The sequence below is a fragment of the Plantibacter sp. Mn2098 genome (assembly GCF_049319745.1).
GTDB lineage: Bacteria > Actinomycetota > Actinomycetes > Actinomycetales > Microbacteriaceae > Plantibacter.
Genome location: NZ_JBMOUH010000009.1, coordinates 171614 through 229284, shown reverse-complemented (window position 1 = coordinate 229284; position 57671 = coordinate 171614). Strand labels below are relative to the sequence as shown.

Below are 57671 nucleotides of genomic sequence, written 5' to 3'. Positions count from 1 at the left end.
CGACTTCATCTCTGCGACGATCTTCTCGAGGACGAGCGCCGTCTGCGCCTTGTCGTCGCGCTTCGTGGACGCGAACCGTTCCTTGAGCGCGCTCTGGACGACGTTGGCGACGATGGCTCGCACGGCAGGCGTACCGAGGATCTCCTTGGTCTGACCCTCGAACTGCGGCTCCTGCAGGCGCACCGTCAACACGGTGGTGAGCCCAGCGAGCACGTCGTCCTTCTCGAGCTTGTCCGAACCGACCTTCAGTCGCCTGGCATTCTGCTCGACCTGCCCACGCAGGAATCGCAGCATGCCCTGGTCGAACCCGAGTTGGTGCGTCCCACCCTTCGGCGTTGCGATGATGTTGACGAAGCTGCGGGAGACGGTCTCATAGCCGGTGCCCCATCGGAGCGCGATGTCGACCTCAGCCTCACGCTCGACCTCGGTGGCGATCATCGCGCCGCCGGGCGACAGGACGGGGACGGTCTCCTTGAACGTCCCGGTTCCCGTCAAACGCCAGGTGTCCGTGATGGGGGTGTCCGTTGCGAGATAGTCGACGAACTCCGAGATGCCGCCGTCGTACCGGTACGGCGTCTCGATGGGCGTCTCACCGGTCTCGTCGCGGATCGTGATCCCGAGGCCCTTGATGAGGAACGCGGTCTGACGCGCACGACCGAGGAGTTCCTCCGCCTGGAAGTGCGTGCCCTTGGTGAAGATCTGACGGTCGGCCCAGTAGCGGATGCGCGTGCCGGTGACGCCCTTGGCGACCTTCCCGATCACGCGGAGCTCACTCTGGTTCTCGAACGGCGTGAACGGCGCATCCGGTGTGGGGGCACCGGTGTCCGCGAAGTTGCCCGGCTCTCCCCGGTGGAACGACATCGCGTATGTCTTGCCACCGCGGTCGACCTCCACGTCGAGACGCTCGGAGAGTGCGTTCACCACCGAGGCGCCGACACCGTGCAGACCACCGGACGCGGCGTAGGAGCCGCCGCCGAACTTCCCGCCCGCGTGCAGCTTCGTGAAGACGACTTCGACGCCCGACAGTCCGGTCTTCGGCTCGATGTCGACCGGGATGCCACGCGCGTGGTCACGCACCTCGACGCTGCCATCCGCGTGCAGGATGACTTCGATTTCGTCGCCGTGTCCGCCGAGCGCCTCGTCGACCGAGTTGTCGATGATCTCCCAGAGGCAGTGCATCAGTCCGCGGGAGTCGGTGGAACCGATGTACATGCCGGGACGCTTGCGGACCGCCTCGAGGCCTTCGAGGACGGAGAGATGCCGTGCGGAGTAGTCGCTGCTCACGTCTTCAGCGTAACCTGAGCCACCGACCCATCCAGGATGACACTCTGCTGCGAATATCTACGCGTAAAGCGAAATACACGCGGAATGGGGCAGCAATGCCGGGAACGCGTGGTTACATGTGTACTACGAAGTTCGTAGCCGCAAAGTGTCAGGAGGAGCACATGTCACAGACAGCCACAGAGAGTCCGGCCAGTGACCTCGACGCCCAGCATCTGACCGCAGCAGATCGTTGCGACCTGTGCGGGGCGCAGGCGTACATCCGTGTGGAGATGAACAGCGGCGAGCTGCTGTTCTGCGCCCACCACGGAAAGAAGTACCAGGAGAAGCTGACTCAGGTCGCCACGTCGTGGCACGACGAGTCCAGCCGCCTCTTCGAGGAACAGCGCGCCTAGACCTCTCCCCCAACCTCCGATCCGCGAGTGGCTCCATGCCACTCGCGGATCTCTGGGTTAACGAGCAGGATCGCCCCACCGCGCGAGCAGTACTCGGCAGAGGGGCGATCCGAAGCAGAGTGCGCGTCAGTGCGAGAGCGATGCCACGATCTGATCGCGCGCGTGTGCCGCATACGCGTCGAGTGCATCGAGACGCGCGTCACTCACCTGCGCACCGTCGTGCGCGCCGCCCGCGAGGACGAGCGCCTGCGCGAGCACGTGATCGGCGAGCACCGGGTTCTTCGCGAGCACCGGGCCGTGCAGGTGCGTTCCGATGAACGCACCGACGATCGCGCCCTCGGAGCCGTTGCCGTTCCCACGGCCGTGTACGGTCCTGCCGAGCGGCGCCACACCGACACCTGGCGTGAAGTCCCGCGCGTGGTTCTCGTAACCAACGAGACGCGTCCCAGCGGGGAGCTGCCCGTCGGGGAGCACGTCGACCACCAGATCGTCGCTCGATCGCCGTTCGCGCAGCGGAGACTCCCCTGAGACGATGCCGAGGCCCTCGACCCACTCGCCGCGAGTCATCTCGACCCGCTCGGTGAGGAGCTTCCAGCCGTTCGCGACCGCGACGATGGGGACTCCGGCCTCGACGGCGGCGATGAGACGCGCTCGGAACGGCAGGAGTGCTCCGAGCGTCGCGGCGAGCGACGGATCGTCGCACGAACCCACGACGATGGCGTGGACGTCCTCCGGCAACTCGGTCGGCGCGTTCGCCGCGATCACGGACGCGTCATGGCCCCGCCATCGAGCACGGACCGCGAGCACGGCCGCGTTCTCGGCGTCGCCGTTGGCGTTCAGTCGGGTCGGCAGGAGCGATGCGATCGCGATCGTGGTCATACTGCGTCCTGTTCGCTCGAGGTGAGTCCGAGGTGGGCTCTGGTCTTCCGCATCGAGTCTGCGGTGAACACAACCGTCTTGCGCCCGTGCGATGGAGCCGGCAGCGCGAAGAACGCATCGAGCGCCTCAGCGAGGTCCGGAACCACCCGGTCGATCTCGACGCCGTCGTAGCCGAGCTGCAGGGCGGCCTCCCATGCCTTCAGACCGGAGACGATCGCGACCCGGCCGAGCCGAGCGGTGTCGACGGGCCACAGGTAGGACGGGTCCCGCACGTCACTGCCGATCGCGAACAGGATCTGCTCCGTGTCCGGTTCCAGGCTGTCGACGTTGAGCTGAAAGCTCGCCGGGTTCTGCACGAGGACGAACTCCACCTCGTGTCCGCGGACGGTCGTGACCTCGCCCCGGCCGAACACGGGCGAGAGCGTGCGGAACGCCGAGGCGGCCCGTTCAGGATCGAACTCGTCCGCGAGGATCGATGCGGCCCCGGCGATGGCCGTCGCCGCGTCGACCGCGTAGTGGACGCCGCGGGCGGGGAGTGTGATCTCCAACGGTTCGCCGCGGTGCACGATCGTGGTGGCCGTGCCGGAGAGCGTCTGCACCACGGTGCCGAGTGCCGGGTCGACCCGGACGGCGCTCGTCTCGGTGTACCCGAGTCCGCGCGGACTGGCCGCCAGGACCTCGGGAGAGACGCCGTACCGTTCACGGCGTGCGCCGGAGTCCTGCGCAAGCGTGTCCACGAGCGCATCGTCGCCGTTCAGGACGAGCGAGCCGGTGGAACGCGCCGCAATCGTGTCCAGCATCCGCTGGACCATCGCGGAATCGTGGAACCGGTCGATCTGATCGACCGAGACGTTCGTCAGGATCACGTGCTCCGGTGACAGCTGCGGCGCGATGAGAGCCCCGTGACCCTCATCCATCTCCAGCACCCCTAGCTCAGCGTCGATACGGCCGCTCAGGTCCGCTCGTTCGAGCAATGCCGAGGTGAGCCCCTGGCTGATGTTCGCCGTGGACGGGTTCGTGAAGACCGAGACGCCGTGCTCGCGGAGGATCGCGACGAGCATCTTGGTGGTGGTGGACTTGCCACTCGACCCGCTCACGATCACCAGACCACGAGGGAAGGAGTTGAGCGTGCGCGGGAGGAATCCTGGGGCGAGTCTGTTCACAACGAGGCCGGGTACGGCAGAGCCCCCGCCCGGCTTGCGCAGCCGAGCGAGGGTTCTGACGAGCCGACCGACGAGGATCGCCGGGGCGTAGCGCACGGGCCTACTCGAGGTAGTCGCGAAGGGACTGCGACCGGCTCGGGTGGCGCAGCTTCGCCATCGTCTTGGACTCGATCTGACGAATGCGCTCACGCGTCACGCCGAAGGTGTCGCCGATCTGGTCGAGCGTCTTCGGCATGCCGTCTCCGAGGCCGAAGCGCATCCGGATGACACCGGCTTCGCGCTCGGACAGGGAGTCGAGGAGCGACTCGAGCTGCTTCTGCAGCATGGTGAAGCTCACGGCGTCGGCCGGGACGACGGCCTCGGTGTCCTCGATGAGGTCACCGAACTCGCTGTCGCCGTCCTCGCCGAGCGGCGTGTGCAGTGAGATGGGCTCTCGACCGTACTTCTGCACCTCGATGACCTTCTCAGGGGTCATGTCGAGTTCGCGGCTGAGCTCTTCCGGCGTGGGTTCGCGACCCAGGTCCTGGAGCATCTGACGCTGCACGCGGGCGAGCTTGTTGATGACCTCGACCATGTGGACCGGGATGCGGATGGTCCGCGCCTGGTCCGCCATGGCGCGTGTGATGGCCTGACGGATCCACCACGTCGCGTAGGTGGAGAACTTGAAGCCCTTGGTGTAGTCGAACTTCTCGACGGCACGGATGAGGCCCAGGTTGCCCTCCTGGATGAGGTCGAGGAACTGCATGCCACGACCCGTGTAGCGCTTCGCGAGCGACACGACGAGGCGGAGGTTCGCGCCCAGCAGGTGGCTCTTGGCGCGGGCGCCGTCCTTCGCGACCCACTGCAGCTCACGGCCGGCCTGCGACCGCTTCTCGATGTCGGTCAGGGCGGAGAGCTTGTCTTCCGCGAAGAGACCGGCCTCGATGCGCATGGCGAGCTCGACCTCTTCGGCCGCGTTCAGCAGCGCGACTTTACCGATCTGCTTCAGGTAGTCCTTGACCGGGTCGGCCGTGGCGCCGGTGATCGCCGCGGAGTACACGGGGATCTCGTCGTCGTCGCTGTTTGAGAGGACGAGCGCGTCGGTCGGCAGCGTGATCTCGGGGACGGACTTGGTGTCCTCGTCCTCCTCGGTCGCGTCCACGCTGTCATCGCCGTCGGTTGCGGCGGTGACGACCTCGGCGACGAGATCGGTGGCGTCGTCGTCGCCCTCTTCGTCTTCGACCTCGTCTGCGGCGCCTGAGCCGGCCTTGGCCTTCGTCTTGGCAGGAGCAGCCTTGACGGCCGTCTTCCTGGCGGTTGTGGTCTTGGTGCTCCGGGCCGTGGTGGCGCGGGGCTCCGTGATCTCGTCTGCTGGCGCCTCGGTGGCGTCGGCGCGAGCGGTCTTGGTGGCCATACCTGCACCTTCCTGTTCGGGAGTGGAATGGGACTGCGCCCATTCCCCGATGGTCCGTTGATTTCGGACATTACGAGGACCCATGTCAAGTCCTGGTGAAGTACAACCCAAATAAGGCTGCCGACATTCCGAGAAGTGAACGGGTCCGATCACCATTATAGCGCGCTCAGCCGAAGCCAAGGTTCACGTGGGAACGGCCGGCTCAGCGGCGCTTCCGACTCAGGCGGTTGCGGAGCGCGATCCAGAGCGGACCGACGGCGATCCCCTCCTCCTCTGTCATGCGACGCCGCGCCTTCGAGCGCGCGAGCAGGAGCATCACGACGCCGGTGCCGATGACGAGGTACTGGACCGTGAAGGCGACCTTGAAGTTCGCGACCGAATAGTCGGCGCGCCCACCGGAGAGGGCGTCGATGATCACGCCGATGAGGAACATGATCACGAAGCTCGCCAGGAAACCACCGACGTTGACGATCCCGTTCGCGCCACCCAGACTGCGCAGCGGATTGAACGTCCGCGCGAAGTCGAAGCCGATAAGCGAGCCTGGACCGCCGACGCCGACGATGACGAAGAGCACGATCACGAGCCACATGGGCGGCGTCCCCGGCCACAGCAGCACAACCGCCCACGCGAGTCCCATCACACTGACGATGAGCAGCACGAGATTGCTGCGACGGTACGGGAACCGTGCGGACAGGACACCGATCACGGGGCCCGAGATCATGCCGGCCACGACGATGACGATGAGCAACGAGGCTGCGAGCGGCTGCGGATAGCCGAGGCCGTAGACCATAAACGGGAAGCCCCAGAGGAGCGTCAACACGGTCCCGGAGGACTGCGTCACGAAGTGGGACCAGAAGCCGAGCCGGGTGCCGGGATGCTTGAAGCTCCGCACGACGTCCCCCACGACATCGCCCCAGGTCGCCGGCCTCGGCGGCTCGGCTGAACCCGCCGGCCGATCGGCGATCACGATCAGGACGCACACGAGCGCGAAGACCACGAGTCCGGAGGCGGAAAGGAACGCGGTCTCCCAGCCCAGACGGTGCAGCACGAACGAGAACGGCACCGCAGAGAGCACCTGGCCGATCTGCCCGAGGTTGCCGACCCACTGCGAGGCGATGGGGACCTGCTTGGGCGGGAACCAGGAGTTCACGAGACGTAATACGGAGGTGAACACCGCCGCGTCGCCGAGACCGACGAGCATCCTGCCGACGACTGCGAGCGGGAGTTCGTGCGCGAGCGCGAGCACCACCTGACCGATCGTGACGACCGCGAGGCCGCCCATGATGAGCCGCTTCGGCCCCAGCCGGTCGATCAGGACGCCGACGGGGACCTGCATCGCCGCGTACACGGCGAGCTGCGCGACCGCGAGCGTCGACAGTGCTGCTGCGTCGACGTGGAACCGTTCGCTCGCATCGACCGCGGCGACGCCGAGGGTCGATCGCTGCATGATCGTGATCAGATAGGCGAACGCGCCGACGCCGAAGACCCACCATCTGACGCGTCGACCCTGCATCACTCCAGCGTAGTCAACGAGCGCCAGCCGCCCGTGAGCGGTTACAGACCGGGGAGGCCGTCCTCGCCGTGACGACGCGTCGCGAGGAACTTCTCCAGCTCGGCGGCGATCTCGTCCGCCGTCGGCAGCTCACCGCTCTCGTCCGTCAACGGCGATCGAGGCGTGTTGTCCTCCATGTACGCGTCGTACCGCTCCTCGAGCGTGCCGACGAGCTTGCCGAGCTCGTGATTCGACGCAACCTGCTCATCGATCTTCGCGAGGAACTCGCGTCCGTCCTCGCGCAGCTGATCGGTCGGGAAGATGAGCCCCGTCGCTGCGCTCAAGCTCTCGATGGAGAGGACCGCCGCCGCCGGGAACTCCGTGTCGGCGAGGTAGTGCGGGATGAGCAGGACGAACCCGGTGACGCTGTCGCCGCGCTGGAACAGTCGGAACTCCAAGAGGTGCAACACGTTGGAGGGGACCTGCGTGTGCGGACGCCAGACCGACATGGACTCGATGAGGTCGAAACGGTTGCCGCTCACCGTCACCCCGATCGGACGGGTGTGCGGGACGGGCATCGGGATGGCGTGCACCCACGTCGTGCTCGCGACCTTGAAGCGGTCGACGAGCTGGAGCACTGCGGCGATGAACCGCTCCCACTGGAAGTCCGGTTCGAAACCCGTGAGCAGGAGGAACGGCGTACCGAGTTCATCGCGTGCGAGCGAGAGCGTCAGCGTCGCCGGACGGTAGTCCGTCAGGTGATCCTGGTCGAAGTAGATGATCGGACGGCGTGCGCGATAGTCGAGCAGGGTGTCGACGTCGAACTCCGCCACGACCGTGGTGTCCAGCACGTCGCCCAGGTACTCCGTCAGCTGACCGACGGCTCCGCCGGCGTCGGAGAAACCCGTCAGGCCCGCGATGAGGTGGAGACCGATGGGGACATCGATCTCGGGGTGCACCTCGTAGAGGTCTTCTGGCTTCTGCATGTTTCAACTCTAAAGGCGCGTCGGAGAGCCGACCGCGGTCGGACAACAGCCGAGAGCGAACACACCGGCCGAGCCACGGCGTCCTCGCCGACCCGCGCATACGATGGAGTCATGACGCTTCCAACGCTCCAGGTCCTGTCCACGCCGGCCGAGGAGATCGAAGCCGATGTGCTTGTGATCGGAGCGACGTCCGGCCCGGACGGGCCCACACTGCTCGCCCCCGACGCGTACGCCTCCATCACGGACCAGCTCGACGTCATCGGTGTCACGGGCGCGGCCGATGAGCTGGTCCGCCTCCCGGACACGATCGGCGCGAGCACCGCGATCGCCGTCATCGGACTCGGCAAGGTCTACGACGCCGACGCCGTCCGCCGTGCTGCAGGCGCAGCCACCCGCAAGCTCGCCGGGTCCGCGCACGTGGTCATCGCGATCCCCTTCCCCGGCTCGGACGAGGCCGAGGCGGCCCTTGAGGGCGCAGCCCTCGGCACGTACCGGTTCACGGCCTCCAAGGGCACCGGCTCCCCCACCCCCAAGGACGCGGTGTCGCAGATCACCGTTGTGGTCCCTGAGGAGTTCGAGGTCGGCACCGAGCACGCAGTCGCTGTGGCATCGGCCATCGCCCTCGTCAAGGACCTCGGCAACACCTCCCCGCTCGACCTGTTCCCGGAGAGCTTCGCCGAGGCAGCGCAGGCCGCCGTCGCCGACCTCCCCGTCGAGGTGACCGTGTGGGACGAACACGCTCTCGAAGCCGACGGCTTCGGCGGCATCCTCGGCGTCGGTCAGGGATCCTCCCGCCTCCCCCGCCTGGTCAAACTCGCCTACAGCCCGGAGGGCGCCGAAACGCACCTCGCGCTCGTCGGCAAGGGCATCACCTTCGACAGCGGCGGACTCTCCCTCAAGCCGCCGACCTCGATGGTGGGCATGAAGTACGACATGCTCGGCGCCGCCACCGTGCTCGCCGTGCTCAAAGCCGTCGCCGAACTCCGACTGCCCGTCCGCGTGACGGCGTGGCTCTGCCTCGCCGAGAACCTCCCATCCGGCACCGCGATCCGCCCGAACGACGTCCTCACCATCCGCGGCGGACGCACCGTCGAAGTCCTCAACACCGATGCGGAGGGCCGCCTGGTCCTCGCAGACGGCCTCGTCGCCGCGAGCGAGGAGCACCCGGACGCCATCATCGACGTCGCGACGCTCACCGGGGCGGCCGTCGTCGCCCTCGGCCGGACCTACACGGCCGTGATGGGCGACGTCGACCTCGTGACGGACCTCATCACAACAGGCGAGGCGACGGGCGAACAGCTCTGGCCCATGCCCCTTCCCCCCGAGCTCCGCGAGGTCATCTCCTCGGACATCGCCGACATCGCGAACGTCAAGCCTGGCAACACCGCCGCCGGCGCACTCATCGCCGGGGTGTTCCTCCAGGAGTTCGTCGGAACGCGCTCGGACGAGGACGACACCCGCATCCCGTGGGCGCACCTCGACATCGCCGGAACCGGTGACCGCTCCGACGGACCGTCCGGCTTCACGACCAAGGGTCCGACGGGTGTCGCCGTGCGGACACTCCTGGCTATGGCCGAGGACTTTTCCCGCGCGTAGTAAGGTCATAGGGGCAACTCGACTTGCCACGACACCGCCCACACCCAGACGGTTGCCAAACGCCCACGAAGCACAGATACAAGGAGCAAACGGAGTGTCCGAGCAGAAATTTGACCTGGTAGTCCTCGGCGGCGGAAGCGGTGGTTATGCCGCTGCGATTCGCGCAAGCGAGCTGGGCTTCAGCGTCGGTCTCATCGAGAAGGACAAGGTCGGTGGAACGTGTCTGCACCGCGGCTGCATCCCCACCAAGGCCCTGCTGCACGCTGCAGAGGTCGCAGACGTCTCGCGTGAGTCGTCCAAGTACGGCGTCAACACCACGTTCGACGGCGTCGACATCGCCGGCGTCACCTCGTACCGTGAAGGCATCGTCGCCAAGAAGTACAAGGGACTCCAGGGCCTCGTCAAGACCCGCGGCATCACCACGATCGAGGGCGAAGGCCGCCTGACCTCCCCCACGACCGTCCAGGTGGGCGACGACACGATCGTCGGCAAGAACATCATCCTCGCCACCGGCTCCTACAGCCGCTCGCTCCCCGGTCTCGAGATCGGCGGCAAGGTCATCACGAGCGAGCAGGCCCTCGGCCTCGACTTCATCCCGAAGAAGGTCGCCGTCCTCGGCGGCGGCGTCATCGGCGTCGAGTTCGCAAGCGTCTGGAAGTCCTTCGGCGCAGAGGTCGTCATCATCGAGGCGCTCCCCCACCTCGTCCCCAACGAGGACGAGGCCATCTCGAAGCTCCTCGAGCGCGCGTTCCGCAAGCGCGGCATCGAGTTCTCGCTCGGTGTGCGCTTCCAGGGCGTCACGCAGGACGACGAGGGCGTGCACATCACGCTCGAAGACGGCAAGACCTTCGACGCAGATCTTATGCTCGTCGCCGTCGGCCGCGGCCCGTCCACCGCCAACATGGGCTTCGAAGAGGTCGGCGTCACGCTCGACCGCGGCTTCGTCCCCACGAACGACCGCCTCGAGACGAACATCCCCGGCGTGTACGCCGTCGGCGACATCGTCCCCGGCCTGCAGCTCGCGCACCGCGGTTTCCAGCAGGGCATCTTCGTCGCGGAGGAACTGGCCGGCCTGAACCCGGTCATCATCCCCGACGTCAACATCCCCAAGGTCACCTACTGCGACCCGGAGGTTGCATCGGTCGGCCTCAGCGAGGCCAAGGCGGCCGAGCAGTACGGTGCCGACAAGATCACGGCGTACGACTACAACCTCGCCGGCAACGGCAAGAGCGAGATCATCGGCACGAGCGGACTCGTCAAGGTCGTCCGCGTCAACGACGGTCCCGTCATCGGTGTGCACATGATCGGCGCTCGCGTCGGTGAACTCATCGCAGAGGGTCAGCTCGCAGTCAACTGGGAGGCATACCCGGAGGACATCGCACCGCTCATCCACGCACACCCCACGCAGAACGAGGCGCTCGGCGAGGCCTTCCTGGCCCTCGCGGGCAAGCCTCTGCACGCGCTGTAAGCACGATGCAGACAACACCCCACCAGGCAATGAACACAGAACAGGTTTCAAAGGAGACAACGTCATGAGCGAATCCGTCAGCCTCCCGGCACTCGGCGAGAGTGTCACAGAGGGCACGGTAACCCGCTGGCTCAAGAACGTCGGCGACACGGTGGAGGTCGACGAGCCGCTGCTCGAAGTCTCCACCGACAAGGTGGACACCGAGATCCCCTCGCCCGTTGCCGGCATCATCGAAGCCATCCTGGTCCAGGAGGACGAGACCGTCGAGGTCGGAACCCCGCTGGTCACGATCGGCGACGGTTCCGGTTCGGCCGCTGCCGAGCCAGAAGCCCCTGCCGAGGCGCCTGCAGCCCCGGCGGCAGAGCCCGTCGCGGAGGTCCCCTCCACCGAGGCGCCCGTCGAGGCCGCACCTGCTGCTCCGGCAGCACCGGCGCCCGCGCCGACCCCCGAGCCCGCACCCGCTGCGGCCGCTCCGGCGGCCCCCGCGGCTCCGGCACCGGCTGCACCCGCCGCTCCTGCTCCGGCAGCTGCGGCACCGGTTGCCGCTCCGGCAGCTCCGGCTGCTGCGCCTGCCGCAGCCCCTGCTGCGCAGGGCGGTTCGGTCAACTCCGGCTACGTCACGCCGCTCGTCCGTCGCCTCGCCAACCAGCACGGCGTCGACCTGGCGAACGTCACGGGCACCGGCGTCGGCGGACGAATCCGCAAGGAGGATGTCCTCCAGGCCGGCGCGAGCACCGGCTCCGCATCGGCAGCAGCCGCTCCGGCCGTCGTCGAGGTCTCGCCGCTGCGCGGCACGACCCAGCCGATGACGCGTCTGCGCAAGGTCGTTGCAGAGCGCGCCGTCGCGTCGATGCAGGGCACGGCCCAGCTGACGACCGTCGTCGAGGTGGACGTCACCAACGTCGCACGCTTCCGCGACGCGGTGAAGGCCGACTTCCTCGCGAAGACCGGCAACAAGCTGTCCTTCCTGCCGTTCTTCGCACTCGCGGCCAGCGAGGCGCTGAAGACGTACCCGATCATCAACGCGACGGTCGACGGCACGGACATCGTGTACCCGGCGACCGAGAACGTGAGCATCGCCGTCGACACCGAGCGTGGTCTGCTGACCCCCGTCATCCGTGACGCGAGCTCGAAGTCGATCGCAACGCTCGCCGCCGAGATCGCCGACCTCGCCCAGCGCACGCGTGACAACAAGCTGCAGCCGGACGAGCTGTCCGGTGGCACGTTCACGTTGACCAACACGGGTTCGCGCGGCGCGCTGTTCGACACGCCCGTCGTGTTCCTGCCGCAGTCGGCCATCCTGGGCACCGGCATCGTCGTCAAGAAGCCTGCCGTCATCTCGGTCGGTGGACAGGACGCGATCGCGATCCGCTCGACGGTTTACCTCGCGCTGAGCTACGACCACCGCATCATCGACGGCGCGGACGCTGCCCGCTTCCTCACCGCCGTGAAGACCCGCCTGGAGGCAGGCGACTTCGAGGGTTCGCTCGGCTACTGAGCGTTGACAGCTACGCGCTGAACACCTCACGCAGACGCCAGCCCGTCTCGGTCCTCATCACGAGGATCGTGACGGGCTGGCGTTCTGTTGTTCCGGCTGGGGCCGACTCCGGCACGACATCTGCCCCGAGCATCGCGGCATCCCCTTGCGCACCGATCAGCCGAAGCGACGAGGCGTCCACAACCGTCCTGGGCGCCCCTGAGGGCGTTGCTCCAGCGAGCATCAGTCGGTCGGCGACTTCGATCGCAGACCCCGGCTCATCGACCTGACCCACGCATTCAGGATCTGATCCGTCGAGGCACGCTTCGCGAAGGTCGACGAGGATACGACCGGCGGCCAAGGGGTCGTCAGCGTCGAGCGCGGCATCCAGATCCGCGCCAGCATCAGCTTCTCCGATCGGGATCACGGAGGGGACGGGGCTGGCTGCAGGTTCTGGGGTGCCGGACGAGGGGCCGCCCGCTGACGACTTCGATGACGCGGTCGGTGTGGGCACCGTCACGATGGAAGCTGCTGCCGGGCCACCCGCGGTCCGGTCCCCCGACGACATCGCCAGCAGCACACCGATCGTGCCGACCGTCGCGAGGGAGAGCCCGTAGGCGATGAGTCGTCTCCGTCGCCGGTGTGAGCGACCGGATCGAGCCGCCAGCCCGCGCGTGGCGTCGCGCAGAGCGGATGCCCAGACCACCGCTCTCGACATCACCGCCGCTGCTCCTGATCCGAGGTCGCGACGCCGCTCGCTGCTCGACGTCGGGACACCGGCAGCGGGTCCCGTTCCGGCATCCCGTCCGCCAGCAGTACCGGGAGCGGCCGCGCGAGGTCGAAAATCCATCGCTCAAGACGTGAAGCGACATCACCCGTCCCGAACGCCTCGTGCGATGCGTCGGGAGGACCCGCCGTCACCCGGACGTCTTCGACGGAACAGTCCCGACCCTCGGTGCCAGGAGCAGCGGATGCGATCACTTCCCTGGCCACACCGCTGAGCGCTCGCCAATCCTCAGCCGCACCCGTCGCCGTCAACACGGCGGCGTGTTCCCATCCACACAGGACGGGTCGGCCGAATCGATCGAACAAGATCGCTGAGGCCGTGATTCGACGATGCGCGACGCCGCTCGTGTGCGCAGCGCGGACGGCATCGACCAGCGGAGCCAGGATCGTCACGGCCTCACCCGGCGCGATCGTCACCCGTCGATGCAACAGGCTCGGGAGGTCTCCGCCGGCCAGCGCTTCGAACACGGCTTCCGGCCGACCGCCTCCTGCATCGTTCAGATCGATCAGTCGTTGGATGTGCGGATGCCGCAGCCGTGCGAGCGCACTCAGCCAGCCCCACGAGCCGACGGCATCTGGCGTGGGCACGGGTGGGTGGTTGCGGGTGGGATTCAGCGTTCGCATAGGGCGATCCTGCCCCCGGTCGCCCGCTCAGAACGGTGGAACCGTGAAGCTGTGGATGCTTCGCGAGGAGGAGGCGCCTGTGGAGGAAGACGCAGCAGCCGGAGCCCCGCGCACCGGGTATCCTGTCAGTATGGCTAAGGACACACCCGCACAGGCGCAGAAGGAACCAGGTCGCTTCAAGCAGCTCTGGCAAGTGTTTCAGCTCACCCGTCGCCATGACAAGGCGGCGCAGTGGTTGATGCTCGGCGCGTTCCTGCTGCCGATCCTCGTTGGACTCGTCGTCGCGCTGCTCTTCTCGGCAGGCAACGTCTTCGCGCTCGTGATGTGGATCATCGCCGGTGTGCTCGGTGGTGTCCTCGCGGCGCTCTTCACCCTCACGCGTCGCGCGGACCGCGTCGTCTACACGCAGATCGAGGGACGCCCGGGTGCCGTCGGCCAGGTGCTCCGTGCAGCCCCGCGCTCCTGGCAGGCGAGCGAGATGCCCGTCGCCGTCAACCCCAAGACGCAGGACGCCATCTACCGTGCCGTCGGCCGTGGCGGCGTCGCCCTCATCGCCGAAGGCCCCAAGACGCGCACCTCCAAGCTCCTCGAGGACGAGAAGCGCAAGGTCGCCCGCATCCTCCCGAACGTCCCGGTCAGCGTGTTCCACGTCGGCCCGGACGCCGACTCCGTTCCGCTGCGCCAGCTGTCCTCGCAGCTGCGCAAGGTCAAGAAGGCGCTCACGAACCCCGAGGTGCTCGCCGTCAGCAACCGTCTCTCCTCGTTCGGATCGCAGCTGCCCATCCCTAAGGGCGTCGACCCGTCCAAGGTCCGCCCGCAGCGCGTCCGCTAGTCCCCCGTACACAGACAGGAATCCCCGGTCGCCTCAGCATTCAGCTGAGACGGCCGGGGATTCGTCGTTAGTCTTCGATGGAGTCGGTCAGCGCATCCTGATGAGCACGGTGCCGGCGATCTTGTCGTGGAACCCACGCTGATCCGAATCCCAGACGAGCGCCGGGACGACGATGCACAGCAGCACCGTGCGGAGCGCCGGGCGCCACACGCCGACCCAGCCGCCTTGCAGCGGGATGACGCGCATGCCGCAGATGCGGTGGCCGATGCTGCCGCCGATCGTCGGGATGAACACGATCTGCATGATCCCGAACACGATGAGCGTCGCGAAACCGTCGTAGTTGAAGAACGTCAACGACACGATCGCAGCGATCGCCCAATCGATCGCGACGGCGCCGATCCTGCGCCCAGCGCGGCCGACGGAACGAGGACCTCGCTCGGGAAGGCCGAGCCGCTCCCCTGGGTATCCGCTGGGTGGTAGGTCACCGAACGTACGGGCATTGCGCGGGGAGTCTGACACTATGACAGTCTATTCGAGCGGAGATTCTCGTAACATCCACGAAACATGGGTGTCACGGGTGGGTAACCGCTCGCCCGTAGTCTCGCAGGTGGCTGCGCTGTGCAGCCTCCTCAGTACCAATCCATTGGAGCCATTCACATGTTCAGTGATTCTTCCGAGGTGCTCAAGTTCATCAAGGACACCGATGTCAAGTTCCTCGACATCCGCTTCACCGACCTCCCCGGTGTGCAGCAGCACTTCAACATCCCGGCCAACACTGTTGACGAGGAGTTCTTCACCGTCGGCCAGCTGTTCGATGGCTCGTCCATCCGTGGGTTCGCAAACATCCACGAGTCGGACATGCAGCTCATCCCGGATGTCTCCACGGCCTACATCGACGCCTTCCGCGCCGAGCGCACGCTCATCATGGTGTTCGACATCTACAACCCGCGCAACGGCGAGATCTACTCGAAGGACCCTCGCCAGGTCGCCAAGAAGGCTGAGAAGTACCTCGCCTCCACCGGCATCGCCGACACCGCGTTCTTCGCCCCAGAGGCAGAGTTCTACATCTTCGACGACGTCCGTTACGAAGTGAACCAGCACTCGAGCTTCTACTCGGTCGACTCCGAAGAGGGCGCCTGGAACACCGGCCGCGCCGAAGAAGGCGGAAACCTCGCCAACAAGACCCCCTACAAGGGCGGCTACTTCCCCGTCAGCCCGGTCGACAAGCAGGCCGACCTCCGCGACGACATCTGCCTCAAGCTGATCGACGCCGGTCTCATCCTCGAGCGCAGCCACCACGAGGTGGGCACGGGCGGCCAGGCCGAGATCAACTACCGCTTCGACACGATGGTCGCCGCGGCAGACGACATCCTGAAGTTCAAGTACATCGTGAAGAACACGGCCGAGCAGTGGGGCAAGACGGCGACGTTTATGCCGAAGCCGCTCTTCGGCGACAACGGTTCAGGCATGCACACGCACCAGTCGCTGTGGAGCGAGGGCAAGCCCCTGTTCTACGACGAGAACGGCTACGGCGGCCTGTCCGACCTGGCTCGCTGGTACATCGGCGGCCTCCTGAAGCACGCTCCCGCCGTGCTCGCCTTCACGAACCCGACGGTGAACTCTTACCACCGCCTGGTCCCCGGCTTCGAGGCTCCGGTCAACCTGGTCTACTCGGCCGGCAACCGTTCAGCATCGATCCGCATCCCGATCACGGGCACGAACCCGAAGGCCAAGCGCATCGAGTTCCGCGCCCCTGACGCCTCCGGCAACCCGTACCTCGCGTTCGCCGCGCAGCTCATGGCCGGCCTCGACGGCATCAAGAACCGCATCGAGCCGCACGAGCCCGTCGACAAGGACCTGTACGAGCTTCCCCCCGAGGAGGCGAAGAACATCCCCCAGGTTCCCGCATCCCTCGGTGAGGCGCTCACGGCTCTCGAAGAGGACCACGAGTTCCTCCTCGCCGGCAACGTCTTCACTCCGGAGCTCATCGAGACCTGGATCCAGTACAAGCGCGAGCAGGAGATCAAGCCCCTCGCACAGCGTCCGCACCCGTTCGAGTTCGAGCTCTACTACGGCGTGTAGTCACTGACCGCAACGACAACGGCCCCGCAGTCCTCGGACTGCGGGGCCGTTGTCGTTCTGATCATCCCCGTCCCGCTTCCCCTCGCAGACTGGGCTGGGATGGGGAGAGCGGGGCGGAAGGACGGGCGGACGCTAACGGGAGACGAGCTCTCGCTTGCGGTCGGGAGACGACGGGGCGACGTCGAACGACGCGGTACCGTGGCCGAGCCCAGCGTAGGACCAGCCGGCACGCCTCCAGGCGGCACCGTCGAGGCAGTTCCGAGCATCGATGACGACGGGTGTCCGAACGACCGACGCGAGCGTCGCGGGATCCTGAGCGACGAACTCCGGCCACTCCGTCAGCACGAGCACCGCGTCGACCCCGGCGATTGCGCCCTCGACCGAGTCCGCGTATCCGAGGGTCGGGAAGCTGCGACGAGCGGTGTCGTTCGCGGCAGGATCGAAGACGACGACGTGCGCACCGCGCAGGTGCAGCGCAGCGGCGACGTTGAGCGCCGGCGAATCGCGGACGTCGTCCGTGTCCGGCTTGAAGGCCGCGCCGAGCACACCGATCCGCCGGTTCAGCACCGTTCCGCCGCACGCCTCGATCGCCCGATCGATGACACGCTGCCGCTGACCCATGTTGATCTCGTCGACCTGCTGCAGCAGTCCGGCCGCCGCGTATGCACCGAGTTCGCTCGACCGGTGCATCAGCGCACGGATGTCCTTCGGGAGGCATCCGCCGCCGAAGCCCAGTCCGGCGTTCAGGAACTGGCGTCCGATCCGGATGTCGTGACCGAGCGCATCGGCCAGCATCGAGACGTCGGCGCCCGCCGCCTCGCACACCTCCGCGATCGCGTTGATGAACGAGATCTTGGTCGCGAGGAACGCGTTCGCGCTCACCTTGACGAGTTCGGCCGTCGGCAGGTCGCAGACGAGCACCGGGGTGCCGTTCGCGATCGGTTCCTCGTACACCGCGCGCAGCACCGCCTCCGAGCGGTCGCTCGTCCCGCCGAAGACGATCCGGTCGGGCCGCAGCGTGTCGTCGACGGCCTTGCCCTCGCGGAGGAATTCCGGGTTCCAGACGAGTTCGACGTCGAGGCCGGCCGGCACGACGTCGGCGATGAGCGAGCGGAGGCGCGCACCGGTACCGACCGGGACGGTCGACTTGCCGACGATGACGCCGTCGTGCGTGAGGTTCGCCGCAACCGCGGTCGTCGCCGCTTCCACGTAGCTGAGGTTCGCCGCGAAACTCGCCTTCTGCTGCGGGGTGCCGACGCAGATGAAGTGCACGTCGGAGAGCGCGGTGGCTTCGGCGATGTCGGTCGTGAACCGCAGGCGCCCGGACTCGACGTGGCGGAGGATGAGCTCCGGAAGCCCCGGTTCGAAGAACGGGACGCGCCCCTGGCTCAGTTCGTCGACTTTCGACTGGTCAGTGTCGACGCCGATGACCTCGAAGCCCATCTCCGCCATCGCAGCGGCGTGCGTCGCGCCGAGGTACCCGGTGCCGATGACGCTGATGCGTGGACGGGTCTGGGTGTCGTCGGAGGGGTGCTTCGCGGTGTTCTTGGCCGCTTTGGCCGTGGTGCGGGCTGCGGGCGGCGTGTCGTTCGTGTCCATGGAATGCTCCTTCGTGTCTGAGATCGACGGATGTGCGTTGTCGGCCGGTGCGGCCGGATCGGTGAGGGTCCGCCTGCTCACGACGGCGGCCGCAGATCGAAGTTGGCCTCCGGTTTGGTCAACCCGGCGATGAAGGCCGCCAGGCTGTCCGCTCGGGAGTCGACCCGCCAGTCGTTCGTCCCCCGGACGCCTTCGACGTACGTCGTCACGGCGAGACTGAACCAGGAGATGCCGATGACGTCGGCGTTGGCGGGCTCGCTCAGGCCGTCGAAGACGCTCTTGACCCACGCCGGCTTGTGGCCGCCGGTCTCTGAGGCGCCCACCTCGGCGAGGACGATCGGCTTCGCCGTCAGCGCCCTCAACGCGTTCAGGCTCTTGTTGAACGTGTATCCGAAGGTGAAGTCGTTGTCGGGCTTGTAGGCCGGACGCAGGTACCCGGACAGGCCGACCCAGTCGACGTAGTCGTCGCCCGGGAAGAGGCTCGCGAGGTAGTCGGGCTTCTGGTGGTGCGCCGGCAGGTTGTTGATGATGTTCGGTGCCCAGACCCAGATGACGAGCGAGTTCGCGCCCTCCTGCTCGAAGATGTCGTGGACGTGCTTCCACACCTTCACGTAATCTCCTGGGCGGTTGCCGTTGATCGGGTTGCCCTTGCCGTCCATCTCGGACCACGGGTACCAGATGCCGTTCATCTCGTGGTTGAACCGCATCGCGAGCGGGAGGCCGTTCGCGACGATGTCCTTCGCGTACTGACGGATGTAGTCGTCGTAGGCGCCAGGCACACCGGCGTCGGGGTCGCCGAGGATCTTCGGCAGCGTGTACTCCGGCTCGTTGACCTGGTCGTTGCCCGACGTGATCGGCCGCGACTCCCAGGTCATCATCGGCAGGGCGCCCTTCTGCCAGGACCGGGTGACGGCGTCTGCGCGGAACGGCTGGTCCCAGCCCTGGAAGTACCCGACGAGTCCCGGCTGGACGCCGATTTTCGCAGCGGTGTTGTCGAGCGTCGCCCAGTTGAACGGCGCCTGCTCGGTGTACAGGCCGAAGTAGCGGCTCGTCGGCGAGACGAGCTCCTCCTTGCTCGGCGCGGTGACGGGCGTCGGCCCGTTGCCGCCGGTGTTGCCCGGCTTGCCCGGTTTCGGAGCACCGCCCGTGGAACCGGACGGTTGCGTCGCCGGCTTCGACTTGGCATCCGCCAGGGCCCGCTCGGCGCTCGTCGCGCGCTGTTGAGCGCTCGCGAGCTGCTTCGCCTGATCGGCGAGCTGCTTGACATAGTTGGTGCGTTCGTTCGTGAACGAGGTCTTCTGCGAGCTGAGGGTGCCCTGCAGCGTGTCGACCTTCTTCTGCAGCTTGTCGTTCTCCAGCGCGAGCGGGTTGACCGTGCGGACGGCGCTCTCGGCGGTTTCGACGAGGGCCTGCTGCACCTTCTCCGGCGAGACCCACACGATGCCGGTGATGATGACGAGGATGGCGACGAGGCCGCTCGCCGCGGCGATGCTGCCACGCGAGTGCTTCTTGCTCGTCGCCCACCAGGAGCTGAAGTGACTAGACAATGAACATCGCCTCCACTGCAAAGATCGCGATTCCGATCACGTACGGGATGGCCGCTTTCGGATTGAGCTTGCGCTTGGCCGCGCGAGGCGCCCGGCCGGCTGCTGCACGACGGGTGGTCGTCTCGATCTCCGTGCGCTCGAGGACGGTCGTGGCCGCACCCGGTGCGCCAGCGACGGTCGGATCGGCACCGAACATCGACTCGACCGCTGCGACGCCGTCGGTCTCGGACGCCACCGGTCCTGGCGTTGGTGCAGGGCCGGAGGATGCGGCAGCCTCCTGCGCGAGTTGCTCGTCCTGGTCGCCGCCGGCGTAGGCGCCGGCACGGGTGCCCCAACCACTCGCGTGTCCCATGCGGAAGAAGCCGATGAGGCGGATCGGCATCAGGAAGAACGTCGAGACGATGATGAACACCGGGAGGCGCAGGAAGTCAGACGGTTTCTCGGCGAGGTGACGCATCTGTCTGATCGCCATGCTGACGACGGAGGAGACGACCATCAGTCCGACGACGAAGACGATCCCGACCTGGATGCCGTACTCGGCGAGGAAGCCCTCGTAGAAGTTGTACCCCTGGCCGGTGAAGGCCCGGTAGATCCAGCCGCCGATGACACCGGCGAGCAGGAACGGCAGGATGATGTCCATCACGAAGAAGAGCGCGAGCATCGGCGCGTGCGCGAGCATCCACGGGAGCATGCGCAGCGTGTTGTACTGGCTGCCGCGCGCCCACCGGAGCTGCTGCTTGAAGAGCTTCTTCACCTGGAGCGGGGCGTCGGTGTAGACGAGGCTCGTGTACTGGTAAACCGTGCGGTAGCCCTCCTTGAGGGTGAGGTTCGTGAGCGTGCGGTCATCGGACACTTCGAGGAACACCCCCATAAAGCGCTCGGTCATGAACTTGTCCATGACCTTCGCCAGGATCGTGCGTCGGAACGCGATGGTCCTGCCGGGGAGGCAGCCGATCTGTCCGAGCACGCTCTGCGCCGGCATGGAGTAGAGCGCTCGCGAGTTCTCCAACCAGTCGGCCCAGCGGGTGATCCAGCTGCGCTCAGGCTCGAGGATCCGCTGGCGGGTCGTGACGCCGCCGACACGGGCGTCGGAGAAGGGCTTGAGCAGCTCGCTGAGCGTGCCTTCCGTCCAGACCGTGTCGGAGTCCACGAGCACGGTGATGTCACCCGTGGAGAGCTCCGTGCCGATCATCACGGCGTTGCGCTTCCCGGGGATCGGCGTGTGTACCCAGCGGACGGCCGGGGCGAACTCCTCGCACACGCCTTCGAGTGCGGGGTTCTTGGCGCCGTTGATGACGACGATGATCTCGTCAGGGCCCTGCTCGACCATCCGGCCGATGACATCGCGGAACAGGTCGAGCGGTTCGTCGACCACGGGGACGACGACGCTCGTGGTCAGGTTGGGCGACTCCGTGTACGGGCGGTATCGCGATGAGAGCACCACTTTGATGATCCACAGGATCCAGATCAGGGCGGAGTACACCGCGAACATGTAGAGCTCGGGATGACCTCCCAACATGTGGCGTATTTGCAGGATGAAGATGAACACGGGCGTCCCCTCGGTAGCAATCGGTCGGTGCGTGTGCGTTCCACATCGTCGGGGAGGCAGGTGCGGGCGGGTGTTGGCTCGATTGTGGCGATACCCCCGAACAGGGGGCAAGGCGGCGTAACATGCCCGAAACATATTGGAAACATGTTCGTAGTCCCCCACTCTGCGGACCCGTGTCCGCACCTTTGGGGACCAGTGTCGGCACGAATGAGGACACGGTTTTTGTCCTGGTCGGAGGCACAGAATGCGTCGAGATGACGTCCGCACTTGGGTGGACACGATGCTGTGAACCACCTGATAAGGCAGGGATTACCGAGGGGTGATCTCAACCCGATCATGACCTGAAATGAGTCGCGCAACCAAGTTTTAGTGGTCGACGAGACATACCGTTTCAGGGCGATGTGTCCCCCACGTCACGGCGTGAAGAATTTACATACGGAACGCATCTCGCGCCGCAGTCATCGCCCCTGAGCGCCGAGGAACGGCAGGGCAACGCCGTGCGATCGGCGAAGGTTCGGCACAGCGGCCGGCACTGCAGTGGGTCAGCGCGTGGTTCCCGGGTCGACCGCAGCCGGGCTCTCGATGCCGTAGAAACCGAGTTCGAAGACCGCGCGAGCGCGCCTCGTGACAGCGAGGTAGTCCTGTTCCAGGACGCTCGCGGAGCCGGGCGGGTATTCCAGGAGGCGAGCGACGCCATCGAGTTGTTGGCGGTCGCTCGGCAGCACGTCCTGCGTCTTGTTGAGCCAGAGGGTCATCGCGGAGCGTGCGCGCGATGCGAAGATCCACGCGGCTCGCAGTCGTTCGGCAGCCCAGGCTTCGACCAGCTCGGCCTCGACGGCTGCGGCCAGTGCGTGGAGGGTCGACGTCGTCCGGAGGCCGACCGTCTCCGCCCCGAACTGCATCTGCAGGAGCTGCACGTACCACTCGACGTCGCTCAATGAACCACGCCCGAGTTTCAGGTGACGCGTCGGGTCGGCGCCCTGCGGCAGCCGCTCGCTCTCCACCCGCGCCTTGATCCGTTTGACCTCGCGGACGGCTTGCTCGCTCACCGCGACCGGATACCTGACCGTATCCGCGAGCGTCTCGAAGTCGGTCACGAGCGCGCGGTCCCCCGCAACGCCACGTGCCCGCAGGAGCGCCTGGGCCTCCCAGGTGAGCGACCAGCGCTCGTAGTACGCGCGGTAGGAGTCCAGCGAGCGGACGACGGGTCCGTTCTTGCCCTCCGGCCGAAGCCCGAGGTCGAGGTCGAGCGGGAGCCGCGCGTCCTCCGTCAGCCGTTTGAGCTCGCCCGCGAGCGTCTGCGCCGCCTGTTGCGCGGCCTGCGGGTCGACGTCGCCCGCCCGGTACACGTACATGAGGTCGAGATCTGAACCGAGGCCGAGCTCTGCGCCGCCGTACCGCCCCATCGCGATGATGGCGAATTCGATGTCCCGGCCCACGCCGCCGATATCGCGCGCGGCGCTCAACACGCCCTCGAGCGTCACGGTCGAGATGTCGGTGAGCGCCGTCGCGAGGCGCTCGACGTCGAGCAGCCCGACGGTCGATGACATGGCGACCCGGAGCACCTCGCGGCGTCGGATCCCTCTGAGGGCGCCGGCAGCACTCTCCGCGCTCTCATGGCGCCGGAGGATCGACGCAGCCTCCTCCTCGAGCGCAGCCCGCGACCGCGGCTGCAGTTCGTCGTCGCCGGCGAGCCACGCGGCGGACTCCGGGATCCGATCCATGAGCTCGCCGATGAACCGGGAGCCGGACAACACGCGCGTGAGCCGCTCGGCCGCGCCGGAGGAATCGCGGAGCATCCGCAGGAACCAGTGCGACTCCCCGAGAGCCTCGCTCAGGCGCCGGAACGCGAGGAGGCCGTAGTCGGGGTCGGCGCCGTCCGCGAACCAGCCGAGCATCACCGGCAGGAGGTGGCGTTGGATCGTCGCGCGCCGCGACACACCGGCGGTGAGCGCCGCGATGTGGGCGAGCGCGCCTCTCGCGTCGAGGAAGCCGATCGCCGCGAGTCTGGCCTCCGCCTGATCGCTCGTGAGACTCATGCCGCCCTCTGGCAGCGCAGCGACCGCGGACAGCAGCGGCCGGTAGAAGAGCCGCTCGTGGAGCTGCCGCACCTCGTGCTTCGTCGCCTCCCACCTGGTGGTCAGCCCATCGGCGCTCGTCGCGAGCGTGCTCGCGCGGGCGAGCGCGCGCAGACTCGGCTCATCGCGCGGCATGAGGTGGGTGCGATGCAGTCTCGTCAGCTGCAACCGGTGCTCGAGGACGCGGAGCACCCGGTAGTCCCCCGCGAACTCCCCCGCCTCCGCGCGGCCGATGTACCCGGCCGTCGCGAGGCCGTCGAGGGCCTGCAGGGTGCTCCGCTGCCGCACGGTGTCGTCCGCCTGGCCGTGCACGAGCTGCAGCAGCTGGACGGTGAACTCGATGTCGCGGAGCCCACCAGGGCCGAGCTTCAACTGGTAGTGGACGTCCTCCGGCGGGATGTTCTCCGTCACGCGCTCGCGCATACGCTGCACCGATCCGACGAAGCCCTCCCTGGAGGCGCTGTCCCAGACCTTCGGTTGGAGGGCTGCGATGTACCTGCCGCCGAGTTCGAGGTCACCGGCCATCGCCCTGGCCTTCAGCAGCGCCTGGAACTCCCAGCTCTTCGCCCACCGGTCGTAATAGACGATGTGCGATTCCAAGGTGCGGACGAGCGCTCCGGCCTTACCCTCCGGACGCAGGTTCGGATCGACCTCCCACAGGCCGGGTTCGACGCTCGCCTGATCGATCCCCCGCATCGTGAGGATGGCGAGTCTGGTCGCGATGTCGACGGCACGGCCGTTCTCCAGGCCGGCGGTCTCATCGCCCTCCGCCACGAAGATGACGTCGACGTCGCTCACGTAGTTGAGCTCCTGAGCACCGGCCTTGCCCATCCCGATGATGGCGAACCGTGTGGCCGCGACGTCGTCGCGGGGGAACATCCCTGGGCCGCGCGGGCCGCTCGACTGCGTCCTGGCCACGGCGATTGCGGCATCGAGCGCTGCCGCCGCGAGGTCGGCGAGCGACGACGCGACGAGGTCGAGCACTGCGACGGGATCCGGGGAGCAGAGGTCGAACAGGGCGACCTCTGCGAGGAGGCGACGGTACTCCACACGCAGTGCGTCCCACGCCGGTTCCTCGATGACCGAGGCGAAGCCGTCGACGGCCCCGACGCTCCCGAGGATCCGCTCCCTGGCTTCGGCGAGGGTCGGCAGCACCGGTTCAGCGATCGTGAAGACGTCGAGCTGCTCCGGGCGACGGATGAAGAAGTCCACGAACCCGCGAGATGCACCGAACAGCCGGAGGAGGCGATCCGCAGAATCGGCGTCGGCGAGCAATCGGCCGACGCGCTCCTGCGCGGTCCTCGCGACCGCAACGACGCCCTGCAGGGCAGCGTCCGGATCGGCGCTCCTGGCGAACGACGGCATCACGACATCGACGTCGAACGGCACGATGCCGTTCAATTCCTCGAGACGCTCCCTCGCAGCGCTCAACTCGGTGAACCCGAGTCTCGCGAGTGTGCTCAGGGCGATGTTCTCCCGCCTGGTCATGGCCTCGTCAACGTGCGGATCAGAGCATCTCGAGGTTGCTCGCCAACTCGAACGGGGTCACCTGCGCCCGATACTCCTGCCATTCCTGACGCTTGTTCAGCAGCACGTAGTTGAACACCTGCTCGCCGAGCGTCTCGGCGACGAGTTCGGATCCCTCCATCAGGCTGACCGCACGGTCGAGGCTCGCCGGGAGCGCGTTGTAGCCGAGCGCACGACGCTCGGTGTCGGACAGCGTCCACACGTTGTCCTCGGCCTCCGGTGGGAGCTCGTAGCCCTCTTCGATGCCCTTGAGGCCGGCGGCCAACATAAGCGAGAAGGCGAGGTACGGGTTCGCTGCAGAGTCGATGGCACGGTACTCGATGCGCGCGCTCTGGCCCTTGTTGGGCTTGTAGAGCGGGACGCGGACGAGCGCGGAGCGGTTGTTGTGGCCCCAGCAGACGAAGCTCGGCGCCTCGGAGAGCTTGTTCGGTCCGACGCCGCCCCAGAGCCGCTTGTAGGAGTTGACGAACTGGTTGGTGACGGCCGTGATCTCCGGGGCGTGCGTGAGCAGACCGGCGATGAACTGGCGGCCGGTCTTCGAGAGCTGGTACTGCGCGCCGGCCTCGTAGAACGCGTTGGCGTCTCCCTCGAAGAGCGACATGTGCGTGTGCATGCCGCTGCCGGGCTGGTGCACGAGCGGCTTCGGCATAAACGTCGCGTAGACGCCTTGCTCGATCGCCACCTCCTTGATGACGGTGCGGAAGGTCATGATGTTGTCCGCGGTCGTCAGGGCGTCCGCGTAGCGCAGATCGATCTCGTTCTGACCAGGGCCGGCCTCGTGGTGGCTGAACTCGACCGAGATGCCGAGGTCCTCGAGCATACGGACGGAACGACGACGGAAGTCGTGCGCGGTGCCGCCGGGGACGTTGTCGAAGTAGCCGGCGGAGTCGACCGGCTCCGGGCCGTTGACGCCGTACTGCGACGACTTCAGCAGGTAGAACTCGATCTCGGGGTGCGTGTAGAACGTGAAGCCCATGTCCGCGGCCTTCGCGAGTGTGCGCTTCAGCACGTTGCGGGGATCGGCGACGGCCGGCTGCCCGTCGGGTGTCGTGATGTCGCAGAACATGCGGGCCGTCGGGTCGATCTCGCCGCGCCACGGGAGGATCTGGAACGTGGTGGGGTCCGGATGCGCGAGCAGGTCAGACTCGAACGAACGGCTCAGACCCTCGATCGCGGAGCCGTCGAAACCGAGGCCCTCCGTGAACGCGCCCTCGACCTCTGCCGGCGCGATCGCGACCGATTTCAGTGTGCCGACGACGTCGGTGAACCAGAGTCTGACGAACTTGACTCCCCGCTCCTCGATCGTGCGGAGAACGAAGTCGCGCTGCTTATCCATCTGCCCTCTTCCTCTGGCCGTCGGCCTGTGACTAGGGTACTGGTTTCAACCCCGTTTCCGTGCGTGTCACGCCCATCCGAACACGAACCAGACGACCCACGCCGCCGTGGCGGCCCAGAGCGCCGACAACACGAAGACCGCGAGGCGGCGTCCCCGAGGCGCCCGCTGCCAGACCGGTGTCAGCCCGAACCCGCCGAGCACGAGCATGATCGACAACCAGGGCACGGCGGCCGGGACTCCGAGGAGCACGGTGGCCGGAGACGAGTGCACGTTCTGGAGCACGGCGACGGCGCACCCGATGAACCAGACCGAGCCGAACACCGGTGCGATCCCGGTCGCAAGACGCCCGAGGACGGGTTGCCGTCTGAGGATCGCGCCGATCGTCGGCACGAGCCAGCCGATGGCCCAGAACAGGTTCACCACGCCGAAGACGACGGGCACCGCGAACACCGCCGCGGATTGCGCAGGCGCGGAGGCGACAGCAGCCGCGAGCCTCGGGCTCGGGTGGGTGTCCGCCGCCGCGAGCACACGCACGGCGGCGTCGTCCACCGCGCACAGACCGGAACGGAACGACGACGGGTCTGCCAGCCAGGCCCGGACGACGAGTGAACCGCAACTGCTCGTCGTGAGGATCGGAGAACCCGCGCCGGGGAAGGTCGACCGGTCGGCTGCCGGGAACGAGAGCGATTCGACCGAGTCGGCCGCGGCCGTCCCGCCCTCGTCCAGGATGAGCGTCGGACGTTCGCCGGCCAGGACCGCGGCGTCGGCCTGCGGGGTGATCGGGATCCCGGCACCCGCACAGCTCGCCGCGGTGAGATCGGCGAGGAGGGTCGTCCCGACACCGTCGGCCGCGACCGGTCGATAGGGGGCGGCGCACGTGGCGAGCCATCGCGAGACGACGTCCGGCGTGATGATCGTCGACACCGCCGGCTCCACGATGGCGTCGAGGGCGGACGTTCCGCCGTTCGCGATGGTGGCGAGTGCGAGCGGCAGCGCCGCCTGTCGGGCGGGGTCGGCGGCCGCCGCATCGACCACGGCCTCCAGCGTGTCGCCGTTCAGCACCACCGGCCGCCATCCGGGCACACGATGCGGCGCGCGGTCGGCAGCGGCGACCGCTGACGCGAGTGCAGCAGCAGACCCGAGGCCAGTGGACGGTCGAAGATTGCCGCCGTCGAACACGGGGGCGTCCAGCACGACCCCGGAGACGCCTTTCGGGTCGATGGCGGCAGCGCGGGCGGCGACGGGCGCGGCCGTGCCGGACGCGTAGACGAACCACGACGGGTACCTGAGCTCGTGCCGAAGCTCGATGAGATCGTTCGCCGACTGCTCGACGCCGAAGGACGCGACCGTCAGCCCGTCGGCCGCCCAGCGCTTCGCGCATCCCTCGACGGCGCCGGTCATCCGCGAGACGGCCGTCTTCCTCGACGTCGGTTCCGCGAACACACCGGACAGCACGTCCACGGCGGCCGCACAGCGCAGCGCCGGTTTCGCCGACGCACCGCCCCGACGCTCGACGAACACGACGTCGCGGTCGGTGGAGAGTCCGAGCGTCGTGGTCAGTCCCACCACGTCGAGGTCCGCGAACGCCGTGGAGCCGAGCAGCACGACGACCGGCGGCACGGTGTCCTCGCCATGTGCGCCTGGGACGACGACGTACGGCAGCCGAACGGTCGGTGTGCCTTCGATGCCACGGGTCTCCGGGACCGACAGCACACCGCAGGTCGACCCGGGCGGCACCGTCATCACACAGTCGTCGGTCGCGGTCGATGCTGCTCGCGCGGCCGATGTGGCCGGGGCTCCCGCTGATCCGCCCACCGGGCCGACCGCCGGAGCGACCACTCCGAGGAGACCGGCGGCGACACCGACGCCCACCGCGACGAGCACGGCACGCAACCTGGACGACCGTCCCGCCGTTCGCCGCGCGGGGATCCGCTCCCCAGACCGTTCTGCTCGATGAGCCGCTCGATGACCTGCTCGATCAGTCCCTGCCCGCACCCGCATCGCCGTCCCCCGATCACACGCCGTCGTTCGGGTTCATCATCCACTGAACGGCTGCCCCGCGAAAGGGGTTGATCAGATCCGGCAGACGACGGATATGCAGATCGGGTGCGCGCGGAGGCTCAGTCTTCTGCGGCGTCCTCTGCAGCCCACTTGGCGCTGTTCGCGCGCAGCTTCTCGAGCGCGTGCTCGGCCGCCTCGTGGGTTTCGAACGGGCCGACGCGATCCAACGACGGCGACGCGTACCCGAACTCGACCGCCCCGGTCTTCACGTTGTACCAGTACTGCTCTGAAGGCGCCTGTGCCATGGTCCCACTCCCCTGCTCGGATAGGCTTGATCCTATGCCTTACGACAGTTTCGGTCACCTGATCGCCGGCCGAATCGGCCGCCAGCGCACCGTGCCGACCGACATCCCCCGCCCGGAATACGTCGGACGCGCCGCGCCGTCGCCGTACACGGGCGGAGACGTCTACTCCCCGGAGGACATCGAGCTCATCCGCGAGTCCGGTCGCATCGCAGCGGACGCCATCATGGCGGTCGGCGCAGCCATCCGCCCCGGCGTGACGACCGACGAGCTCGACGCCATCGGTCACGACTACGTCGTGTCGCACGGCGCCTACCCGTCGACGCTCGGCTACCGCGGATTCCCGAAATCCATCTGCAGCTCCGTCAACGAGGTCATCTGTCACGGCATCCCGGACGACACCGTGCTCCGCGACGGCGACATCGTCAACATCGACATCACGGCATTCCGGAACGGCGTGCACGGCGACAGCAACAAGACGTTCATCGTCGGCGAGGCGTCGGAGGACGCGACGCTCCTCGTCGATCGAACGAGAGAGGCGCTCGCCCGCGGCATCAAGGCCGTCGCTCCCGGCCGCCAGGTGAACGTGATCGGCCGCACGATCGAGTCCTACGCCAAGCGCTTCGGATACGGCGTCGTCCGCGACTTCACCGGTCACGGCGTCGGCCGCGCGTTCCACTCCGGCCTCATCATCCCGCACTACGACTCCGCACCCCAGTTCGACACCGTGATGGAGCCGGGGATGGTCTTCACGATCGAACCGATGCTGACGCTCGGGACCGCCGACTGGGATCAGTGGGAGGACGGCTGGACCATCACGACGAAGGACCGCTCACTCACCGCCCAGTTCGAGCACACGCTCGTCGTGACCGAGCGCGGCGCGGAGATCCTCACACTCCCCACCGGGGAATAGCGCCCGACGAGGAATAGGGTGGTGGCATGACGAACAACGCTCCCCAGTCCGCTGTCGGCATCGACATCGGGGGAACCGGTATCAAGGGAGCGGTCGTCGACCTCTCCACAGGCGAACTCCTCAGTGAACGCGTCAAGCTTCCGACGCCGAAGGGCGGTGAGCCGAAGGACATCGTTGGCACCGTCAAGGACGTCCTCGATGCGCTGTCCCCCGCGGGCGACAGCCTCCCGCTCGGCGTCTGCTTCCCCGCGATCGTGAAGAACGGTCGCACCATGTCCGCTGCGAACGTCTCGGACAAGTGGATCGGCCTCGAAGCCGAGAAGCTCTTCGAGAAGGGCCTCGGACGCGACATCCAGTTCGTGAACGACGCCGACGCCGCCGGGTACGCCGAAACCGAGTTCGGTGCGGCGAAGGACCGCAGCGGCCTGACCATCCTCACCACGCTCGGCACAGGCATCGGCACCGCCTTGATCTACGACCACACCCTCATCCCCAACGCCGAGCTCGGCCATCTCGAGATCGACGGGCACGATGCGGAGAGCCGCGCATCGTACGCGGCCAAGGAACGCGACGACCTCAGCTGGGACAAGTGGGCGAAGCGCCTGCAGAAGTACTACGAGCGCCTCGAATTCCTGCTGTCCCCAGACCTCTTCGTGGTCGGCGGCGGCGTGTCCAAGCACGCGGACGAGTTCCTCCCCCTGCTGAAACTCGACACCGAGATCATCCCGGCCGTGCACCGCAACAACGCCGGCATCCTCGGCGCAGCGGCCCTCGCGGCCCGTGGAGGCCGTCCGATCATCGCTCCGAAGAACTGATCGGGCGCACCGGACAGGCACGCACCAGAGACACACCAGCGACACACCAGAACCGCCGCATCCACTCGGGATGCGGCGGTTCTGGCGTTTCCTATGAGTACTCCGTGAGGGTCTGGCCGGAAGGCGTGAGGAAACCGTGAGGATCGCAGACGCGGGCCGTGCGCGGGCGTTGACTCTCATCCGGTGGCGAACGCCGCCCATCCGCCTCAGCGCGGATCGACCCGGTTGGAGTGTGTCCGATGCTCGACATCGTGTTCATCGGGGGCGCCATCGCCCTCTTCGCCCTCGTGGCCCTCGTGGCATGGGCGGTGGAGAAGCTGTGATCGTCATCGGCATCGCGAGCGCCGTTCTCGCCGTGGCGGCCATCGGCTACCTCATCGTCGCTCTTGTGAAGCCGGAGCGGTTCTGACATGACACCATTCCTGCTCCTCGCCCTGCAGCTCGCGACCCTCGCGCTCATCCTCGTCGTCGCGTACCGCCCTGTCGGCGACTACATGGCGAACGTCTACACGTCCACGAAGGACCTCGCGGTCGAACGGTGGATGTACCGCGCCACCGGTGTCGACCCGAAGTCACCGCAGACGCCGCGCAGCTACCTGCGCAGCGTGCTCGCCTTCTCGCTCATCGGCGTGCTGTTCGTGTACGTCCTCCAGCGCATCCAGCCCATCCTGCCCGCGGCGCTCGGACTGCCCTCCGTACCGGAGTCGCTGTCGTTCAACACCGCGATCTCGTTCGTCACGAACACCAACTGGCAGTCGTACACGCCTGAGGCGACGCTCGGATACACCGTGCAGCTGGCGGGTCTCGCCGTGCAGAACTTCGTGTCCGCAGCGGTCGGCATCGCCGTCGCGATCGCCCTCGTCCGCGGCTTCGCCCTCAAGCACTCCGACACCATCGGCAACTTCTGGGTCGACCTGCTCCGCGGCACGGTGCGGATCCTGCTGCCGTTCTCCGTCGTCGCCGCGATCATCCTCGTCGCTGGCGGGGTCATCCAGAACTTCGCGGATCCGACGAGCGTCCACACGATCGCCGGGGCGACCCAGTCGATCCCGGGCGGACCGGTGGCGTCCCAGGAGGCCATCAAGATGCTCGGGACCAACGGCGGCGGGTTCTTCAACGCGAACTCTGCCCACCCGTTCGAGAACCCGTCCCCGTGGATCAACCTCTTCCAGATCGTGTTGATGCTCGTCATCCCGTTCTCCCTCCCCCGCACCTTCGGGCGCATGGTCGGCGATCGCCGCCAGGGCTACGCGATCCTCTCCGCGATGGTCGCCCTGTTCCTCGTGTCCGTCGTCGCGATGACCGCGTTCGAAGTCGCAGGAGGCGGTACCGCGACAGCCGCGGCCGGCGCCGCGATGGAGGGCAAGGAAGCGCGCTTCGGCATCATCGGATCGACCCTGTTCGACTCGACGTCGACCCTCACGTCCACTGGCGCGATCAACTCCACGCCGGACAGCTACACCCCGCTCGGCGGAGCGATGGCGATGATCAACATGATGCTCGGCGAACTCGCCCCCGGCGGTGTCGGTTCCGGTCTCTACGGCATGCTCGTGATCGCGATCATCGCGGTGTTCCTCGCCGGGTTGATGGTGGGACGCACGCCCGAATACCTGGGGAAGAAGCTCGGCGCGAAGGAGATGAAGCTCGCGAGCCTCTACATCCTCACCACGCCGACCCTCGTCCTCGCAGGGACGGCCCTGAGCTTCGCGATCCCCGCCGTCCGCGGCAACGTCGAAGGCACGTCGATCCTGAACTCCGGGGTCCACGGCTTCAGCGAAGTCCTCTACGCATTCACCTCGGCCGCCAACAACAACGGCTCGGCGTTCGCCGGCCTCACCGCGAACACGCCGTGGTTCAACACGGCGCTCGCCGTCGCGATGCTGCTCGGACGATTCCTGCCCATCGTGTTCGTGATCGCGCTCGCCGGTTCCCTGGCGAAGCAGGACCGCGTCCCCGTCACGGCCGGCACGCTGCCGACCCACCGGCCGCAGTTCGTCGGCCTCCTCATCGGCACCGTCGTCATCGTGTCGGCGCTCACCTACTTCCCGGCCCTCGCGGTCGGCCCGCTCGCAGAAGGACTCCTCTGACCATGTCCACCCTCACCAACATGCAACACCCGTCCGGCTCCCAGCCGCGCGATCACCACGGCGCCACGGCCGGCACGAAGCCGTCCAGCAGGACGCTCAGCCCTGCGCAGATCCTCCAGGCGCTTCCCGGCGCGTTCCGGAAGCTGCACCCGGCGGCGATGTGGAAGAACCCCGTGATGTTCATCGTCGAGGTCGGCGCGGCACTCACGACCCTCATCGCGATCGTGACCCCGTTCATCAGCGATCCGGACACCTCGGTCTCGCTCCTGTTCATCTGGTCCATCGCCATCTGGCTCTGGCTGACGGTCCTGTTCGCGAACCTCGCAGAGTCCGTCGCAGAGGGCCGCGGCAAGGCGCAGGCCGCGAGCCTCCGCGCCACCAGGACGACCACCACGGCGTCGAGGCTCATCGCCTACGACGCCGATCTCGACCCAGAGGCGCTCGGCGCGGCCGTGGAGCAGGTGGCGTCCGCCGACCTCACGCTCGGCGACACCATCGTGGTGACGGCCGGCGACCTCATCCCGGGCGACGGCGACATCGTCCACGGCATCGCGTCCGTCGACGAGAGCGCCATCACCGGAGAGTCCGCGCCGGTCATCCGCGAGGCCGGCGGCGACCGCAGCGCCGTCACGGGCGGAACACGCGTGCTGAGCGACCGCATCGTCGTGCGGATCACCAGCCGTCCAGGAGAGACCTTCGTGGACCGCATGATCCGCCTCGTCGAAGGCGCGTCCAGGCAGAAGACGCCGAACGAGATCGCCCTCGGCATCCTCCTGGCCAGCCTCTCGATCGTGTTCCTCGTCGTGACGCTCACGATCAACCCGCTGGCGAGCGCCGGCGGGGCCGCGGTCGGCGTGACCGTGCTCGTCGCGCTCCTCGTCTGCCTCATCCCGACGACCATCGGCGCCCTCCTCTCCGCGATCGGCATCGCCGGCATGGATCGGCTCGTGCAGCGCAATGTCCTCGCGTTGAGCGGACGTGCGGTCGAGGCCGCCGGAGACGTGACCACCCTGCTGCTCGACAAGACCGGCACGATCACCTACGGCAACCGCCGCGCCGTCGAATTCGCGCCCATCGTCGGTGTGAGCGTCGCATCGCTCACCCGCGCATCGGTCCTCGCCTCCCTCGGCGACCCGACGCCGGAGGGCCGCTCGATCCTCGACCTCGCCGACGACCTCGGCGACCACGACCGTGAGACCACCGGCGCGCTCGTCCCGTTCACCGCGCAGACGCGCATGAGCGGCGTCGACCTCCCCGACGGATCCACCGTGCGGAAGGGCGCCGGCTCAGCGGTCATCGCCTGGGTCGAGGCGCAGACCCCCATCGGTCCGTCGACACGCGCAACGCTCGACGCGGAAGTGAACCGCGTGTCCGAGGCCGGCGGCACCCCACTCGTCGTGGCGGAGTCCGACTCGACCGGGCGCGCGCGAGTGCTCGGCGTGGTCTTCCTGAAGGACGTCGTCAAGGAGGGCCTCGCCGAACGCTTCGGCGACCTGCGTCGCATGGGCATCCGCACGGTCATGATCACGGGCGACAACCCCGTGACCGCGAAGGCCATCGCACTCGAAGCCGGCGTCGACGACGTCCTGGCCGAAGCGACACCGGAGGACAAGCTCGCGCTCATCAGGCGGGAGCAGGAAGGCGGCAACCTCGTCGCCATGACGGGCGACGGCACGAACGACGCACCGGCGCTCGCCCAGGCGGATGTCGGCGTCGCGATGAACACGGGCACGTCGTCGGCGAAGGAGGCCGGCAACATGGTCGACCTCGACTCCGACCCGACGAAGCTCATCGACATCGTCACGATCGGCAAGCAGTTGCTCATCACGCGTGGATCGCTCACGACGTTCTCGATCGCGAACGACGTCGCGAAGTACTTCGCGATCATCCCGGCCATGTTCGCGGTCGCGTTCCCCGGGCTGCAGGTGCTCAACATCATGCAGTTGCACTCGCCGTCCTCCGCGATCCTGTCCGCCGTGATCTTCAACGCGCTCATCATCGTGGTGCTCATCCCGCTCGCCCTGCGCGGTGTCGCCTACCGTGCAGCCTCCGCGACGTCCCTGCTCGGCCGGAACCTGCTCATCTACGGGCTCGGCGGACTCATCGCGCCGTTCATCGGCATCAAGCTGATCGACCTCGTCGTGTCGCTGCTGCCCGGGTTCTGATCATGCGCGAAGCAGACATCAGGCCTCAGATGATTCACGGCCGAGCGGCAGCAGCCGGCGCGGACCAGCCCATCACGAACCCGAACACCTCCAGATCGGACAGGAACAACTCATGACCACCTCGCGCGGAATCCTCCGCCAGCTGGGCGTCGCCACCAGGACGATGCTCCTCTTCACCCTCGTCCTCGGCGTCGGCTACACGCTCGTCATCACGGGTGTCGGGCAGGTCGCCTTCGGCGCCCAGGCCAACGGTTCCCTCGTCAGCCAGGACGGGCACGTCGTCGGGTCCTCGCTCATCGGGCAGAGCTTCACCGACAAGCAGGGCGCCGCACTGCCGCAGTGGTTCCAGTCGCGACCGTCGGCGGCCGGCACCGGATACGACTCCACCACCTCCGGCGGCAGCAACCTCGGGCCGAACAGCAAGGTCCTGCTCGGCGACATCCAGGCGCGCGCCGCCGCCATCGCGTCGGACGACGACGTGTCCCCGAGCGCTATCCCCTCTGACGCGCTCACGGCCTCAGGCTCCGGCCTCGACCCCGACATCAGCGTCGCGTACGCCCAGCTGCAGGCGCAGCGGATCGCCACGGCACGCGGGCTCGACGTCTCCAAGGTCGACGCACTCATCACGTCTAAGATTCAGGGCAGGGACCTCGGCTTCCTCGGGGAACCACGGGTCAACGTGCTTGCACTCAACCTGGCACTCGCGAAGATGGGCGACTGAGCATGACACGCGGACGATTGCGGGTATTCCTCGGGGCAGCCCCCGGAGTCGGCAAGACGTTCGCGATGCTCGAAGAGGGCGCCCGTCTGCGCGACGCCGGCATCGACGTGGTCGTGGGTCTTGTCGAGACCCACGGCCGCGCCGCGACCGCCGCCCTCACGAACGGTCTGGAGATCGTGCCGAGGGCCACGGTCGAACACAGCGGCGTGACCCTGTCTGAGCTCGATCTCGACGCGATCATCGCGCGCAAGCCGGAGCTCGCCCTCGTCGACGAGCTCGCACACACGAACGCACCGGGGTCGACGGCCGCAAAACGCTGGCAGGACGTCGACACCCTGCTGGACGCCGGCATCGACGTCCTGTCGACGGTCAACATCCAGCACATCGAATCCCTGACCGACGTCGTGGAGCGCATCACGGGTGTCAGGCAGCGCGAGACGATCCCCGACCACGTGCTGCGCGCTGCCGATCAGGTCGAACTCGTCGACCTCGTCCCGCAGGCGCTGCGAGCCAGACTCTCCGCCGGTGAGGTGTACCCGGCCGATCGCATCGATGCGGCGCTGTCGCACTACTTCCGTCTCGGCAACCTCACCGCCCTGCGCGAACTCGCCCTGCTGTGGCTCGCAGACGACGTGGACAGCGCCCTGGGCGCGTACCGGGCCGCACACGAGATCAACGACCGATGGGATGCGCGAGAACGTGTCGTCGTCGCGCTGACCGGCGGACCGGAGGGCGACACGCTCATCCGCCGCGGCGCCAGGATCGCGTCCCGCTCGGCCGGCGGCGACCTCGTCGCCGTGCACGTCGCGACCCAGGACGGTCTCAGAGACGCCGATCCAGGCGTCCTCGCCAACCAGCGGGCGCTCGTCGAACGCCTCGGCGGCAGCTACCACCAGGTGCTCGGACAGGACATCCCGGAAGCGCTCGTCACGTTCGCGAAGGCGAGCAACGCGACCCAGCTCGTCGTCGGCGTCAGTCGGCGCAGTCGCGTGAGCGCGCTGCTCGGCGGTCCGGGCATCGGCGCAACCGTCATCCGCGAGTCCGGCGACATCGACGTGCACATGGTCGCCCACGCCGCTGCCGGTTCTCGGGCGGCGCTCCCCCGGTTCCGCGGCGCCCTCACCGTCCGGCGGCGTGTGCTCGGCTTCGTCCTCGCCCTCGTGGGAGGGCCGATCCTCACCTGGTTGCTCGAACTCGTGCGCGCACCTGAGACGCTCACGCCGACGGCGCTCACGTATCAGCTGTTCGTCGTCATCGTCGCCCTCCTCGGTGGACTGTGGCCGGCCGTCTTCGCGGCGGTGCTCAGTGGCGTCACCCTCGACTTCTTCTTCATCGCGCCCGTCGGCAGCATCACCATCAGCGACCCGTCCCATCTCGTCGCACTCGTCCTGTACGTCGCCATCGCCGCGCTCGTGAGCGTCGTGGTCGACCAGGCGGCCAGGCGGTCTCGATCGGCGGCCAGGGCCGGTGCGGAATCCGACCTGCTCGCGACGGTCGCCGGCAGCGTCATCCGCGGCGAGAACGCCCTCCAGGCGCTCGTCAGCCGCACACGAGAAGCCTTCGGGCTCGTCGGCGTCCGGCTCCTGCGCGGACGCGAAGCGGTCGTCACCGACGGCGAACCGGCCGACGAGGCCCACACCACGAGGCTCCCCGTCGGCGCGGATGCGACGCTCGAACTGTCCGGACGACACCTCGAAGCGGCCGACCGACGAGCACTCGGCGCCATCATCGCGCAGATGGAGGCCGTGATCGAGCGTGAGCAGTTGCGACTCGCGGCCGAAGAGATGCTGCCGCTCGAACAGACCGACCGGGTGCGCAGCGCGCTCCTGGCCGCTGTCGGCCACGATCTGCGCCGCCCGCTCGCAGCCGCGACCGCCGCCGTGACCGCGTTGAACGCGCCCAACATGGACTGGAACGACGGCGACCGGGAACAGCTCCTCGAAACGGCGGAAGCGAGCCTCGCCTCCCTGAGCGGACTCGTGACGAACCTGCTCGACGCGAGCCGGCTCCAGGCCGGCGTCCTCGCGGTCGCCCTCGCACCGACCGCCTACGACGACGTGCTGCTGCTCGCGCTCGACGAACTCGGGCTGGGTCCCGGCGCAGTGCATCTCGAGCTGCCGCCGGACGCGCCGAACGTCCTCGCGGACGCCGTGCTCCTGCAGCGGGTCGTGGTGAACGTCATCGGGAACGCCCTGCGATTCTCACCGGCCGACGAGCCGCCCGTCGTGCGGGTCAGCACCTTCCAGGGCGCGGTGGAGCTGCGGGTCGTGGATCGCGGGCCCGGTGTGCCTGCCGAACGGAAGGACGACATCTTCGTCCCGTTCCAGCGGCTCGGCGACGACGACAACACGACCGGCCTCGGGCTCGGCCTCGCGCTCTCCCGTGGTTTTATGGAGGGCATGGGCGGCAGCCTCGATGCGGAGGACACCCCTGGCGGCGGACTGACGATGGTGCTGCGGCTCGAGGAGCGTCGAGGCCCGGACGCAGACGAACCACAGAACGACGACGCCACAGCCGAGGGGAACAACCACTGATGCGGATCCTGATCGCCGACGACGACCCCCAGATCCTCCGGGCGCTGCGCATCACGCTCACCGCACGCGGATACGACGTCGTCACCGCTCCGGACGGGGCCACCGCGCTCAGCCAGGCCGCGGAGCATCGGCCGGACCTGCTGATCCTCGACCTCGGCATGCCGGGCATCGGCGGTGTCGACGTCATCCACGGCGTGCGCGGCTGGTCCGCCCTGCCGATCCTCGTGGTCTCCGGTCGGACGGACTCCGCCGACAAGGTGGACGCCCTGGACGCAGGGGCCGACGACTACGTGACGAAGCCGTTCGCGATCGATGAGCTCCTCGCCAGAGTGCGGGCGTTGACCCGCCGCACGGTCCAGGCGCCGGAGTCGCCGACGGTCACCTTCGGCGACGTCACCGTGAATCTCGCGGACACGGTCGCGACGAGGCGGTCCGCAGACGGTCGCACGGAGCCGGTCCGGCTCACCCCGACCGAGTGGAAGCTCCTCGAACAGCTCATCAGGCACCCGGGACAGCTCGTCACGAGGCAGATGCTCCTGACGGAGGTCTGGGGACCGCAGTACACGACGGACACAGGCTACTTGCGGCTCTACCTGGCGCAGTTGCGGAAGAAGCTCGAGCCGGTGCCGTCCGCTCCGCGGTACCTGATCACGGAGCCGGGCATGGGGTACCGATTCGTTCCGGACGAGCTACCGGACTCGCTCTGAGCTTCGCGCCGTCCATCGACCGAGCTGGAAGATGTGAATGGGTCGGCCGGTACGCCGGGTTCTGTCTCTGCGCACGAAGCGCATCGGACGGCCATCTCTCTCGGGACTACGTTGCCGCAGCCCTCTAGCGGTCTACCCGGAAACTTGGCGAGCAGCCTCAGCGTTCCCTGTTGACCTTGCTCCGGACGAGGTTTACCGAGCCGACCGGGTCACCCCGGTCGCTGGTGGGCTCTTACCCCACCGTTTCACCCTGACCGCAGTCGCCTGCGGCGGTCTCTTCTCTGTGGCACTGTCTCGCGGGTTGCCCCGGGTGGGTGTTACCCACCGCCCTGCTCTGTGGAGCCCGGACGTTCCTCGGCATGCTCCTCCCCGGAGGGATTCACATGACGCGACCGCCTGGCCGGCCCATTCACGGTCTCAGTCTACCGGTGCCGGAGACGGACGTCCCGACACTCAGGAGAGGCCGGACTCCTCGGTGCGCACGAGGATCGCGCTGCAGTCGGGGCACTGCACAACATCGTCCTTCGCTGCGGAGCGGACCGCGGCGAGGTCGTTGCCCGTGAGTGCGATGGCGCACGCACCGCAGGTGCCAGCGCGGAACAGGGCCGCGCCGGTGCCGCCACGGCTCCGACGCTGCTCGTAGAGCGCGAGGAGGTCCGCGGGGATGCCCGGGACGACCGATGCGCGGTCGGCTTCCAGACGGGTGCGCTCTGCGACGAGTTCGACGAGCTGCGCATCGCGCTTCGCCACGACTTCGTCCAGGAGTTCCTGCAGTCCGTTGCGGACGCTCTCGGATTCTGCAACGGCTGCATCGGCGTCTTCGACGCGCTGCATGACCGTGAGCTCGATCTCCTCCAGGTCGCCCTGGCGCTTCTGGAGGGCCGTGAGCTCGCTCTGCAGCGCCTCGACGTCCTTGGCGGAGCTGGAGGTCTGCAGGCGATCGCTGTCGCGCTTGATCCTCGCCTCGACGACGGTGACGTCGGACTCGATGCGGCTGAGCTCGGTGCGAGCGTCCTCACGGACGCCGACCTTCTCGATGTGCGAGACGCGCACGGTCTCGAGTTCACGCTGCAGCTCGGTGATCCGAGCCTCCTCCGGGAGGCGTCCCGCCTTGTAGGTGGCGCGCTGCACGCCGGTGTCGATGCCCTGGAGGGTGAGCAAGGTCTTCTGGTCTGCTGGGCTGGCTTTCACGATGTTCCAAACTGTCGACTGTTCACACTACCGGGAGTCGCTGCTCCCGTGATGCACTGCTGTGCTCAGGGCGGGCCCCGCTGGACTGCCCGAACCTGTCCGGGACGTCACTGGGTGACGACGAAGTCCCACGGGTCCGTCCGCAATTCGCTCACCACGACCTGCAGCTCGGGCAGGGCTTCGCGGAGAGCCGCGGCGGCGGCATCGAGCCACAGCCATTCGCTCGCCCAGTGCGAGACGTCGATGAGCGCGGGACCTTCGCCGGTGAGGATCGTCTGCTCGCGGGATTCGGACGCCGGGTGGTGCCGCAGATCCGCCGTGACGTACAGGTCGGCTCCGCGTACCGCGGGGTGGCCGAGCAGGGAGTCCCCCGCACCGCCGCACACCGCGATGCGCGTGATCGGCTTGTCGAAGGCTCCGGCGGCCCGGACACCGGTCGCCGTTGGCGGGAGGAAGGATGCGAGCTCGCGCGCGATCTGGCCGAGCATCGAGGGTTCGTGCAGATCGCCGACGCGGCCGAGTCCGGTGGCACCGTCCGCTCCGGGGACGATCGGCACGGCGTCGACCAACCCGAGGCGGGTCGAAAGGACGTCCGACGTGCCGTTCTGCACGATGTCGGCGTTCGTATGTGCGGCCACGAGCGCGATGCCGCTGCGGATGAGGCGAGCGATGATCGCGCCCTTGTAGCGGTCTTCCGCGACCGAGGTGACCCCGCGCATCAGGAGCGGGTGGTGGACGAGCAGGAGGTCGGCTGAAGCGGACACGGCCTCGTCGACCGTCGCCGCAACGGCGTCGACCGCCAAGAGCACCCGCTCGACGCGTTGCTCGGGGTCGCCGACGAGGAGCCCCGGGGCATCCCAGTCCTCGGCGCCGGCCAGCGGCCAGAGGGTTTCGATGATCGTGTTGACCTGTCGGAGTGTGTACGGCACCGGTCAAGACTACCGATCGCCGGTCGGAGCCGAGTGGAGCCGCTCAGTGCGCCGCCGCACGATCCCCCGCGAGCGTCTCGGCCAGGTGATGCGCATACCCGGCGGGACTTCGACCGATGAACCGGCCCGAGGTGAGCACCCAGATGTCATCGGTCGCGATCTCGGGGACACCAGCCGCACGCAGGCGTTCCACCAATCGCGCATCCTCGTGCTCCGGGATCGCGGGGAACCCGCCGTTGTCGACGGCGCACGAGAGCCGCACACCCAGGTTCGCCCCGTGCACGTGAGCGTTCGCCTCGCCCGGCGGATGCGAACGCGACCACTGCGCGAACTGCTCAGCGGTCAGATCGGTCGGATCAGGCCGCACCGTGCCCACGATCAGATCAGTGCCGTGGTCCGCCAACCGGACCTGTTCTCGCAGCCAATGGGCCGGCACACATGAATCCGCGTCGGTGTTCGCAAGCCACACGGATCGCGAGTCGAACCCCGCGAGCCGAGCACTGACGACCTCGACGCCCGCGCGCCTCGCCGCGCCGACGGCACCGTGGTCCACGATCAGGTTCTCGAAGCCGAACCGCTGCGCGATCGCCAGGGATCCGTCCGTGCACGAGTCGAGGACGACGACCACCACGACCGCAAGATGCTCGTCCGCGAGCAGCAGATCCTCGACGGCAAGCGTCATCCCGCTCAGGCATCGTTCGAGCAGAGCGGCCTCATTGTGGGCGGGGATCACAACGCCGACGGCACGCACGAGGCCGTGTGCTCGTCCTCGCGTCACAACAGCAGCCCCGTCTGACGCGCGACAGAGGTCGCCGGCGGGCGACTGAAGACCTCCAGCACGAAGTCCTCCTCCACGTGTCGAAGCATCACGGCGAGCTCTGGACGTTCTGCGAGCGCGGCGTGCACCGTGTCGCCGTCGGAGGGGTACTCGGCAACGGGGTGTCGCCAGTGGCAGGCGATGAGGACGCCGTCCGGGGTGAGGGCGTCGATCGCGCGGTCGATCGCGGTGGCGAGGTCTGTCGGCCCCCAGTAGTAGCCGACTTCGGACAACACGATCAGGTCGAACTGGCCTTCCGGCCACTCCCACGGTGTCGTATGGCGCTCGAAGTCGACGTGCGGGTGCTCTGCGAGTCGTCTGCGCGCTCTGGCGAGCGCTTCTTCTGCGATGTCGATGCCCAGCAGGCGGTCGCAGCGGGCGGCGAGCGCTTCGGTCAGCACCCCGGTCGAGCATCCGACCTCGAGTCCGCTCCTGGCGCGTCGTTGCGGCATGGATGCGAGGGTGATGGCGCGTTTGCGCTGTTCGTACCAGCGGGTCTCGAATCCCCACGGGTCGTCGCGTCCTGCATAGAAGTCGTCGAAGAAGTGCACGTCGAGGGAGGTCGATTGCACCTGGATAGGTGCGGTGTTGATGGACCAGGACACGGTTGGCGCGTAGACCTCCACGTCTCGGTCGAAGTGTTGTTGCATACCGGGGTGGAGGACGGCCTCGTCGCCGGGGGCCTCGGACAGTGGCCGTGTCTGGCTCTCGTAACGGTCGAGTGCGGCGAGTTTCGTCTGGCGTTCCCACGGGGAGAGGCGCAGCGCTCTGAACGCTTCCCAGTCCGGGACGGGCGCGGCCGGGTCGGCCCAGTGCCACAACCAGATGGGGTATTCGAGGAGGGTGACGCCTCGCTCTGTTGCTGCGGAGTATGCGACTTCACCGGCGATCCGGTGGTCACGGTGCCCATCCCCTCGCCAGGGTGCCAGGAGAACGGTCGTCCCCTGTGCCGCTTCATCGAGGACGGCGCCGAGCGCGCGCTCCAGGTCCCCTCTGTGCTCTCGCAGTCCACCGTCCTGCAATCCGAGGAACAGGATGTGGGCGCCGGGGGCGAGCAGGTCGACCGCCGCCTGCACTTCCGCCCGGCGGGTGGGAATGAGCTGCTCCGCACTGGTCGAAGGAGAGTCGGGGTGCGATCGCTCTCCATCGGTCGCAATGACGATCACGACGTGGGCGCCCTGGCGATGGCTTCTCGCGATGAGACCGCCTGCGCCGAGCGTCTCGTCGTCGGGGTGTGCGGCCAGGACGACGACGACGTCGACGTCGTCATCGGGCTCGATCACCGGCATGGAGTCGAGCACCCCGCTCGCCGCCCACACCTCCTCTGGCGTGCCGGCGTCGCGGTGGTCGAACGTCACCACGGTCGTCTCCCCGTTCCCGTGATCGCTCGTCCGAGTGAGGCGTCGTCGCGCTCGCCGTGATGCTGCGCGAGGTAGAGCTGCAGATCTGCGACGCGTTTTGCGAAGGTCTCGTCGGTGGTCGTCGGTCCTGGGCCGAGGGTCGCGACCACACGGTCGGTCACCGCTGCTGCAGCGGCCGCCACGATGTTCCTGGTCCGTTTGGACACGACGGATGGTGACGGAGCGTCGGGGTCGCGGAGGGCCTCATCCACGACGAAGGCCGCATCGGAGATCGATGCGCCTGCCACATGGAGGTTCCGGTCGACGAAGCCGAGCGCCGCCTCGCCGAGTTGGTCGGGGGCGCGGCGTTCGGCGGCGTCTGCGAGGGCTCTGGCGATGCCGATCGCAGCTCCCCACCAGCACACGGCGACGCCGATGCCACCCCAGGCGAAACCAGGCCGGCGCAGATACCAGCCGTCAGGGCCGACGGGCTCCGCCCTGGCGTTGGAGAACGTAATCGGTGCGCTCACCACCTCGGCGAGCCCTCTGGCGACCCAGGGGCCGCGGTGGGCCGTGACTCCGGGTTGTCGGAGGTCGACCGCGAACAACCGACGGCCGCCGCCTCCCGTCGCCGCGGTGACGAGGGCGTGGCTGAGGACTGCTCCGAGCGAGCACCACGGTTTGGTGCCGTCGAGAATCCACTCGGAGCCGCTCGGGACGGCTGAGACGGTGGACGCCGGGCCTTCGGAGGCGAAGACGCCCCAGGTCGACGATTCTGCGACGGCGATGGGCGCATCGTGCTCCGCCGCTTCGGCGAGGATGGCCATCGCGTCGAGGTGAGGTTCGAGCATGCGCGCATTCGCGACGTCGAGCGCGGCGATCGATGCGAGGAACTCCCATCGTGCGGAGGTTCGGCCGGAGGCCGGCAACGGCACGACGGCGGCGACGCCCGCGGCCCACGCGAGCACGGCCTCGGGCGGCGCACCTGACGGGGGCGCGCTGTCGAACGCTTCGTCCGCCTCTCGCGTCCAATGCGTCCGCACCGATGGCGGAAGCGCAACGCGTCCGTCAGCGCCAGTCCCGACGTGGTGATCGTCAATCCGTGTCACGCCGTCTCCTCCCACGCTCGCGCCGCGGCGAGCGATCCATCGAGCGTATGGTCGAGCGCACTCGCACCGGGAGGGCTTGACACGGGATGTCACCGCCGCGGGGCCGGACCCGAGCGGCATGGTGCTCAGTGCCCGGCGATGCGGACGGACCCGCTCAGTGGCGCACGAGCAGGAGCACAGCGAGGGTGATCATCACAACGGCGATGATGCCGTCGAGTATCCGCCAGGACACGGGCTTCGCGAACACGCCGCGGAGCAGCCGCGCGCCGAAGCCGAGCGCTGCGAACCAGACGATGCTCGCAACGACCGCTCCTGCACCGAATGCCCACCGGCCGACGTCGCCGTGCGTGCTCGCGACCGAACCGAGCAGGAGGACCGTGTCGAGGTACACGTGCGGGTTCAGCCAGGTGAGCGCCAGCACGGTCAGGACCGTCGGCCAGAATCCGCTCGGCGCGCGAGCGGCATCCGGGGTGAGGACGGTCGGTGCGAACGCACGTCTGGCCGCGAGGATGCCGTACCCGATGAGGAACGCAGCACCGAACCACCGCAGCACCACGAGTGCGACGGGGAATCGTTCGACGACGAATCCGATGCCGGCGACGCCCGCCAGGATGAGCACCGCATCGGAGAGGGCGCACACGAGGACGACCGCGAGCACGTGCTCGCGTCTGATCCCCTGCCTGAGGACGAACGCGTTCTGCGCGCCGATCGCGACGATGAGCGAGAGCCCCAGTCCGAAGCCGGCGATAGCCGCTTGCAGGAGGTCAGGCGTCTGGGTCACCTCACGACTGTAGAGCGTCGAGCGCCGAATCAGGAATACGATCGGTGCCACCCGGGTTGCGATACGCACCCTCTCCCGGCACCAGGACCCCAGAACGGCAGTTATGACCGAACGACTCACCGACTCCGCTGCGCCGCCGCAGGCGCCGGCATCCGCGGCCGGCTCATCCCAGAGCGGCACGATCGACCACACGGCACGGAACAGCCGGGTGATCTGGCTGCTGCTCGCCGCCACCTTCGTCGTCATCCTCAACGAGACGATCATGAGCGTCGCGATCCGCGAGCTGATGGTCGATCTGCACATCGAGGCACGCGACGCGCAGTGGTTGACCACGGCGTTTATGCTCACGATGGCGGTCGTCATCCCCATCACCGGCTTCCTGCTGCAGCGGTTCGAGACACGCCCGATCTTCATCGCGGCCATGTCGCTCTTCTCCGCGGGAACCCTATTGGCCGCGCTGTCGCCTGGGTTCGGTCTCCTCGTCGTCGCGAGGGTCGTACAGGCATCCGGCACGGCGATCATGCTCCCGCTGCTCATGACGACGATCATGACGCTCGTCCCCGCCGCGTCGCGCGGCCGCACGATGGGCAACGTGTCGATCGTCATCTCGGTGGCGCCGGCCATCGGCCCGACGATCTCCGGCATCATCCTCAACACGCTCACCTGGCGGTGGATGTTCTGGCTCGTGCTGCCCATCGCGCTCGTGATGCTCGTGATCGGCATCCGGCGGGTGGAGAACGTGTCCGAACCGAAGCTCGTGCCCATCGACGTGCTCTCGGTCGTCCTGTCGGCGTTCGGGTTCGGCGGTCTCATCTACGGGCTCAGCCAGATCGGCGCGACCACGGACGGTTCCGCCCTGCCGATGTGGATCTCGCTCGGCACCGGCGTTGTGGCCCTGGCGCTGTTCATCCTCCGTCAGCTGCGTCTGCAACGCGGGGATCGTGCGCTGCTCGATCTGCGCACGTTCCGCTCCCTGAACTTCACGGTCGCCATCTCGATGATGGTTGCGAGCATGATCGCCCTGTTCGGGACGCTCATCCTCCTGCCGATCTACCTGCAGGAGGTGTTGCACCTCGAACCGGTTCAGACGGGGCTGCTCCTGCTGCCAGGCGGCCTGCTCATGGGACTGCTCGCGCCGTTCGTCGGCCGGCTGTACGACCGGGTGGGACCGGCTCCGCTCGTGATTCCCGGCTCCATCATCGTGAGCGGTGTCCTGTGGGGGTTGACGATGGTGACCGATCACACCCCGCCGCTGTTCCTCCTCGCGGCCCACCTCATCCTGAGCCTCGGACTCGCGTTGCTGTTCACCCCGCTCTTCACCTCGGCTCTCGGCGCGGTCAAGCCGCAGCTGTACTCGCACGCGAGTGCGATCGTCGGCACCGTGCAGCAGGTCGCCGGCGCGGCCGGCACGGCGCTGTTCGTGACGATCATGGCCGCCGGGACCGCCGCAGGCACGGCGGGCGGCGCATCGCTCGAAGCTGCGGCCGCCGGCGGTGTGCGCTCCGCGTTCTTCGCCGGGGCGATCATCTCCATGTTCGCGATCGTCGGCGCCTGCTTCCTCCGGAAGGCCGCACCCGAGGCAGGAGCGCCGGTCGGTCACTGACCGACGGGCGCTTCCAGCCCACAACGGTGTCAACCCCTTGCTTCGGTTCTGCGCCCGGCGTTAGCTTGGAGTCGGATGTGCCGACCCCGGTCGGCCTCGAACGAAGGACGCACACCCATGACCGATACGCGCAACGGCCCACCCGGGCGGAGCACCCGTCCTGGAGCGTCCCCCGGCAGATCGTCCGCCGAATGGTCGACGAGCGCCGGCGCCCGACGAGCACGGCGTCGTCTCCCACCGGTGAGTGAACTGCTCGCCGACCTCCGGGACGACCTGATACGGCTCGTGCAGGCGGAGATCGCCCTCTTCAAAGCCGAGATGACGAAGAAGGCGACGAGCCTCGGCATCGGCGCAGGCCTGCTCGTCAGCGCCCTCGTCCTCGTGTTCTTCGCGTTCGGCACGCTCATCGCCGCCGCCGTGCTCGGACTCGCGACCGTGCTCCCAGCCTGGTTGTCCGCGCTCATCGTCGGCGGAGCGCTCCTCATCATCGCGGCGGTGCTCGCCCTCGTCGGCCTGCGCAAGCTGAAGACGGGCGGCAATCTCAAGCCGGAGCGCAGTATCGAAGCTCTCCTGCCCAGCGCCGGCGCGACGAACAACGCCGACCGCGGCCCCGACGCACACCACGGCGACGATCGGAAGGACTCAGATGACCGACAGTGACCGGAGCGACATCACCGGGCGACACACCGGATCCGCCGCAGACCGACCGCCCCTGCCGCCCGGCGCCGGGCTGAACTCGCTGCAGCTCGACGTCGAACAGACCCGCGAACACCTCGCCGAGACGCTCGACCTGCTGTTCCGCAAGTTCGACGTGCGGACCGCCGCCCGCGCGCACGTCCCGACGACGCTCGCCGTCCTCGGAGGCGTTGCAGCCGCGATCGCCGCCGTCATCGTCTGGCGGAACAGGACGGGGCACCGTGGCTGAGTGGACCTACCCGCTCAAGCGTTCGCTGCACGCATTCTCCGCCAACCAGTGCACCGATCTGGCTGCCGGACTCACCTACTTCGCGGTGCTGTCGCTCTTTCCCGCCGTGCTCGCGCTCGTCTCGATCCTCGGGCTGTTCGGGCAGAGTGAAGCCGGGACCGCGGCGCTGCTCGACATCGCCGGCCAGCTCGTTCCGTCATCGAGCCTCGACTTCGTCCGCGGTGTCATCGAGCAGTTCATCGCCTCACCCGCCGTCGGCTGGGGCCTCGTCATCGGCATCGTCGGCGCCATCTGGTCTGCGTCCGGGTACGTCGGTGGATTCGGTCGCGCGCTCAACCGCATGTACGGCGTCGCAGAGGGCCGCACGGTGTGGAGGTTGCGACCCGTGCAGCTCGGTGTGACGGTCGTCGTCCTCGTGGTGATCGCCCTCATCGGCGTCGCCCTGATCGTCTCGGGTCCGGTCGCGAGCGCGATCGGCGAGGCGATCGGGCTCGGCGACACCGTGCTGACCGTGTGGTCGATCGTCAAGTGGCCGCTCATCGCGGTCGCAATCGTGTTCCTCGTGGCCCTGCTCTATCACGCGACGCCGAACGTCAAACCACCGCGCTTCAGATGGTTGAGCCTCGGAGCGGTGACGGCACTCGTTGTGCTCGTCGTCGCATCGGTCGCGTTCGGGTTCTACCTCGGCAACTTCGCCAACTACGAAAAGACCTACGGGTCCCTCGCCGGCGTGGTGATCTTCCTCCTGTGGATCTGGATCGCGAACCTGGCCCTGCTGTTCGGCGCCCAGCTCGACATCGAGCTCCAACGAGCGCGTCAACTCGCCGATGGGATCCATGCCGAAGAACAGCTGCGGGTCACCCTCCGCTCGGACGCGGCGATCATCGCCAGAGCGGACAAGGACGCGAAGGACGCGCTTGAGGGCAGGCGGCTGCGCGAGCACGCGTGACGCGGAAGTCAGGACGTCGACTTCGTCGGCTTCCGGTTCTCTGCACTCACCATCCAGGCGAATTGCTCCAGCCGCTCGATGATGGTGTGCAGGATGTCCGCGCTCGTCGGGTCCTCGTCATCGACCTCGTCGTGCACGTCGCGGATGGTCGCCACCGTCGTCTCGAGCCGCGCGGTCACGAGGTCAACCGTCTCTGCCGTGTCGATCTCGCCCTGCGGGTATTCCGGAAGCGTCGTCGTGGCTGCGACCGTGTCGCTCCGCCCGTCCGGCGCAGCGTGCAGGGCGCGCAGCCGCTCCGCGACGGTGTCACTGAACTCGCGCGCGGCGTCGATGATCTCATCGAGCTGCAGATGGAGGTCGCGGAAGTTCTTCCCGACGACATTCCAGTGCGCCTGCTTGCCTTGCAGGTGAAGTTCGACGAGGTCGACGAGCACCCGCTGGAGATCATCGGTCAGCGCCTTCGAAGCCTTGAAGCCATGCTCGGCATTCTGTCGTCTCGTGAGCTTCGCCCCTGATCCCTTCGGCGCGGTGGTCGTGTGGGCGAGTGTGTCCGTCATCGTGTTGCCTTCCGTTGTGGGTGGAGCGATCGAGGTTCAAGGCGGCGCGGTAGTCGTGTCACAGCAGCTCGTGACGGTGCGGCACGCGAGGCTGCAACGGTACCCCCGGACCGGGTTGCTGGCCGGGGGCTTGCGGGATCCGATTCCGGCGAGAAGATGTGCAGGAACGGCGCGCAAGGGTCGGTCGGCGGAAAGCACGATGAGAGGATTGGGTTATGGAAATCGTGTACACAGCAGTAGCCCATGCATCAGGTGGTGGCCGTGACGGTCACGTTCGGAGCGAGGACGACACCCTCGACCTCGACACGCGTCAGCCCAAGGAGATGGGTGGATCCGGCGAGGGCACGAACCCAGAGCAGCTGTTCGCAGCCGGGTACTCCGCGTGCTTCCTGAGCGCGCTGCACGCCGTCGCCCGCTCGAAGAAGCTCAACTCGATGGATGCGGCCGTGTCCGCGAGCGTCGGCATCGGCCCGAACGGCGAGGGCGGATACGGGCTGGCCGTCGAGCTCGACGTCTACGTGCCCAATGTCACCCGTGAAGAAGCACAGGAACTCGTCGACGCCGCACACCAGGTGTGCCCGTACTCGAACGCCACGCGCGGCAACATCGAGGTCACCCTCTCCATCGTCGAGTGACCGACGACGACCGCAGCGGATCAACCGAAACACGGTTCGCTGACGGTCGTCATCGCCTTCGGGCGGCGGACGTCCTCGTCGCCCGAAGAGCCGCACTCGTCCCGTGATGTCCTCCGCCCGCCCGCAACCCCTTGCCCGGTCGGCCTCGCACGTCTAGCGTTGGGGCCACCGACGACGAGGAGGACGACGAGATGACCGATTTCGGAGCATATGAGGGCATCCGCGACGAGAACCCCGAGCAGATGATCCCGGGCATGTCCACGCACATCACGGGCGACCCCGACCTCCTGACGGACGACGAGGCCGAACGCCTGCAGGACGCGCGGGACGCCGCCGACGAAGAGGACGCGATCCCGGACGACGAGGAACGCGCGAACTAGCTCGCGATGATCGGCCGGTCGGGCGGACGGCCGGCCAGCCGGAAGGCTCCGCTCAGCCCTTGCCGAAGAACGAGGCGAGCACGGTGCCGGCGATGAGGCCCTGCACAAGGAGCACGCCGCCGATCGTCAGCGACACGAGCCCCCAGAGCGCGATGTTGCCGAGGACGACGCCGATCGCGGCGCCGAATCGGTGCTCCCGCTTCGCAGTCCCCGCCCGCGGGATCGAGGCGGCCGCTGACACGGCGTCCATCGATGCCGTCGCAGACGTCACCTGAGCAGGCCGACGCACGCCGGAGACGATGCGAAGCTGGCTGGTCCTGGTGTCGACATGAGTGGTCATACCCTCAGTCTCGGCGGATCAGCCAGCTGTCACATCCGGCCGCAGTGCGATCTCCGTCGCCTGTGGGTCATCCTGGAGGACGACGGCGATGATCGATGCGCGACGGCAGTCAGCTGTTCGGATGACCGATGCGGATGCCCACGTGAGCGTCCACGACTCGTCCTGCGCCAGCCAACGGAGTCCCTGACCGCTGTTCAACGCGCCGGCGGGCGCCGACATCGGCTCGATCGCGACAGCGATACCCGTGCCGGCCGCTTTCGGGAAGTCATGAGGTGTGTAGACCTGCACGAAGGGGAACTGATCATCGGCCCACAGCTCGACGAATCGTCCGTCAGGGGCCGTCAGACGGTGCGCGGAGCCGCCTGAGGGGACGCCGCCGAGCCCAACATTGAGGTCGATCTCGCCGACGAGGACGCCCTCACGCAGGTCATTCGCCGTTCCGTCGACCGGGTGTTCGGCGATGGGGACGAGCTGCTCGTCCGTCTCGAACCAGGTGCCGGCGTCGACCGTGAGGACGAGCTCCTCGGTGGGGACGCCACCGAACGCCAGGTATGGGTGCGTGCCGACGGCGACCGGGGCGGCAGCGGCGGAACGGTTGATGATCGTGTGGGTGACGGTGAGGCCGTCGTCGACGAGTTCGTACCTGACCGAGGTGTCGAGGTGGAACGGGTATCCGTGCTGCGGGAACACCTCCGCGCCGAGTTCGACGGCGCCGTCGGAGCGCTCGCGCGGCGTGTAGCCGGTGTTGCGCAGCAGGCCGTGGGAGGCGTTGCCGGTGGACGCCTCGGTGACGTCGAGTTGCTGGGTCTTGCCGTCGAGCACCCACTTGCCGTCACGCACGCGGTTCGGCCACGGCACGAGCACAATGCCGCAGCCCATCGGCGCGATGGTCGTCTCGGGGAAGGTCTCCACGAGGTCGACTCCCCCGACGCTCAATTCCCGGATCCCGGCGGCGAGGGCGGTGATCGTCGCGACGACCTCGCCGTTCCGGCCGGTGTGGTGCAGACGGTGTTGTTCTCCTGTGACGGCGTGCATGCTCCCAGCCTAGAACGCCCGGATGGCGGCCTCGCGCCTGTAGCGTTGCGGCATGGCCACGCTCTTGCACCTCGACTCGTCCGCCGATCTCCTCACCTCACGCTCCCGGGCGCTCACCGCAGCGTTCGCCGACGCCTGGGCCGCGGCGGATCCGACGCATTCGATCGTGTACCGCGACCTGCACGTCGACCCCGTCCCGCACCTCGCAGATGCCTCATTGCACTGGACCGCGGCCGACCGCATCCCCGGCGCCAATCCTCCGGCCGAGGCCGAAGCCCTCCAGCGGCGACTGCTCGATCAGCTGCTCGCGGCGGACGTGCTGCTCATCGGCGCGCCGCTCTACAACTTCTCCGTGCCGTCGACCCTCAAGACCTGGATCGACCACATCCACGTGCCAGGTGTGACGTCCTCGCTGCCTGAGCTCCCGCTCGCCGGGCGACCTGCCGTTGTGGTGACCAGTCGTGGTGGCGCCTACGATGCGGGAACGCCCACCGCCGACTGGGATCACGAGATCCCGGCGCTGCGGATCATCCTGGGCGACATGCTCGGGATGGACGTGCGGTTCATCACCACGAGCGTGACGCTCGCGGAGCCTCTCGGCGGACCGGCGGAGGATGTCGAGCGCAGTCGGAGCGAGTTCGCGGCGGCGCTCGCTGCGGCGGGTGCGGCGGGCGCAGAACTCGGCAGCGCGTCAGCGTGATCCGGCGCACGCGAGGCTGACGTCAGGGACGCCCCTCAGAGCCCGGTCGGCTCCACGATGGTAACCGGTTCGAGGGTCGGGAGCTTCGCGCTGCGGTTGTCGCCGGATGACCGTCCGGTGAGGCGACGACCGATCCACGGCAGCACATGCTCGCGATAGTAGGCGGCGTTCCGGCGCGAGGGCGGTCCGGCGGGTGCGGCGGCGACCTCCGCGATGCGCCACTCCGCCGGCACCGGCACGTCGAAGGCTTCGAGCACGTTGCCGGCGACGCGGACGTGGCCGAAGACGTTCAGGTGCAGCTTGTCGGCCGACCAGTAGCGGCCGTCGCGGAGGACACGATCCGCCCAGTTGTCGACGAAGGTGATCCCGTCACGAGGAAGCTGGGCGCGGACGGCGGCGGCGAGGCGGTCGCCACGCTGTTCGACGAGCCCGCCCATCGGGACATGCGCTGACGGGTTCCCGCCGCTCAGGAGGAGGACGTGCGCTCCCCCGTCGACGAGTCGGTCCGCGGCGGCGACGAGCCGGTCGGCGACCTCGGTGATCGACACGCGCGGCCGCATGATGTCGTTGCCGCCGCCGTTGAGACTGACGAGGTCCGGTCCGAGCGCGAGTGCCGCATCGAGTTGTTCGTCGAGGATGGGGGTGAGTTTTTTGCCACGGATGGCGAGGTTCGCGTACCGGACAGCCGTCGCTGATGCGTCCTGGCGGGGGTCCGGTCGTTCGGTCTCGGCACGATCCGCTGCGGCGATCGCGAATCCGAGGGCCACGAAGTCTGCCCAGCCGCGGACACGGCCGTCGGGCAGTTCGTCTCCGACGCCCTCGGTGAAGCTGTCGCCGATGGCGACGTATCTGTCGAACATGCCTTCACGCTAGTCCTGCCGGTTCAGGAGAACGACATGAAGGTCGAACTCTTGCAGGAAATGAGTGCAACAACCCAGCTATGTGGGCCCTACCGGGCTCGAACCGATGACATCCACGGTGTAAACGTGGCGCTCTACCAACTGAGCTAAAGGCCCTCAATCGTCTGTGACGACTGCACGACTCTACCGGATCCGTACCGCCGTCGCGAACGGGCTTGCTCGAACCCCGCGTGGAGGGGCGCGCAGCCGCGCTCCTGGCCGTACGATCGAGGGGATGGAAACGACGATCCCCACCCCGTACGAAGACCTCCTGCGCGACACGCTGGAGCACGGCGCCGTGAAGGCAGACCGCACCGGTACCGGGACGCGCAGCGTCTTCGGCCGCCAGCTCCGCTTCGACCTCTCGGAGGGATTCCCGCTCATCACGACGAAGCGGGTGCACTGGAAGTCCATCGCCTACGAACTGCTGTGGTTCCTCCGGGGCGACGGGAACGCGACATGGCTGCAGGAGCACGGCGTCAGCATCTGGGACGAGTGGGCCGACCCCGAGACCGGCGACCTCGGCCCTGTCTACGGTGTGCAGTGGCGCTCCTGGCCGACACCTGACGGCGGCCACATCGATCAGATCTCGCAGATCCTCCAGCAGCTGCGGACCGACCCTGACTCCCGGCGCATCCTCGTCTCGGCCTGGAACGTCGCCGACATCCCCAACATGGCCCTCGCGCCGTGCCACGCGCTCTTCCAGTTCTACGTCGCAGACGGCAAACTCTCCTGCCAGCTGTACCAGCGCAGCGCCGACCTGTTCCTCGGTGTGCCGTTCAACATCGCGAGCTATGCGCTCCTCACGCACCTCGTCGCGGCGGAGGTCGGCCTCGACGTCGGCGATTTCGTGTGGACGGGCGGCGACTGCCACATCTACGAGAACCACATCGAGCAGGTCACCGAGCAGCTGACGCGCGCGCCGTTCCCTGCTCCGCAGCTGCGCATCAACACGAAGCGCGACAGCATCTTCGACGTCGAATACGACGACCTCGAGATCGTCGACTACCAGCACCACCCGGCCATCAAGGCCGCTGTCGCCGTATGAGCGACGACACCGCCGACCGCCCAGACTCCCCCGCAACGCCGCGCACCATCGCCATGATCTGGGCGCAGGCACGGGGCGGCGTCATCGGACAGGGCGGCACGATGCCGTGGCGCGTGCCGGAGGACTCTGCTCACTTCCGCAACACGACGATGGGCGGCGCGGTCATCATGGGTCGGAAGACCTGGGACTCGCTGCCGGCCCGTTTCCGTCCACTCGACGGACGTCGCAACATCGTCGTCACCCGGCAGCTGGACTGGTCTGCGGATGGCGCAGAGGTCGTGCACTCACTCGACGACGCACTCGCGCTCGTGAGCGACGGCATGTGCTGGATCGGCGGCGGCGGGGAGCTCTACCGTCAGGCGCTCCCGCTCGCGACCGAGCTGCAGATCACCGAGTTCGATGCCGACATCGCCGGAGACACGACAGCGCCGGCCATCGACGACTCCTGGACGGTCGTCTCGACGACGCCTCCGTCCGGTTGGTCGCAGTCAACCTCCGGGATCCCCTACCGCTTCCTGCACTTCACGCGCTAGCGCGTCAGCGCTCGGGTACCGGTCGCATCCGCGACCGGGCAAGGCGAGACGCAAGCGCTACGCGGGCTGCTTCATGTCCTCGAGCGCCGCGCGGTAGGCCGCGATGGAGCGCGCCTGACCCGGTGCGGTGATGAAGCTCTCACGGATGATGCCCTGCTTGTCGATCAGGAACGTCGCACGGTTCGCGAAGCCCTTCTCCGGCAGGAACACGCCGTACTCCTTGGCGACCTGGCCGTGCGGCCAGAAGTCCGCGAGGAGCGAGAAGTTGTACTGCTCCTGCGTCGCCCAGGCCCGCAGCGTGTGCTTCGAGTCGACGGAGATGCCGAGGAGTGTCACGTCGTCGTGGGTGAAGAGACCGAGGTTGTCGCGCAACTCGCACAGCTCACCGGTGCACGTCCCGGAGAAGGCGAGGGGGAAGAACACGAGTGCGACGTTGGTCCTGCCGCGGAACTCACTGAGTCTGATCAGCTCCCCGAACTGGTTCGCCAGTTCGAAATCGGGGGCCTGTGTGTCGTTCTCGAGTGCCATTGCTTTCCTTTCAGGCGGATGCGCCTGCATCCGGAACGGCCAACGGGTGAATGGTCCGATCCGATCAGACATCCTAACCCCGCCAGAAGCCCGCACCAACCTTTCGCCACGCGGTTCGCCGAGAGCGTGGCATCCCGTGAGCCGACCCACATGGTCACGAATCATCGGGTCACTCGGATAGGCTGAAAGGTGGCACGCGTTCCCACCCGCGAGCGCGCTGAGTTCACCCCATAACCAGGCACGATCTGCCACGAGAGAAAGGTCGACGGTGACTGTTCACGACCAGGATCCATACTCGTCCAACCACGTAGACGCCGATCCTGAGGAGACGTCAGAGTGGCAGGAATCGCTCGACGCCCTCGTTGACGAGCGTGGCCGAGGACGTGGCCGCGACGTCATGTTGAGCCTGCTGAAGCGTTCCAAGGAACTGCATCTCGGCGTCCCGATGGTTCCCACCACGGACTACCTCAACACGATCGCCCCCGAGAACGAGCCCGACTTCCCGGGCGACGAGGACCTCGAGCGCCGCTACCGCGCATGGATCCGCTGGAACGCGGCCATGACCGTGCACCGCGCACAGCGCCCCGGCATCGGTGTCGGCGGACACATCTCCACCTACGCCTCCTCTGCAGCGTTGTACGAGGTCGGGTTCAACCACTTCTTCCGCGGCCAGGACCACCCGGGCGGCGGAGACCAGATCTACATCCAGGGCCACGCCTCCCCCGGCACGTACGCACGCGCCTTCCTGGAGGGACGCCTGACGACCGACCAGCTCGACGGGTTCCGTCAGGAGAAGTCGCACGCCCCGAACGGCCTGTCGTCGTACCCGCACCCGCGCCTGATGCCGGACTTCTGGCAGTTCCCGACGGTGTCGATGGGCCTCGGCCCGATCAACGCGATCTACCAGGCGCACCTCGCCAAGTACCTCACCAACCGCGGCATCAAGGATGCGAGCGACCAGCAGGTCTGGGCGTTCCTCGGCGATGGCGAGATGGACGAGGTCGAGAGCCGCGGCCAGCTGCAGGTCGCAGCCAACGAGGGCCTCGACAACCTCAACTTCGTGATCAACTGCAACCTCCAGCGTCTCGACGGACCCGTCCGCGGCAACGGCAAGATCATCCAGGAGCTCGAGAGCTTCTTCCGTGGCGCCGGCTGGAACGTCATCAAGGTCATCTGGGGTCGCGAGTGGGACGACCTGCTCTCCCGCGACACCGATGGCGCACTGCTCAACCTCATGAACGTCACGCCGGACGGCGACTTCCAGACGTACAAGACGGAGGACGGCGCGTACGTCCGCGAGAACTTCTTCGGCCGCGACGAGCGCGCCCTGAAGCTCGTGGAGAACTACAGCGACGAGCAGATCTGGAACCTCAAGCGCGGCGGACACGACTACCGCAAGGTCTACGCGGCGTTCAAGGCCGCCAGCGAGCACAAGGGCCAGCCGACCGTCATCCTCGCCCACACCATCAAGGGCTACGGCCTCGGGCCGAACTTCGAGGGCCGCAACGCGACCCACCAGATGAAGAAGATGACGCTGGACAACCTGAAGACGTTCCGCGACACCATGCGGATCCCGATCACGGACTCGCAGCTCGAAGAGAACCCCTACCTCCCGCCGTACTACCACCCAGGCGAGAACGACGAGGCGATCCAGTACCTCCACGAGCGTCGTCGTGCGCTCGGCGGGTACGTCCCGGAGCGCCGCAGCAAGTACACGCAGGTCAACCTCCCGGACGACTCCGCGTACTCGCAGGCGAAGAAGGGCTCCGGCACGCAGGAGATCGCCACCACGATGGCGTTCGTCCGACTGCTGAAGGACCTGCTGCGCGCCAAGGACTTCGGCAACCGCATAGTCCCGATCATCCCGGACGAGGCGCGCACCTTCGGCATGGACGCGTTCTTCCCGAGCGCGAAGATCTACAACCCGAACGGGCAGCACTACACCTCCGTCGACCGTGAGCTCCTGCTCGCGTACAAGGAGAGCCCGCAGGGTCAGATCGTGCACGTCGGCATCAACGAGGCCGGCGCCGTCGCGGCGTTCTCCGCTGTCGGCACGTCGTACTCGGTGCAGGGCGAGCCGCTCATCCCGGTGTACGTCTTCTACTCGATGTTCGGATTCCAGCGCACCGCGGATGCCATCTGGGCCGCTGGCGACCAGATGACGCGTGGCTTTATGATCGGCGCCACCGCCGGCCGCACCACCCTCACGGGTGAGGGCCTGCAGCACGCCGACGGCCACTCGCTGCTGCTCGCCTCGACCAACCCGGCAGTCGTGTCCTACGACCCCGCCTACGGCTACGAGATCGCCCGCATCGTGCGTGCCGGCCTCGACCGCATGTACGGCGGCGACCACGAGGACCCGAACGTCATGTACTACCTCACGGTGTATAACGAGCCGATGGTCATGCCGGCCGAGCCGGAGAACATCGACGTCGACGGCATCGTCCGCGGCATCCACCGCATCAGCGTCGGTGAGAACGAGGGCCCGAAGGCTCAGCTGCTCGCCTCCGGCGTCGCGGTGCCGTGGGCGCTCGAAGCCCAGCAGCTGCTCGCTGCCGACTGGGACGTCTCGGCCGATGTCTGGAGCGTCACGAGCTGGACCGAGCTCCGTCGTGACGGCCTCGCAGCCGACGAGCACAACTTCCTGTACCCGCAGGAGGAGCGTCGTGTCCCGTACGTCACGTCGAAGCTGCAGGGTTCTGCAGGTCCCGTCGTCGCCGTCACGGACCACATGCACGCCGTGCCCGACCAGATCCGCCAGTTCGTGCCAGGCGACTTCGCGACGCTCGGCGCCGACGGCTTCGGCTTCTCGGACACGCGCGCGGCAGCCCGTCGATTCTTCAAGATCGATGGCCCGTCGCTTGTGGTCCGTACGCTGCAGCAGCTCGCTGCACGCGGCGAGGTCGACGCGAGCCTGCCGCAGCAGGCGATCGACCGCTACCGCCTGCACGACGTGAACGCCGGCACCACCGGCAACGCCGGCGGCGAGAGCTAGTCGCACGCGGCCGACCGTGACGAAGACGAAAGCAGAGACGCT

Annotated in this window: 52 protein-coding genes, 1 tRNA gene and 1 other RNA gene (2 of these 54 running past the window's edge); 25 read left to right on the top strand and 29 right to left on the bottom strand. The window is 67.8% G+C overall.

The features are described 5' to 3' along the window. A protein-coding gene (locus ACL9RL_RS15380) for a DNA gyrase/topoisomerase IV subunit B (protein ID WP_422781146.1) crosses the window boundary here: on the bottom strand, nt 1–1284 show its 5' portion. It extends 795 nt beyond the left edge of the window; the window shows 1284 of its 2079 coding nt (coding positions 1–1284); it begins with the start codon at nt 1282–1284; its stop codon lies beyond the left edge, outside the window. Between the two features lie 161 nt (nt 1285–1445). On the opposite strand from ACL9RL_RS15380, the gene ACL9RL_RS15375 reads away from it, so the two are divergent. Beyond that, on the top strand, nt 1446–1676 hold the full coding sequence (locus tag ACL9RL_RS15375; protein WP_422781145.1) for a DUF7455 domain-containing protein: 231 nt from the start codon (nt 1446–1448) through the stop codon (nt 1674–1676). A 126-nt stretch (nt 1677–1802) separates the two neighbouring features. Here the strand turns inward: ACL9RL_RS15375 and ACL9RL_RS15370 are convergent, their stop codons facing one another. The 5 genes from ACL9RL_RS15370 to ACL9RL_RS15350 all read right to left on the bottom strand — a co-directional run bounded on the left by ACL9RL_RS15370 (nt 1803) and on the right by ACL9RL_RS15350 (nt 7589). Continuing rightward, on the bottom strand, nt 1803–2555 hold the full coding sequence (locus tag ACL9RL_RS15370) for a type 1 glutamine amidotransferase (protein WP_422781144.1): 753 nt from the start codon (nt 2553–2555) through the stop codon (nt 1803–1805). Next, on the bottom strand, nt 2552–3814 hold the full coding sequence (locus ACL9RL_RS15365) for a MurT ligase domain-containing protein (protein WP_422781143.1): 1263 nt from the start codon (nt 3812–3814) through the stop codon (nt 2552–2554). The genes ACL9RL_RS15370 and ACL9RL_RS15365 overlap by 4 nt, the downstream gene beginning before the upstream one ends. A 4-nt stretch (nt 3815–3818) precedes the next feature. Then, the gene (locus ACL9RL_RS15360; RefSeq protein WP_422781142.1) at nt 3819–5195 is read right to left on the bottom strand and encodes an RNA polymerase sigma factor; all 1377 of its coding nucleotides are present in this window, start codon (nt 5193–5195) and stop codon (nt 3819–3821) included. A 118-nt stretch (nt 5196–5313) separates the two neighbouring features. Beyond that, nucleotides 5314–6624, bottom strand: a complete 1311-nt coding sequence (locus ACL9RL_RS15355; protein WP_422781141.1) for an MFS transporter — start codon at nt 6622–6624, stop codon at nt 5314–5316. A 41-nt stretch (nt 6625–6665) separates the two neighbouring features. Further along, entirely contained in the window at nt 6666–7589 is a 924-nt protein-coding gene (locus ACL9RL_RS15350; RefSeq protein ID WP_422781140.1) for a proteasome assembly chaperone family protein, read from the bottom strand. 111 nt (nt 7590–7700) lie between these two features. On the opposite strand from ACL9RL_RS15350, the gene ACL9RL_RS15345 reads away from it, so the two are divergent. The 3 genes from ACL9RL_RS15345 to ACL9RL_RS15335 all read left to right on the top strand — a co-directional run bounded on the left by ACL9RL_RS15345 (nt 7701) and on the right by ACL9RL_RS15335 (nt 12151). Then, complete coding sequence (locus ACL9RL_RS15345) at nt 7701–9185, top strand: leucyl aminopeptidase (protein WP_422781139.1); 1485 nt, start codon at nt 7701–7703, stop codon at nt 9183–9185. A gap of 94 nt (nt 9186–9279) precedes the next feature. Next, nucleotides 9280–10653 carry a dihydrolipoyl dehydrogenase gene (gene lpdA, locus ACL9RL_RS15340; RefSeq protein ID WP_422781138.1) on the top strand — a complete coding sequence of 458 codons (1374 nt, stop codon included), beginning with the start codon at nt 9280–9282 and terminating at the stop codon, nt 10651–10653. A 64-nt stretch (nt 10654–10717) separates the two neighbouring features. After that, nucleotides 10718–12151, top strand: a complete 1434-nt coding sequence (locus ACL9RL_RS15335) for a 2-oxo acid dehydrogenase subunit E2 (protein WP_422781137.1) — start codon at nt 10718–10720, stop codon at nt 12149–12151. A 10-nt stretch (nt 12152–12161) separates the two neighbouring features. Here ACL9RL_RS15335 and ACL9RL_RS15330 read toward each other — a convergent pair whose 3' ends face one another. Further along, nucleotides 12162–12848: a hypothetical protein gene (locus tag ACL9RL_RS15330; protein ID WP_422781136.1), complete on the bottom strand. Its 687-nt coding sequence runs from the start codon at nt 12846–12848 to the stop codon at nt 12162–12164. Further along, nucleotides 12848–13504 (bottom strand): hypothetical protein, encoded by a 657-nt coding sequence (locus ACL9RL_RS15325; RefSeq protein ID WP_422781135.1) that lies wholly within the window; start codon nt 13502–13504, stop codon nt 12848–12850. Before ACL9RL_RS15325 ends, ACL9RL_RS15330 begins: the two co-directional genes overlap by 1 nt. Before the next feature lie 166 nt (nt 13505–13670). Here ACL9RL_RS15325 and ACL9RL_RS15320 point away from each other — a divergent pair, with 166 nt between their 5' ends. Then, complete coding sequence (locus ACL9RL_RS15320) at nt 13671–14372, top strand: DUF4191 domain-containing protein (protein WP_422781134.1); 702 nt, start codon at nt 13671–13673, stop codon at nt 14370–14372. Between the two features lie 87 nt (nt 14373–14459). On the opposite strand, the gene ACL9RL_RS15315 is transcribed toward ACL9RL_RS15320, so the two are convergent. Next, the gene (locus tag ACL9RL_RS15315) at nt 14460–14891 is read right to left on the bottom strand and encodes an RDD family protein (protein WP_422781133.1); all 432 of its coding nucleotides are present in this window, start codon (nt 14889–14891) and stop codon (nt 14460–14462) included. Nucleotides 14892–15029: 138 nt separating this feature from the next. On the opposite strand from ACL9RL_RS15315, the gene glnA reads away from it, so the two are divergent. After that, nucleotides 15030–16454, top strand: coding sequence for a type I glutamate--ammonia ligase (glnA, locus tag ACL9RL_RS15310; protein ID WP_422781132.1), 1425 nt, complete (start codon nt 15030–15032; stop codon nt 16452–16454). Nucleotides 16455–16586: 132 nt separating this feature from the next. Here glnA and ACL9RL_RS15305 read toward each other — a convergent pair whose 3' ends face one another. The 7 genes from ACL9RL_RS15305 to ACL9RL_RS15275 all read right to left on the bottom strand — a co-directional run bounded on the left by ACL9RL_RS15305 (nt 16587) and on the right by ACL9RL_RS15275 (nt 28396). After that, nucleotides 16587–18053 carry a UDP-glucose dehydrogenase family protein gene (locus ACL9RL_RS15305; protein ID WP_422781131.1) on the bottom strand — a complete coding sequence of 489 codons (1467 nt, stop codon included), beginning with the start codon at nt 18051–18053 and terminating at the stop codon, nt 16587–16589. Between the two features lie 77 nt (nt 18054–18130). Then, entirely contained in the window at nt 18131–19600 is a 1470-nt protein-coding gene (locus ACL9RL_RS15300) for a glycosyl hydrolase (RefSeq protein WP_422781130.1), read from the bottom strand. Continuing rightward, nucleotides 19593–21149 carry a glycosyltransferase family 2 protein gene (locus tag ACL9RL_RS15295; RefSeq protein WP_422781129.1) on the bottom strand — a complete coding sequence of 519 codons (1557 nt, stop codon included), beginning with the start codon at nt 21147–21149 and terminating at the stop codon, nt 19593–19595. The genes ACL9RL_RS15300 and ACL9RL_RS15295 overlap by 8 nt, the downstream gene beginning before the upstream one ends. Before the next feature lie 542 nt (nt 21150–21691). Continuing rightward, nucleotides 21692–24715: a bifunctional [glutamine synthetase] adenylyltransferase/[glutamine synthetase]-adenylyl-L-tyrosine phosphorylase gene (locus ACL9RL_RS15290; RefSeq protein WP_422781128.1), complete on the bottom strand. Its 3024-nt coding sequence runs from the start codon at nt 24713–24715 to the stop codon at nt 21692–21694. Between the two features lie 19 nt (nt 24716–24734). Further along, on the bottom strand, nt 24735–26090 hold the full coding sequence (locus tag ACL9RL_RS15285) for a glutamine synthetase family protein (protein WP_422781127.1): 1356 nt from the start codon (nt 26088–26090) through the stop codon (nt 24735–24737). A 66-nt stretch (nt 26091–26156) separates the two neighbouring features. Then, on the bottom strand, nt 26157–27974 hold the full coding sequence (locus ACL9RL_RS15280; protein WP_422781126.1) for a hypothetical protein: 1818 nt from the start codon (nt 27972–27974) through the stop codon (nt 26157–26159). 236 nt (nt 27975–28210) lie between these two features. Beyond that, nucleotides 28211–28396: an SPOR domain-containing protein gene (locus ACL9RL_RS15275; protein WP_422781125.1), complete on the bottom strand. Its 186-nt coding sequence runs from the start codon at nt 28394–28396 to the stop codon at nt 28211–28213. A 34-nt stretch (nt 28397–28430) separates the two neighbouring features. Here ACL9RL_RS15275 and map point away from each other — a divergent pair, with 34 nt between their 5' ends. From map to ACL9RL_RS15235, 8 genes are all read left to right on the top strand, one after another. Continuing rightward, nucleotides 28431–29306, top strand: a complete 876-nt coding sequence (map, locus tag ACL9RL_RS15270; RefSeq protein ID WP_422781124.1) for a type I methionyl aminopeptidase — start codon at nt 28431–28433, stop codon at nt 29304–29306. 26 nt (nt 29307–29332) lie between these two features. Continuing rightward, nucleotides 29333–30121 (top strand): polyphosphate--glucose phosphotransferase, encoded by a 789-nt coding sequence (gene ppgK / locus ACL9RL_RS15265; RefSeq protein WP_422781123.1) that lies wholly within the window; start codon nt 29333–29335, stop codon nt 30119–30121. Between the two features lie 301 nt (nt 30122–30422). Beyond that, on the top strand, nt 30423–30530 hold the full coding sequence (gene kdpF, locus ACL9RL_RS15260; RefSeq protein ID WP_422781122.1) for a K(+)-transporting ATPase subunit F: 108 nt from the start codon (nt 30423–30425) through the stop codon (nt 30528–30530). A gap of 1 nt (nt 30531) precedes the next feature. Further along, a complete protein-coding gene (gene kdpA / locus ACL9RL_RS15255; protein WP_422781121.1) occupies nt 30532–32208 on the top strand; it encodes a potassium-transporting ATPase subunit KdpA in 1677 nt (558 codons plus the stop codon). A 2-nt stretch (nt 32209–32210) separates the two neighbouring features. Next, entirely contained in the window at nt 32211–34373 is a 2163-nt protein-coding gene (gene kdpB / locus ACL9RL_RS15250; RefSeq protein ID WP_422781120.1) for a potassium-transporting ATPase subunit KdpB, read from the top strand. 112 nt (nt 34374–34485) lie between these two features. After that, nucleotides 34486–35094, top strand: a complete 609-nt coding sequence (kdpC, locus tag ACL9RL_RS15245) for a potassium-transporting ATPase subunit KdpC (RefSeq protein ID WP_422781119.1) — start codon at nt 34486–34488, stop codon at nt 35092–35094. A gap of 2 nt (nt 35095–35096) precedes the next feature. Next, nucleotides 35097–37628 carry a DUF4118 domain-containing protein gene (locus ACL9RL_RS15240; RefSeq protein WP_422781118.1) on the top strand — a complete coding sequence of 844 codons (2532 nt, stop codon included), beginning with the start codon at nt 35097–35099 and terminating at the stop codon, nt 37626–37628. After that, nucleotides 37628–38335, top strand: coding sequence for a response regulator (locus tag ACL9RL_RS15235; RefSeq protein ID WP_422781117.1), 708 nt, complete (start codon nt 37628–37630; stop codon nt 38333–38335). Before ACL9RL_RS15240 ends, ACL9RL_RS15235 begins: the two co-directional genes overlap by 1 nt. A gap of 34 nt (nt 38336–38369) precedes the next feature. On the opposite strand, the gene rnpB is transcribed toward ACL9RL_RS15235, so the two are convergent. The 7 genes from rnpB to ACL9RL_RS15200 all read right to left on the bottom strand — a co-directional run bounded on the left by rnpB (nt 38370) and on the right by ACL9RL_RS15200 (nt 44502). Further along, nucleotides 38370–38743, bottom strand: an RNA gene (gene rnpB / locus ACL9RL_RS15230) — RNase P RNA component class A. A 45-nt stretch (nt 38744–38788) separates the two neighbouring features. After that, on the bottom strand, nt 38789–39526 hold the full coding sequence (locus ACL9RL_RS15225) for a zinc ribbon domain-containing protein (protein WP_422781116.1): 738 nt from the start codon (nt 39524–39526) through the stop codon (nt 38789–38791). A gap of 107 nt (nt 39527–39633) precedes the next feature. Beyond that, nucleotides 39634–40455, bottom strand: a complete 822-nt coding sequence (locus ACL9RL_RS15220) for a Nif3-like dinuclear metal center hexameric protein (protein ID WP_422781115.1) — start codon at nt 40453–40455, stop codon at nt 39634–39636. A gap of 43 nt (nt 40456–40498) precedes the next feature. Further along, nucleotides 40499–41233, bottom strand: coding sequence for a glycosyltransferase (locus ACL9RL_RS15215; RefSeq protein WP_422781114.1), 735 nt, complete (start codon nt 41231–41233; stop codon nt 40499–40501). Next, on the bottom strand, nt 41230–42633 hold the full coding sequence (locus ACL9RL_RS15210; RefSeq protein ID WP_422781113.1) for a PIG-L family deacetylase: 1404 nt from the start codon (nt 42631–42633) through the stop codon (nt 41230–41232). The genes ACL9RL_RS15215 and ACL9RL_RS15210 overlap by 4 nt, the downstream gene beginning before the upstream one ends. Beyond that, nucleotides 42627–43721 carry an acyl-CoA dehydrogenase gene (locus ACL9RL_RS15205; RefSeq protein ID WP_422781112.1) on the bottom strand — a complete coding sequence of 365 codons (1095 nt, stop codon included), beginning with the start codon at nt 43719–43721 and terminating at the stop codon, nt 42627–42629. Before ACL9RL_RS15205 ends, ACL9RL_RS15210 begins: the two co-directional genes overlap by 7 nt. A 154-nt stretch (nt 43722–43875) precedes the next feature. Then, nucleotides 43876–44502, bottom strand: coding sequence for a LysE/ArgO family amino acid transporter (locus ACL9RL_RS15200; protein WP_422781111.1), 627 nt, complete (start codon nt 44500–44502; stop codon nt 43876–43878). Between the two features lie 103 nt (nt 44503–44605). Here ACL9RL_RS15200 and ACL9RL_RS15195 point away from each other — a divergent pair, with 103 nt between their 5' ends. From ACL9RL_RS15195 to ACL9RL_RS15180, 4 genes are all read left to right on the top strand, one after another. Then, nucleotides 44606–46105 carry a DHA2 family efflux MFS transporter permease subunit gene (locus ACL9RL_RS15195; protein ID WP_422781110.1) on the top strand — a complete coding sequence of 500 codons (1500 nt, stop codon included), beginning with the start codon at nt 44606–44608 and terminating at the stop codon, nt 46103–46105. Between the two features lie 117 nt (nt 46106–46222). Further along, complete coding sequence (locus ACL9RL_RS15190; RefSeq protein WP_422781109.1) at nt 46223–46765, top strand: phage holin family protein; 543 nt, start codon at nt 46223–46225, stop codon at nt 46763–46765. Beyond that, entirely contained in the window at nt 46752–47030 is a 279-nt protein-coding gene (locus ACL9RL_RS15185) for a DUF3618 domain-containing protein (protein ID WP_422781108.1), read from the top strand. Before ACL9RL_RS15190 ends, ACL9RL_RS15185 begins: the two co-directional genes overlap by 14 nt. Then, complete coding sequence (locus tag ACL9RL_RS15180; RefSeq protein WP_422781107.1) at nt 47023–47979, top strand: YihY/virulence factor BrkB family protein; 957 nt, start codon at nt 47023–47025, stop codon at nt 47977–47979. Before ACL9RL_RS15185 ends, ACL9RL_RS15180 begins: the two co-directional genes overlap by 8 nt. 8 nt (nt 47980–47987) lie before the next feature. On the opposite strand, the gene ACL9RL_RS15175 is transcribed toward ACL9RL_RS15180, so the two are convergent. Next, complete coding sequence (locus tag ACL9RL_RS15175; RefSeq protein WP_422781106.1) at nt 47988–48536, bottom strand: Dps family protein; 549 nt, start codon at nt 48534–48536, stop codon at nt 47988–47990. Nucleotides 48537–48751: 215 nt separating this feature from the next. On the opposite strand from ACL9RL_RS15175, the gene ACL9RL_RS15170 reads away from it, so the two are divergent. Beyond that, a complete protein-coding gene (locus tag ACL9RL_RS15170; protein WP_422781105.1) occupies nt 48752–49171 on the top strand; it encodes an organic hydroperoxide resistance protein in 420 nt (139 codons plus the stop codon). 191 nt (nt 49172–49362) lie between these two features. Next, nucleotides 49363–49551 carry a hypothetical protein gene (locus tag ACL9RL_RS15165; RefSeq protein WP_422781104.1) on the top strand — a complete coding sequence of 63 codons (189 nt, stop codon included), beginning with the start codon at nt 49363–49365 and terminating at the stop codon, nt 49549–49551. Nucleotides 49552–49603: 52 nt separating this feature from the next. On the opposite strand, the gene ACL9RL_RS15160 is transcribed toward ACL9RL_RS15165, so the two are convergent. Both ACL9RL_RS15160 and ACL9RL_RS15155 read right to left on the bottom strand, forming a co-directional pair. Next, a complete protein-coding gene (locus ACL9RL_RS15160; RefSeq protein ID WP_422781103.1) occupies nt 49604–49891 on the bottom strand; it encodes a hypothetical protein in 288 nt (95 codons plus the stop codon). Between the two features lie 18 nt (nt 49892–49909). Further along, on the bottom strand, nt 49910–50926 hold the full coding sequence (locus ACL9RL_RS15155; protein ID WP_422781102.1) for an aldose 1-epimerase family protein: 1017 nt from the start codon (nt 50924–50926) through the stop codon (nt 49910–49912). 52 nt (nt 50927–50978) lie between these two features. Between ACL9RL_RS15155 and ACL9RL_RS15150 the strand changes: the two genes are divergently transcribed. Beyond that, on the top strand, nt 50979–51626 hold the full coding sequence (locus ACL9RL_RS15150; protein ID WP_422781101.1) for an FMN-dependent NADH-azoreductase: 648 nt from the start codon (nt 50979–50981) through the stop codon (nt 51624–51626). Between the two features lie 35 nt (nt 51627–51661). Here the strand turns inward: ACL9RL_RS15150 and ACL9RL_RS15145 are convergent, their stop codons facing one another. Both ACL9RL_RS15145 and ACL9RL_RS15140 read right to left on the bottom strand, forming a co-directional pair. Beyond that, a complete protein-coding gene (locus ACL9RL_RS15145; protein ID WP_422781100.1) occupies nt 51662–52486 on the bottom strand; it encodes an SGNH/GDSL hydrolase family protein in 825 nt (274 codons plus the stop codon). A gap of 83 nt (nt 52487–52569) precedes the next feature. Then, nucleotides 52570–52642: transfer RNA gene (locus ACL9RL_RS15140), tRNA-Val, on the bottom strand. Between the two features lie 118 nt (nt 52643–52760). Between ACL9RL_RS15140 and ACL9RL_RS15135 the strand changes: the two genes are divergently transcribed. Together ACL9RL_RS15135 and ACL9RL_RS15130 are read left to right on the top strand one after the other, a co-directional pair. Beyond that, complete coding sequence (locus ACL9RL_RS15135; RefSeq protein WP_422781099.1) at nt 52761–53573, top strand: thymidylate synthase; 813 nt, start codon at nt 52761–52763, stop codon at nt 53571–53573. Then, a complete protein-coding gene (locus tag ACL9RL_RS15130; RefSeq protein WP_422781098.1) occupies nt 53570–54106 on the top strand; it encodes a dihydrofolate reductase in 537 nt (178 codons plus the stop codon). The genes ACL9RL_RS15135 and ACL9RL_RS15130 overlap by 4 nt, the downstream gene beginning before the upstream one ends. A 57-nt stretch (nt 54107–54163) precedes the next feature. On the opposite strand, the gene ACL9RL_RS15125 is transcribed toward ACL9RL_RS15130, so the two are convergent. Further along, complete coding sequence (locus tag ACL9RL_RS15125; protein ID WP_422781097.1) at nt 54164–54634, bottom strand: peroxiredoxin; 471 nt, start codon at nt 54632–54634, stop codon at nt 54164–54166. 268 nt (nt 54635–54902) lie between these two features. On the opposite strand from ACL9RL_RS15125, the gene aceE reads away from it, so the two are divergent. Together aceE and ACL9RL_RS15115 are read left to right on the top strand one after the other, a co-directional pair. Beyond that, nucleotides 54903–57629, top strand: a complete 2727-nt coding sequence (gene aceE, locus ACL9RL_RS15120; protein ID WP_422781096.1) for a pyruvate dehydrogenase (acetyl-transferring), homodimeric type — start codon at nt 54903–54905, stop codon at nt 57627–57629. Between the two features lie 16 nt (nt 57630–57645). Further along, nucleotides 57646–57671: the beginning of a PucR family transcriptional regulator gene (locus ACL9RL_RS15115; protein WP_422781095.1), read on the top strand. 1171 nt of this gene lie beyond the right edge of the window; 26 of the gene's 1197 nt are visible here — the first part of the coding sequence; the start codon lies at nt 57646–57648; its stop codon lies off the right edge, out of view.

Bases quoted from the DNA above. Each gene is read 5' to 3' on its own strand.
- ACL9RL_RS15375 (WP_422781145.1), top strand. From the start codon at position 1,446: ATGTCACAGACAGCCACAGAGAGTCCGGCCAGTGACCTCGACGCCCAG.
- ACL9RL_RS15370 (WP_422781144.1), bottom strand. From the start codon at position 2,555: ATGACCACGATCGCGATCGCATCGCTCCTGCCGACCCGACTGAACGCC.
- ACL9RL_RS15360 (WP_422781142.1), bottom strand. From the start codon at position 5,195: ATGGGTCCTCGTAATGTCCGAAATCAACGGACCATCGGGGAATGGGCG.
- ACL9RL_RS15355 (WP_422781141.1), bottom strand. From the start codon at position 6,624: ATGCAGGGTCGACGCGTCAGATGGTGGGTCTTCGGCGTCGGCGCGTTC.
- ACL9RL_RS15350 (WP_422781140.1), bottom strand. From the start codon at position 7,589: ATGCAGAAGCCAGAAGACCTCTACGAGGTGCACCCCGAGATCGATGTC.
- ACL9RL_RS15345 (WP_422781139.1), top strand. From the start codon at position 7,701: ATGACGCTTCCAACGCTCCAGGTCCTGTCCACGCCGGCCGAGGAGATC.
- ACL9RL_RS15335 (WP_422781137.1), top strand. From the start codon at position 10,718: ATGAGCGAATCCGTCAGCCTCCCGGCACTCGGCGAGAGTGTCACAGAG.
- ACL9RL_RS15330 (WP_422781136.1), bottom strand. From the start codon at position 12,848: ATGTCGAGAGCGGTGGTCTGGGCATCCGCTCTGCGCGACGCCACGCGC.
- ACL9RL_RS15320 (WP_422781134.1), top strand. From the start codon at position 13,671: ATGGCTAAGGACACACCCGCACAGGCGCAGAAGGAACCAGGTCGCTTC.
- glnA (WP_422781132.1), top strand. From the start codon at position 15,030: ATGTTCAGTGATTCTTCCGAGGTGCTCAAGTTCATCAAGGACACCGAT.
- ACL9RL_RS15305 (WP_422781131.1), bottom strand. From the start codon at position 18,053: ATGGACACGAACGACACGCCGCCCGCAGCCCGCACCACGGCCAAAGCG.
- ACL9RL_RS15290 (WP_422781128.1), bottom strand. From the start codon at position 24,715: ATGACCAGGCGGGAGAACATCGCCCTGAGCACACTCGCGAGACTCGGG.
- ACL9RL_RS15285 (WP_422781127.1), bottom strand. From the start codon at position 26,090: ATGGATAAGCAGCGCGACTTCGTTCTCCGCACGATCGAGGAGCGGGGA.
- ACL9RL_RS15275 (WP_422781125.1), bottom strand. From the start codon at position 28,396: ATGGCACAGGCGCCTTCAGAGCAGTACTGGTACAACGTGAAGACCGGG.
- map (WP_422781124.1), top strand. From the start codon at position 28,431: ATGCCTTACGACAGTTTCGGTCACCTGATCGCCGGCCGAATCGGCCGC.
- ppgK (WP_422781123.1), top strand. From the start codon at position 29,333: ATGACGAACAACGCTCCCCAGTCCGCTGTCGGCATCGACATCGGGGGA.
- kdpF (WP_422781122.1), top strand. From the start codon at position 30,423: ATGGGCGGTGGAGAAGCTGTGATCGTCATCGGCATCGCGAGCGCCGTT.
- kdpA (WP_422781121.1), top strand. From the start codon at position 30,532: ATGACACCATTCCTGCTCCTCGCCCTGCAGCTCGCGACCCTCGCGCTC.
- kdpB (WP_422781120.1), top strand. From the start codon at position 32,211: ATGTCCACCCTCACCAACATGCAACACCCGTCCGGCTCCCAGCCGCGC.
- kdpC (WP_422781119.1), top strand. From the start codon at position 34,486: ATGACCACCTCGCGCGGAATCCTCCGCCAGCTGGGCGTCGCCACCAGG.
- ACL9RL_RS15240 (WP_422781118.1), top strand. From the start codon at position 35,097: ATGACACGCGGACGATTGCGGGTATTCCTCGGGGCAGCCCCCGGAGTC.
- ACL9RL_RS15235 (WP_422781117.1), top strand. From the start codon at position 37,628: ATGCGGATCCTGATCGCCGACGACGACCCCCAGATCCTCCGGGCGCTG.
- ACL9RL_RS15195 (WP_422781110.1), top strand. From the start codon at position 44,606: ATGACCGAACGACTCACCGACTCCGCTGCGCCGCCGCAGGCGCCGGCA.
- ACL9RL_RS15190 (WP_422781109.1), top strand. From the start codon at position 46,223: ATGACCGATACGCGCAACGGCCCACCCGGGCGGAGCACCCGTCCTGGA.
- ACL9RL_RS15185 (WP_422781108.1), top strand. From the start codon at position 46,752: ATGACCGACAGTGACCGGAGCGACATCACCGGGCGACACACCGGATCC.
- ACL9RL_RS15175 (WP_422781106.1), bottom strand. From the start codon at position 48,536: ATGACGGACACACTCGCCCACACGACCACCGCGCCGAAGGGATCAGGG.
- ACL9RL_RS15170 (WP_422781105.1), top strand. From the start codon at position 48,752: ATGGAAATCGTGTACACAGCAGTAGCCCATGCATCAGGTGGTGGCCGT.
- ACL9RL_RS15165 (WP_422781104.1), top strand. From the start codon at position 49,363: ATGACCGATTTCGGAGCATATGAGGGCATCCGCGACGAGAACCCCGAG.
- ACL9RL_RS15160 (WP_422781103.1), bottom strand. From the start codon at position 49,891: ATGACCACTCATGTCGACACCAGGACCAGCCAGCTTCGCATCGTCTCC.
- ACL9RL_RS15155 (WP_422781102.1), bottom strand. From the start codon at position 50,926: ATGCACGCCGTCACAGGAGAACAACACCGTCTGCACCACACCGGCCGG.
- ACL9RL_RS15150 (WP_422781101.1), top strand. From the start codon at position 50,979: ATGGCCACGCTCTTGCACCTCGACTCGTCCGCCGATCTCCTCACCTCA.
- ACL9RL_RS15145 (WP_422781100.1), bottom strand. From the start codon at position 52,486: ATGTTCGACAGATACGTCGCCATCGGCGACAGCTTCACCGAGGGCGTC.
- ACL9RL_RS15135 (WP_422781099.1), top strand. From the start codon at position 52,761: ATGGAAACGACGATCCCCACCCCGTACGAAGACCTCCTGCGCGACACG.
- ACL9RL_RS15130 (WP_422781098.1), top strand. From the start codon at position 53,570: ATGAGCGACGACACCGCCGACCGCCCAGACTCCCCCGCAACGCCGCGC.
- ACL9RL_RS15125 (WP_422781097.1), bottom strand. From the start codon at position 54,634: ATGGCACTCGAGAACGACACACAGGCCCCCGATTTCGAACTGGCGAAC.